Genomic DNA, 57,282 nt, shown 5'->3' on the forward strand with positions numbered 1-57,282 from the left:
ATCACTGTTCTCCCTGGGCCGACATCATCTTTTTCCACTGCTGGTAACCGGCGCGCATGCCCGTTTCGGCACTCACATCACCGGCCACGCCGTCCTCGGTTTTTTGCTCGCCGGGCAGGCCGCGATTGAGCATGATCCACAGATCAGTACCGGCACTGGCCCCCCGCTGCACACGCTCCCAGGCCTCGGAATCGTCCGGTGTACCGAAACCCATCGGACCCTGGAAATGCTCGTGCAAACGCAGGCGATAACGGTTGGCCACGGCCGGGCCGCCGTCCATGGTGATCACCGCGTGATGGATCTCGGTCTCATTGACGGCTATCGGTTGCAACACTCGAAAGAACGCCATTGAGCACGCAATGTTAGGGAACAGGTTGAGGTTGAAACCCGAGCCACCGACCGCCCGTACAATGCGGCGCACTTCCAGCTCTTCATGACCTTCAGCACGCAGTTGCCCCGCCAGTTCCTCGAAACGGGCCGGGATCGGCAGGTCAAGGTTGGCTTCCAGATCGATCAGGTCGGGAATCATCACCATCACGCTGTGACCGTTACCCAGATCCTCGACATAACCACTGCCGCCGACAAAATCGAGCATCTCTTCGGTCTGCTTGTCCACTGAGGACAGGAACGATTTGTGAACCAGCGGGAAGTGGTAGGCGTCGGTAGTGTTTTCCAGTTGGATTTTCCAGTTTCCCGGGAAACGGAAACGGTGCTCGCCTGCAACCTTGATCGGGTAGCCACCGCCCTGCTTCATGAACAGATCGATCCATTTTCTCGCGGCACCGAGGAAGTCGCTCAGCGGCTCGATATCATCCTTGAAGGTGGCGAAAATCATGCCGTTGTACTGTTCGACCCGCAGGCTGACCAAAGGGTGTTCGGCCTTGTCGAGCATATCGGCATAGCTTTCCGGGTGCGGTACGCCACGCAGCGAACCGTCCAGCGCGTAGCTCCAACCGTGGTACGGGCAGACGAAACTGTTGGTCTTGCCTTTCTTGTGTTCGCAGACCGTGGCGGCGCGGTGGCGGCAACGGTTGAGTAGCACGTGAATGTCTTTCTTGCGGTCGCGCACCACGATCACTGGCTGTTTGCCAACGTAGGTGGTTTTGTAGCTGCCCGCCTCAGGGATTTCGCTGACGTGGCCAACCCAGATCCAGGTGCTGTAGAAAATCTTCTCCAGCTCTTGATCGAAAACCTGGGCATCGGTGTACAGCGAGGTGTGTACGCGATCATGCAGTACGAGGTCTGCCGGGGACGTTTGCAGCGTGGTAGTTTGGATCAGGTTATTCACGATCACTCCTCGTCAGCGTATCTCGCCGACTCTTGGAAAATTCTGGTTGTTACTCGCCCGACTTGGCCGGTACCGGCAGCTCGGCGGTGCTGTTCCAGGCGGTTACCGGGCGGCTGAACAGGTTCTCGGTCTGAAAGTGCGCGATGCGCCACGCCCCCTCGTCCTCACGAAACGTCACCGTCAGCCGCGCGCTATTGAGGTGCGAGGCGCCGCTGGCAAATGTCGAGGTCTGCAACATTACCCAGCTGGCGTCAGCGACATCGCCCTGCACTCGAATCAGCTCGGACGTGAGGAAATGCACGTTGAGCGCGAAGTGCGCGGGCTCGACGCTATAGGTCGCGAACATTGCCTTGATCGCCTCGCGGCCACGGTAGCCCCCAAAAGCGTTCTGGTACTTGGCGCCCTTGCCCTCCCACACCGCATCCTGGGTGAACAGGCTGGCCAATTCGTCCAGCGGCGAGTTAACGCCCAGCTCGTCGCACAGGACCATGTAGCGGTTCATGCAGGCGCGGATGGTGTTCTCGCTTTCCAGGTGGCGCAGCCTTTGCTCCAACTGTTGTACCCGTTCTTCAAATGCCATGTGGGAGGTCCGGCTCAGCGTTGAATGATCAGCTCGCGACCCACACGGGCCTCGACTTTGGTGTACTTCCACAGCTTGTAGGTACCGTCGCCGACCGGCGTGGTGCGGAACAGGTTGCAGGCTGCGTTGACCGTTTCGATGTCCGGCACGTCGGCCAGCAAATACGTGGTCCACGGGTAGCCAGTGGATGGGCCGACCATACTTTGGTCATCGTCCATGTTGCCCAGGACGTTGACGCCTGACAGGTCGGCGATGCCGTTCCACATTTCGCTGAACGCGGCCCAGACCTGCAGTTGCTCGTCGCGCGGGGCGTCGAAGAAGTTCTGGTTGATACCGATGCAGAACAGGACGCGTAACGCTTTTTTGTCGCTCATGAATTCACCAATCCAGTCAAAGAAAAATTACAGGTAACCGGGCAACGGCTTGTTACCGAAGAAAATCGCACCGGCGTTCTGATAGGTCATGTCGCCCATGAACGCGTGCTGAGTAATCACCAGGGTGTCGTTGACGAAGCGTGACAGCGGGCTGCTGCGATACACCCCGCTCATGCCCGAGAGCATCTGTGCGGTACGCGCGACCTCGGCGGCGACACGGGTGGCATGGGTCGAGGACAGGCGCAGCATGTTGGTCTGCGCAACGCTCACTGCGTCACCGGCCAGAACACTGTTCCAGGCGTCGTCGATGGATTCATAGAACCAGGCGCGGGCCGCACGTAATGAAGCTTCGGCCTTGGCCATTTCCACCTGTGCCAACGGTCGGTCAGACAGCGACGGCGCGCCCGTTACCGAGATCCGCCCGCTGGCCATGCCGGCGAGCTCATCCAGCGCCGCGCGGGCGACACCCAGCCCCACCACAGACAGCACTTGGGTTGCGAACGACAGCGATGGATAGCGGAAGAACGGTTCGTCAAGGCTGGACGGGCCACCGCGTACGAAAGTCCACTCCTCCGGGACCACCACCCCTTCGATGACCACGTCATGGCTACCGGTTCCAACCAGGCCGACCACATCCCAGGTCGGCTCGATCCGCACCTTTTCCCGAGGCATGACGGCCAGACGAGGCAAGCCGAGCATGTCGCCTTTTTTCGGCGCGATACCGACGCCGATCAACGACGCCCCCATACATCCGCTGGAGAATTTCCAGCGGCCGTTCACCTCCAGGCCGCCTTCAACATAAGCCGCGGGCTGTGGCGGGAAGATCCCACCGGCGAACACCACATCCGGGGAGTCGGCGTAGATTTTCTTGATGGTTTCCAGCGGCAGCGCCGACAGGTACACCGAGCTCATTCCAAAGCTTGCGACCCAACCGGCAGAACCGTCGGCGCGGGAAATCTCCTCGACCATCTGGCAAAATTCCGCAGGTGAACGTTCGTCGCCACCAAAACGCTTGGGCACCAACGCACGGTAGACGCCGAGCGCGCGAAAACGCTCGATCACGTCCTGGGAGATAAACTTTTGCTGGTCGAATTCTTCAGTCCGGGCTCGTTCGCGAATCTCGACGAGCAACTGCGCAAATCCATCACTCTCAGTAATCGGCACGGAGCGGTGGTGATTCAGCTCGCTGAGTACAGTCATGGGTTTCTCCAAGGTATTCATGCTGGTTTTTGTGGGTTGTGGTGCTGTTCAAGGCGTCGGACCAGTTCACGGGCGACTGCGCACAGCAATTCGTCGGCGCCCTTGGCGGCGATCAGTTGCAGGCCCACCGGCAAACCCGAAGCCCCGACCAGTGGAATACTCAAGGCCGGATGACCGGAAAGATTGAAAGGCCGCACAAAGGCAGTCATACCAATCGCGGCGCGGGTGTCGGCGGCATCGCTGACCCGCAGCGGGTAGTCGGGCATGGTCGGCATCGCCAGGATCGGGCAGCGTGCAAGGGCTGCATCCACTTGCGTGGTGAACATCAGTCGCACCTGCTCCGCGGCGGCCAGGGCAAGATCGGTGGTGTTTTGGGCGGCGAGCAAGCGCGCGGCGATGTCCTTGCCGACCAGACCGGTTTCCAGCAAGTGGCCGCAGGCGTTCCAGGTCTCGCGATTGATCACCACCAGACCTGCGTCATAGGCCGTGCTCATGTCGGGCAGCGGCACCGTTTGCAAAGGGAAACCTGAGCGATTCAGCGCCTCGTCAATGGCGGCTTGCACTTCGGCGTGAGCCTGTACCGGCACCACACCCAAGGTGATGTTTTCTGTGCCCGGCAGTTCGATAAAGGTGGGATCGATAACCTTCATGGCTTCAATCAGCATGCCCATGCTCGCCGCGAACGGACCGACGCAATCCAGAGAGCTGTGCGTCGGCATGACCCCGGCACGGCTGATACGAGCGAACGTGGGCTTGAAGCCAAACACGCCGCAGCAGGCGGCCGGAACGCGCACCGAACCACCGGTGTCGGTGCCCAGTGAAAAATCGACAAGGCCAGCCGCTACGGCTGCCGCCGAGCCACTGGAAGACCCGCCCGGAATACGTCCTGGATAATGTGGATTGTCGGCAGTGCCCAGCCATTCATTGATACCGGTAGTGCCGAATGCCAGTTCATGCAGGCTGGTTTTACCGAGGATCCGGCAGCCGCCATCAATCAACGCCGTGACCACCTGAGCATGCTTAGGTGCGGCCGGTGCATCGGCCAATGCACGGCTAGATGCGCGGGTCGGCCAGCCAGCGATATCAATGGTGTCTTTCACCATCACTGACAGCCCGGCGCCTCCCAATGCCAACTCTTCGACGACGATCGTCATGCCTTTCACCTGTTTATCTATCCGTCGCGCAGTGCGCTTTAACCGATGAGCTCGACCGAAAAGCCTGTCGAACGCTTAAATCTAAAATCGTAATTATTACGTGAATTGTCAATTAAATTTTCATCAAATAAATAGTGTGTATTTTCGGTACATGTTACGACAGGCCGCACCACCATCGCGCACAGAGGTAACACTCTCGACACCATCAAAAAATGGCAAAAAACTTACTTTTATCCTTATAAATCATAATTTTAACTATAAAACCAAGCCCGAAAAATGTGTTTCCCATCAAAACCAAACACCTAAGAATGCGCTTTTAAAATCAAGCCTCTAAAAATATTTTTCACGTGAAAATTACCGTAATAAATTGCTTTTTTTTACGATAAAAAACACCTTTTAATCACTAAAAACAAGACTTTCAATCGCACGCCGATTCAGATCAAAGCCACGCCGCTTCTCACTCGGCCAGGTTTTCGGGCCGGCTCTTCACCGCCCTGCCTACGACCACATTCAGTCATCAGGACGTCATGGGCGAACGCCATCAGCCAGCCGATGCGACACAGCTTCTGGCATGCAATCTGCTATCGCCCTAATCGTTCATCGCCCGGCAGGAGAATTCCGCTTCAAAGGCAAAGAGCACACGTCCACAAACAAAAATCGCCTCTTGCATCGCCCTGCAACTCTTCGGAGAAAAACATGCTCTTCAAGAAAACCGTGTCCACGTTGCTGTTGAGTGCTGCCTGCGTATCCTTTGCGCAGGCACAAGTGAAGATCGGCATCATCACCTCCTCCTCCGGCCCTCTCGCACTGGTGGGCTTGCCACAAAAAAACTCCATCGCGCTGCTGCCAACCAAAGCCGGCGATCAGGACGTGACCTACATTGCGCTGGATGACGCCAGCGACCCGACAGCCAGCGTCAAGGCGTTGAAAAAGCTGATCAGCGAGGACAACGTCGATGCAATCATCGGCCCGAGCGGTTCGCCCAACGCCATGGGCGTGATTCAGTTCGTCGCCGAAGCGGGCGTGCCACTGCTAGCCCCCGTAGGTACCGCCTCGGTGGTGTTGCCGATGAATGCCGAGAAGAAGTGGGTGTTCAAGACCACACAGAACGATGAGCTGATCGCCAAGGCGCTATTTGAGAACATGGCGAAAAAGGGCGTGAAAACCCTGGGCTTCATCGGCACCGCCGACCCCTATGGCGAGAACTGGGCCAAGGTCACCGCGGCCCTGGCGGCCGAGCACAACATCAAAGTCGTCGCCACTGAACGCTTCCAGCGTCAGGACACCTCGGTCACCGGGCAAAGCCTCAAAGTGCTGTCCAGCCGCCCTGACGCGGTACTGATCGCAGCCCCCGGCAGCGCGGCGGTCATGCCTCAGACGACGCTGTTCGACCAGGGCTATCGTGGCCAGATCTACCAGAGCCATGGCGCCGCACTGCCGGACTTCCTGAAGCTTGGCGGCAAGAAAGTCGAGGGCACGATCCTCGCCGCCAGCTTGATGCTGGTACTCGATGAGATCCCTGACAGTAATGCCTCAAAGAAAGTGGCCGGCGACTACATTGCCAAATACGAAAAGCTCAACGGCAGCAAGCCTGCGACCTTTGGCGCCAATACCTATGACGCCGCCCTGTTACTGGAAAAAGCCATCCCCGTTGCCGCCGCCAAGGCACAGCCGGGCACCCCCGAGTTTCGAAGCGCCTTGCGTGACGCGCTGGAGCAAAGCCACGAACTGGCGGGCACCCAAGGTGTTTTCAACATGACGCCTGCAGACCACAGCGGCTTCGATGAACGCGGCCGCGAGCTGATACAGGTGAAAAACGGCACCTGGACCCTGCTCAAAAACCAATGATCAGCAACCACTGATCAACCCTTGCCTTCCCTTCAGGTGGTGCTCCGCCTGAAAGGAAACGCTTGCGGCTTCACTACGCACAAAAGAGTCATCACTATGAATTTCCAGATAGCCATGCTGCTGGGCCAGGATGGGATCACCAACGGGGCGATCTACGCACTGCTGGCGCTGTCGATTCTCCTGGTCTTCACCGTCACGCGAATTTTGCTGATTCCTCAGGGCGAATTCGTCACCTATGGCGCCCTGACCATGGCCACCCTTCAGGCCGGGCATCCCACGGCACTGGTCTGGCTGCTACTGGGCCTGACCTTGCTTGATTGCGCGCTGGACCTGATCGCTGCCGCTCGCTCGAATCATGCGTGGCGCTTTCCCAAACGCATTTTGATCAAACTCGGTTACGCCGTGCTGATGGTGGTACTGATACGCACCTTGCCGCTGGCCACACTACCGATGGCGATTCAGGCACTGCTGACGCTGGCGCTGGTTGTACCCTTGGGCCCTCTGATCTACCGATTGGTGTTCCAGCCGATTGCTTCGGCCAGCGCCCTGGTGCTGCTGATTGTGTCCATCGCCGTTCACGTGAGCATGGTCGGCATCGCCTTGTTGCTGTTCGGCCCGGAGGGCGCGCGCACCGAGCCGTTTTCCGAGGCGGGCCTGGAGCTGGGTCCGGTGACCCTCAACAGCCAGACCCTATGGGTCCTGGCGGTGTCCCTCGCCCTGATCATCAGCCTGTTCCTGTTCTTTGAACGCACGCTATACGGCAAAGCGCTGCGCGCCACGGCGGTCAATCGCATGGGCGCACGCTTGATGGGTATCTCGCCAGCACTGGCGGGCAAAGCGACCTTTCTGCTGGCGACATTTATTGGTGCGCTGTCGGGGATTTTGATTGCTCCGATCACCACCCTGTATTTCGACTCTGGGTTCATCATCAGCCTCAAAGGCTTCGTCGGCGCGATCATCGGCGGCCTCGCCAGTTACCCCCTGGCGGCCATTGGCGCACTGGCGGTGGGCCTGCTCGAAGCATTTTCGATGTTCTGGGCCAGTGCCTATAAAGAAATCATCGTGTTCACTTTGATCATCCCGTTCCTGCTCTGGCGCTCGCTCGCCCAACGTCACGTGGAGGAAGAGGAATGAATCCGCGCTACCTGCTACTCACTCTGGTGCTGGTATTGGGCATCGCCCCACTGCTGTTACCGCCGTATTACGTGACCTTGCTCAACTACATCGGCCTGTACAGCCTGGTGGTGCTCGGCCTGGTGCTACTCACTGGCGTCGGCGGCATGACCAGTTTCGGCCAGGCAGCCTTCGTCGGGCTCGGCGCCTACACCACGGCCTACCTGACCACGGCTGAGTCATTGCCGGCATGGCTGGCATGGACTAGCGCCTCACCCTGGCTAACGCTGCTGGTGGGCGTGGTGCTGACCGCGCTGGTAGCACTTTTCCTCGGCGCCATGACCCTGAAACTGTCTGGGCATTACTTGCCCCTGGGCACCATTGCGTGGGGCCTGTCGTTGTATTACCTGTTCGGCACCCTCGACTCCTTGGGGGGGCATACCGGCGTCAGTGGTTTGCCGTCGATTGCTGTGTTCGGCCTTGAATTGGACAAAGGCGAGAAGATTTTCTACCTGATATGGGTCGTCCTACTGCTGGCGATGTTGATCACCCAGAACCTGCTCGACTCCCGAGAAGGCCGGGCGATCCGGGCCCTCAAGGGGGGCCAAGTGATGGCCGAATCCATGGGCGTGAATACCTTTCGCTCGAAGATGGTGATTTTCGTGATCTCGGCAGTGTTTGCCGCCCTCTCCGGCTGGCTGTACGCGCACACCCAACGCTTCGTCAACCCGACGCCCTTCGGCCTGAGCATGGGCATCGACTACCTGTTCATGGCGCTGATCGGCGGAGTCGGCAGCGTCTGGGGCGCGCTACTGGGCTCTGGAATTCTAACGCTGCTCAAGCAATGGCTACAGGATCTGCTCCCGCACCTTCTGGGCAATAACGGCAACTACGAAACCATCGTCTTCGGCCTGTTGATCGTCGTATTGATGCAGCGTGCACCGGGTGGGCTGTGGCCAATGTTGATCCGCCTCGTCCCCCAGCGTTACCGCACCCGCAAGACCTTGCTGGCCGGGAGTGCCAATGTCCAGGAGCTGCCGCGCCGCGAATTGCCACAGCACGGCCAAAGGATTCTCCAGGCGCGCAACGTAACCAAGCGCTTCGGCGGCCTGGTGGCCAACAACGACATGAACCTGCAAGTGCATGCCGGGGAAATCCTGGCACTGATTGGCCCCAACGGGGCCGGCAAGAGCACGATGTTCAATCAACTCTCTGGCGTCGATACGCCTACCTCTGGCGATGTGTTGTTCATGGACCAGCGGATCAATGGCATGACCTCTCGCGAGGTTGCCAGGATGGGCATGAGCCGCACCTTCCAGCATGTAAAGCTACTACCGACGATGAGTGTGCTGGAGAACGTCGCCATTGGCGCACATTTGCGTGGCAGCAAAGGTGTGCTCGCCGCCGCATTGCACCTGGATCGACAGGAAGAGACGCGCTTGCTCAACGAAGCCAGACGTCAATTGCAGCGTGTCGGCCTCGGTGATTATTTATACGAAGAAGCTGGCAGCCTGGCTCTCGGCCAACAGCGCATCCTGGAAATCGCCCGCGCCCTGTGCGCCGACCCGTGCCTGTTACTCCTGGACGAACCCGCAGCCGGGCTGCGCCTGAAGGAGAAAGAGGCTCTAGGGGTTCTGCTCAGCCGCTTGCGCAGCGAAGGCATGGCGATCCTGCTGGTCGAGCACGACATGGACTTCGTCATGGGGCTGGTGGATCGCGTGGTGGTGATGGAGTTTGGCCAACGCATCGCTCAAGGCCTGCCTGAGGAGGTGCAAAAAGATCCCGCCGTACTGGAAGCCTATCTGGGAGGGGCAGAGTGATGAACATGCCAATAGCACCGCAACAATCGCCGGAAAACCTCGCCATCAATCCGGTGCTGGAGATCAAGGGCTTGAGTGTCGCCTATGGCAAGGTCGAAGCCCTGAGCAATGCCAGCCTGCGCGTCGGCCAGGGGCAGATCGTCACCGTGATCGGCCCTAATGGCGCGGGCAAGACCACCCTGCTTTCGGCAATCATGGGCGTGCTCGGTTCCCGGGGGCAGGTCAACTTCGACGGCAGCCTGCAAGCCGTGCCAGAGGTCGAAACAATGGTATCTCGCGGGCTAGGCCTGGTGCCGGAGAAGCGCGAGCTGTTCGCCAGCATGAGCGTGGCCGACAACCTGCTACTCGGCGCGTTTGCTCGGCATCGACGGGGCGAGCGTGACCACGTCAAAACCCAGTCGGAAATTTACGAGCTGTTCCCGCGCCTATGGGAGCGCCGCGAGCAACTGGCCGCCACCTTATCCGGGGGCGAACGACAAATGCTCGCCGTCGGTCGAGCCTTGATGGCCAAGCCCAAACTTCTGATGCTGGACGAGCCAAGTCTCGGTCTGGCTCCCCTGATCACTCGGGAGATCTTCCGCATCATCACAGCGCTGCGTGAACAGGGCGTATCGATCCTGCTGGTCGAGCAAAACGCACGCGCGGCGCTACGGGTCGCCGACTATGCCTACGTACTGGAAACCGGGCAGATCGCCATGCAAGGCCCCGCCCGACAACTGGCCGATGACCCGCGAGTGATCGAGGCTTACCTGGGGCTGGCCAGCACGCATCAGGAGATGCTTGTCACCTGAGTCACCCTGGCATTCAGCCGGCGGTTCGGCGCTGCGGTATGTCTGATGCAGCGCCGTGACGCCATCGCGGCGGCCCATCACTCACGGCTTTGGGTAGGAGCAGAGCATTGATCCTGTCGACAGCCACGCGTCAATCCCCTATAAATCTATTCTCATTTGCTACCACCAAGTCGAACTCTCTGCATGACCACCCCGAAAAAACGCCTCAATCGCTACAACCCTGCCAGCGAGGATTTCAAAAAAGAAGAATTCCCGTTTTACTGGCTCGCCCGTTTACATGGCCGCTACTCCCAGGTCATGGAAAAAGCCCTGAAAAAAATTGACATGGATATCCCGCGCTGGCGAACCCTGTTAATTCTCAAGGACAACGGCGAGTCGAGCATTTCGGAAATTTCCATCCACGCCATCGCCAAGCTATCGACCATCACCAAGATCGTCTACCGCATGAAAGCCGACGGCCTGGTCAACACCAACCCCTGCCCCAACGACGGGCGCGTGACCCTGGTGTCCCTGACAGAGGCTGGCTGGCTGGCCATCGAACAGATTCAGGTCTGCACCAGCGATATCTTCAAGAGCAGCTTCAAAGGCTTGACCGAAGCGCAGATCACCCGACTCAACGGCACGCTGGAGACCATCTTCAATAACTTGCCGCAGGATTGATCCCTATCTTGGCGGCGACCGAGGCCCGTGTACGGCACTTGGCCGCCGCACACCCCAGGGCGTGCCAGGGCTCATTACCAGAACGTCCAGGTGTAGTTCGCTCTCTACGTCAGTTGGCAGGTTGGGCCCGCGCTCGATGTTCGTACCGCGCAGGTAACGGGCCATCACGTTCAGGCCCGGGACGCCCAACGCCGTGAAATCGTAGTCATAACGCACTTGCCAGGAACGCTCGCCGGCCTTGAAGAAGGACACGGTCGACCAGTTCACCAGGTAGGGTTGTGGGGCATAGCCGTTGAACAGCGGGAAGGCATCGTCGCCATACATGCGCTGATAGCCCAGGGTGAAGGTGTTGCCACCTTTTTTCAGGGCCGTCAGGAAGCCCAGCGCCCGGTTATCCAGATCGCCTGCCAGCGCCTGTCCTTGCCCGCGGTTGTGGTAATAGCGCACGTCATTCTTGAGGCTATAACCACCGCCCAGGGCCAGGGCGTAGCTCAGCCCCAGGTAGTGCTGGCGATAGATGTCTTCCAGCTGGGCATAGAAATACGTCGCGTTGAGCGCCGGCGTGAAGTTGTAGCGCCCCCCGGCGAAATCGAGCCCTTGACTGCGATGGGCCGGGTTGTCGCCGAACAGAAAGATCTTCTCTCTGTTGGTGGATTCGCGGCTGGTGATACTCCAGAACCGCCCAGCGTCCAGCGTCAGGTTCTGCCATTCACGAGACTGCAGGGTCGCGCCCTCGTAGGTGGTCACCAACTGCCGAGAGTCGTCAGTGTAGGCCACCGGCAAGGTCGGGCGATGTTCGCCGACCCGCAACTCGGTTTTCGACACTTTCACTTTCGCGGTCGCCCCGGCACGGCCGTAGTCGCGCACCGGCTCGCCCTTGCCAAACCGCTCTAGACGTCGAGCGTCCAAACGCTTGGGAGAAGGCCCATTAGTTCAAGTAGGCAGAGAACCGCTCCCGCCATGGGTCATTGATCGGTTCCGCACGCAAGGAGTCCTTCGAAACCATGACCACCTTGAGCGAAAAGCGCACTCGCTCCTGTTGGTTGCAGTGGGCAACCAGGGACAGGCTTAGCGATGAACGCCCGATCGCCATCACTTGCAGAGAAAAATCAAGCACGTCTTCATAAACGCTGGGGTTGATGAACTCCACATCCAGCCGAACAGCGGGGATGGAGAGGCCAAGCACCTCCTGAAGATGACGGAAGTCGATGCCCAGCCCCTCTCGGAACCAGTCTTCAACAACCTCGTTGCAAAGCTCGGCATAGCGCGGGTAGAAGACAATCCCCGCAGGATCGCAATGCGCGAAGCGGACAATCTTTCGGGTGGTGAACTTCATGACACTTTCCTTGTAAATATCGAGAAGAGCTCAGGGCAGCCACTGCGCCTGGGATTTACCACGAAGCAGTTCCATCAGGAGCGTGTCGCGCTCTTGCAGCATGCCTTCGACATCCAGGGAGCAGGTTTCTTCCCTGATGCCAGCCGCTACCCGAGACGCGAGTGCTGGCCCAACCGAGACCTTGCCCAGATCAGCCCAGATGGCCTCAACGGCTTGCCAGAGCGGCTTTTCAAACAAGCCTGCGATACCGCCCTCACCGCCCGATAGATGCAAATTCATGATCGGGCCCAGCAGCGCCCAACGAAGCCCTGGGCCATGGGCAATGGCATCATCGATATCGGTCACACTGGCAACGCCGGTCTCGATCAGGTGCAACGCTTCTTGCCATAGCGCGGCTTGCAATCGATTCGCCACGTGCCCCATCACTTCTTTGCGCAGATGAATGGGGTGCTTGCCGATGGCCCTGTAGAAACTCATCGCCTGCTCGATCGCCACGGCTGAGGTCTGATCGCCACCCACGACTTCCACCAGCGGAATCAAGTGGGGTGGATTGAACGGATGCCCCAGCACCACACGCTCAGGATGACGGGCGCAGGCCCCCTGGAACTGGCTGACGACAAAGCTGGACGAGCTGCTGGCCAGAATGGCATCAGGCGGTGCGGCAGCATCCAGGCGAGCGAACAACTCGCGCTTGAGATCCAGCCGCTCGGGGCCGTTTTCCTGGACAAACTGCGCGTCGCCCACGGCTTCTTCAAGCGAGGGGGTAAAGCGCAAGTTGGCCAGAGAAGCCCCGGGCGCCAATCCTGCTGCCACCATCGCCGGCCACTGGGCCTCGACGGTCGCGAGCAACCTGGCCTGCGCCTCTGCCGCAGGATCGGTAGCGACGACGCTGAGACCTCGCGCCAGGAAGGTCGTGACCCAACTGGCACCGATCACGCCGGTCGAAACTACGGCCACTCGCTTGATGTCATGGTTCATCAAATGACTCCCTTTCACGCCAGGGCGAACTGCGGCCGAACGATGGCTTTTTTAGACGATAGGCCCATGATTTCTCGCGCCTCGGCAGGCGTCGCCGGTTCAAAGCCCATCTCACGGACCAGCCGGACGATTCGCTCGGTCAGCTGGACGTTGCTGGCCAATTCACCCTGGCGGTAGTGAAGGTTGTCTTCCAGGCCCGTGCGAACGTGGCCACCGAGCAACAGGGCGTTCATGGCCGCGGGCAGTTGGCTCGGCCCGATGCCGCTGACGCAAAAGAGGCTCTCCTTGGGCAGCAGATCCACCATGTTCTGCAGCACCTTGGGTGAGTACGGCATCGCATTCTGAAACCCTTTATGCACGTTCAGCACAATGTTGATGAAGTACGGGGGCTCGTCGAAGCCCGCCTCGATCAAGGCGGTGACGTCCTGGACAATGTGCGTAGGACTGAAGACTTCCCACTCAGGCTTGATGCCTCGCGCCCGCATGCCTTCGGCGAGTTCACGGCAACGAGAAGGCGGCGTATTCATCAAAAACTCGCGACCACCGAAGCTTGCATTGATGGTCGTGGCGTCCAGGGTGCACATCTCGGCCCCCGCCTCCATCCCCTTGAGGCGTTCTTCCCAGAGAATTTCCCAGTAGCCATTCTCGGCCTGGCGCACCATGTCCCCATTCACGCCACCGCCCGTGGAGTTGTTAATGACGATGTCGCACTTGTCGCGAATCCGCTGGTTGATATCCAGATAGATCGCCGGATTGCAGGTCGCTAGCCCGTCAGGCCTGCGGGCATGCACCGCCACCACACTGGCGCCAGCGTTGTAACAGTCGTAGACGTCGCGGGCGATCTCGTCGGGTTGAGTCGGAAGGTGCGGATTTTGTTCTTTGCTAGCCATTCCGCCAGTAGGGGCGATGGTCACGATGACTTTGTTCCCGCTCATTTCGTTTACTCCCTTCAATCCATGCTTAGTAAGTGTTGTCGTGGGTAATATCGCCCACGCTCGGAGCGTTCTTGGGAATAGCGAGCAACAAGGTCGCTGCGCCAAGGCAACTCAGCACGGCGGCAAACAGCAGTCCGTTGGACATACTGCCGGTCGTGGTGATGATCCAACCGATCAAGGTCGGGCTGATAAACCCTCCCAGGATGCCGATCGAGCTGATCACGGCGATCCCCGTGGCAGACTCGGATGGGCTCAAGTAGCCCGGAGGAATGGCCCAAAATAATGCGATGCTGAAGATGAAGAAGGCGGCAATCGAAAGCGTGAACAGGGTCGCAACGAACTCTGCGCCTATAATCTGCGCGGCATAGAGGGCCACGGGGCCAATAGTCAATGCGCTCGCCACATGCCAGCGGCGTTCCTTGAAGTGGTCGGAGCTCCAGCCCATGAGCAGGATGCCCAGGGCGCCGAAACCGAATGGAATCGCCGAATACCAGCCGATCTGGGCAATATCGCTAATACCCAGTCCCTTGATCGTCGTTGGCAACCAGAATGTGATGGTGTAGACGGCACAGGCGCCGGTGAAATAGACGAAAGCAAATATCCAGACCTTGGGATTAGCCAGTGCCGCTTTAAGTTTGCCTCGGCCATGGGGGTCGCCGTCCTGCTTGCAGTCCGCCTCCATCACCTGCTTGATGACCTGCTTTTCGCGCTCGGACAGCCACTTGGCCTGCTCCGGTTTATTGGCCAGCAACAGGTAGACAAGCACCCCGATCAGTACCGTCGGCAGGCCCTCTATGACAAAGAGCCACTGCCAGCCATGCCACCCTGCAACCCCATCGAAGTGCTTCATGATCATGCCGCAGAGCGGTCCACCCAACATCCCGGTAATCGGCATGCCGAAAAGGAAAAGACCGGTGACCCGTCCGCGCCTGGCGCTCGGATACCAATAGGTCAGGTAGAGAATGACACCGGGGAAGAAACCGGCTTCGAAGACACCGAGCAGCAGCCGCACCACATAGAACTCGGCAGGGGTCGTCACAAAGGCCGTGGCGGCCGACGTCAGGCCCCACAACACCATGATCCGAAGGAAGGACACTCGAGCGCCGATCTTCTCCAGCCACAGGTTGCTGGGGACTTCGAACATCAGGTAGGTAATGAAAAAGATACCGGCACCCAGACCGAAGACGGCATCGGAAAAGTGCAGGTCTTGCTGCATGGCGAGCTTGGCGTAGCCCACATTGATGCGATCCAGGAAGGCCATCATGTAGGCGATCAGGATCACCGGGACAATGCGCAGGCTGACCTTGGCCCAAACAGCATTTTGCTCTTTTTGATTCGCGTCGGCAGTGAGAGGGGCTCCGTTGCTCAACGGAAAGGATTCAGTCATCACGAGAACAGCTCCTAGTGTAATTATTGTATTAGGGCTCTCTTACTCTCCGGGGCGAGCGAAACTGCCCCGCATCGGGATCACACATTTAACGGTCTACAAATGCGCCTTATTCATGGGTGTCAGGTTGCTCATACAGGGCTCGCCCTATGTGGGAGCTGGCTTTGCCAGCGAATGAATACCCCGCGGTTTTCCAGGTATTGCGCGTCTTCGTTTATTCGCGGCTAAAGCCGCTCCCACAGTTTCCACAGGGGTTGGGTGTTAATGCCTGACTGCAGGATGGAACTGGCCTCAAATGCGTTGCATGTCGCAGTCAACCGGCAGCATCTGCCCCGAAATCGAGCGACCACTGTCAGAAGCCAGGAACACGGCCAGATCAGCGATATGGCTGGGGTCGACCAGATGCTTGAGCGACTGGTTTGTCAGGGTTTCGCGGCTCACTTCGTCAAGGGACTTGCCGCTCACCTGGGCACGTCCGGCGAGCACGCTCTGGAAACGTGGCCCGTCCACTGAACCGGGCAGGATAGCGTTGGCTCGAATGCCAAATTCGCCCAGTTCGATCGACAGGGTCTTGGTGAAGCCAACGATGCCCCACTTGCTCGTGGCATAGGCGATGCGGTTGGCATAGCCGAAACGCCCCGCCACCGAGGACATATTGATGATGACCCCCGCCTGCGACTGCTTGAGGTGGGGGATGGCAAGGCGAGTGACATTGAACGTACCGGTAAGGTTGACCTGCATGACCTTTTCCCAGTCCTGCGGGTCGAGCTCATCGGTGGGTGCTGTAGGCCCTGCAATGCCCGCATTGTTCACCAGCACATCCAGGCCGCCGAGGGACTCGATGGCCATGGCCATCATCTGTTCAATATCAGTACCACGGCTCATGTCGCAGACCGTGCTGCGAACGCCAGGCACCGCCTCCTCCAATGCTGCGAGACCTTGGGCATCGATATCACAGACGAACACCTGTGCGCCTTGGGCGGCGAAAGCCTCGGCAATCGCCCGACCGATACCGGACGCTGCTGCGGTGACCAATACGCGTTGCTTATTCATATTCTCTCCAGACTCGCGAGCTGACAGCCAGCTGAGCCGTCGTTGGGGTACGCTCTGCCTGCTTCGTGAGGCCCAATATAGGTGGCAGCCAACGGATCAATGAAATAGATTGCCGTTATAAAAGCTATAACCACCATGGATTGCTTATGAGCCTGCGCCAGATCGATCTCAACCTGCTGGTTTCGCTGGATGTGCTACTCAATGAGTGCAACGTGACTCGGGCGGCTGAACGCCTGCACATCAGCCAGCCGGCCATGTCGGCGCAGCTGTCGCGCCTGCGGCGGATATTCAACGACCCCTTGTTGCTGCCGGCCGAAATCGGCCGCGGCATGATCCCGACGGCCAGGGCACTGGCCCTGGCGACACCGCTGAGATCGGCGTTGAAACACCTGGATTCGGTGGTCAGCCAGCAACCCGCGTTCAATCCGCTGCTGGACGCGCGAACCTTTCATGTGGCGGCCAGCGAAAACGCCACGGCGCTGATCAGCCTCCCGCTGATCCAACGGCTTACCACTCAGGTCGGGCCAGAAGTACGCATTGCGTTCCGCTCGCCAGACCCACGCCGCATCGCCGAACAGATGGAGGAAGGCCGCATCGACCTGCTGGTCGATGCCCAGCGCCAAATGCCAGACAACATGAAGACCCACCTGCTGGTGCGGGATCGCTTCGTCATGGCCCAGCGTAAAGGTCACCCGCGCGGGACCGGCGCACTGGATCTGGACAGCTACTGCTCGTTAAGGCACGTGCTGGTGTCCAGCGATGTGGGCAGTGTTCGCGGCTATATGGATGAAACACTGCAGGGGCTTGGGCGTCAGCGATCCGTTGTCTATTCGGTGCCACAGTTCATCCTGGTCCCCGACATTCTGTGTCACTCCGACTACGTCTGTACCTTGCCCGCCATCCAGCTGACTCGTTTTTCGGATGTGCTGGATACCTTCGAGCTGCCATTTTCAGCACCCGACTTCAGCCTTCGCCTCGCCTGGCACCCCCGAAATAACGCCGACCCGGCCAATACCTGGCTACGCGAATTGATCAAAGACGCTTTAGGAGATGCGCAGCGCCATTGAGCGCTGGTGCTTCCCAGCCGTCGACCATCCCGCCCGCCCGAAAATATTGACCGCCCTTCTCTGCCCCCATCAGGTTCGCGGTGAATGACAGGCCGCGCACGCGTTCCAACCCGCCATCAGCTGCCAAGGCGCCGAAAAGTAAGGCGTCGCGATTGAAAGCACCCCAAAAACAAAGGTGTGCACACCATTTATGAGCGATGAAAAATAAAAATCGAGGAGTCTTCAAGAGCATGAGCAGTGCGTTACCAAGCAACACAGCTCAAGGCTTTTACGGCAATCCAGCGTTAGGCCAGAAATCCATGCTGATTTTTTTATTTTTCAGCCAAGCTATTCCATTTTCAAAATAACAATGTGTACACTCTATTTCACTGAGGGACGCCAAGCTCAGCCACACATTCACATCGAAGGAAAAGCCCCATGCGAATCAAACAAAAAATCGCAATCGTCGGCGCCGGTCTAGGTGGCGCTGCTGCTGCCACGCTGTTGCAGAAAGCCGGGTTCGAGGTTGATATTTATGAACAGGCGCCAGAGTTTTCTCGTCTGGGTGCGGGCATTCACATGGGCCCGAACATCATGAAAGTCTTCCGTCGCATGGGCATCGAGCAGCAGTTGAGCGACATGGGTTCACACCCGGACTTCTGGTTCAGCCGCGACGGCGGCAGCGGTGATTACCTGTCCCGCATCCCCCTGGGTGAGTTCGCTCGCAAGGAATATGGCGCGGCCTATATCACCGTGCACCGCGGGGATCTGCATGCCCTGCAAATGTCGACCATTGCGCCGGGCACCGTGCACTTCAACAAGCGCCTGACCCGCGTGGAAGAAACCGATGACCTGGTGCGCCTGCACTTTGCCGACGGCACCACCGCAGAGGTCGATATCGTCATCGGCGCCGATGGCATCAACTCCAGGATTCGCGAAGAGTTGCTCGGCGCAGAGAAACCGCTGTACAGCGGCTGGGTCGCTCACCGCGCCCTGATTCGCAGCGAGGTGCTGGCCAAGTACGACATGGACTTTGAAAACTGCGTGAAGTGGTGGAGCGAAGACCGTCACATGATGGTCTACCACACCACCCGCAAGCGCGATGAGTACTACTACGTCACCGGCGTACCGCACCCGGCCTGGGACTTCCAGGGCAGCTTTGTCGATAGCAGCCGCGAAGAAATGCATGACGCTTTCCAGGGCTATCACCCGACCGTCCAGGCGCTGATCGAATCCAGTGAAAGCGTGACCAAATGGCCGCTGCTCAACCGCAATCCACTGCCGCTCTGGAGCCGTGGCCGGATGGTGTTGCTGGGCGATGCCTGCCACCCCATGAAGCCGCACATGGCGCAAGGCGCGGGCATGGCCATCGAAGACGCCGCCATGCTGACCCGCTGCCTGCAGGAAACCGGCCTCACCGATTACCGCACCGCGTTCAAGCTTTACGAAACCAACCGCAAGGACCGCGCCTCGCGCGTACAGGCGGTGTCCAATGCCAATACCTGGCTGCGCACCCAGGAGGATCCGGCCTGGGTCTACGGCTATGACCTGTACAGTCACGAACTGAAATCGGAAGTGCCGGCATGAGCACATTCATTCATGGCGGCCACGTGCAGGCCAACGGTATCCGCCAGCATTACCTGCGCTATGGCGGCCAGGGCAGCACCCGCAAACCCACCGTGTTGCTGATTCCGGGCATCACCAGCCCGGCGGTCACCTGGGGGTTTGTCGCCGAGCGCCTGGGCGAGCATTTCGACACCTTTGTGCTGGACGTTCGTGGCCGCGGCCTGTCCTCCACCGGGCCGGAACTGGACTACGGCACCGATGCCTGCGCCGATGACATCGGCGCATTCGCCAAGGCCATGGGCATCACTGCCTATCACGTGGTGGGCCACTCCATGGGCGCGCGCTTTGCCGTGCGCAGCGCCGTGCGCAATCCGGCGGGCCTGCAAAGCCTGGTACTGATCGACCCACCCGTCTCCGGCCCCGGCCGGCGCGAGTACCCGAGCAAGCTTTCGTGGTATGTGGACTCGATCCGCCAATCACTGACCGGGATGGACGCCAACGCCATGCGTGCCTTCTGCCCGACCTGGACCGAGGAGCAACTGCAACTGCGCGCCGAATGGCTGCATACCTGCTTTGAGCCGGCCATCGTGCGTGCCTTCAACGATTTCCATGACGTGGACTTTCATCAAGACCTGCCGCACCTGCCCGTCCCTGCCCTGCTGATCGTTGCCGGTCGCGGCGGCGTGATTCAGGCCGGGGACGAAGCACAGATTCGCGACCTACAACCCGCTGTCCAGATCGCCCACGTCGAAAACGCCGGGCACATGATTCCGTGGGATGACCTCGAAGGATTTTTCGCGGCGTTTGGCGATTTCCTCGGCCAGCCCCTGACCTGCAAAGGAGAGAGTTTATGAGCAAGCCTTATCGTATCGGCCAGATTGTGCCGAGCTCCAACACCACCATGGAAACCGAGATCCCGGCGATGCTGGCCGCACGCCAATTGATCCGCCCCGAACGCTTCACCTTTCACTCCAGCCGCATGCGCATGAAGCAAGTGCGCAAGGAGGAACTGGCGGCCATGGACGGTGAGTCCGACCGCTGCGCCGTTGAGCTGTCCGACGCCAAGGTCGATGTCCTGGGTTATGCCTGCCTGGTCGCCATCATGGCCATGGGCCTGGGCTACCATCGCCAGTCCGAGAAACGCCTGCGCCAGGCCACCGCCGACAATGACGCCAACGCACCGGTCATCACCAGCGCGGGCGCCTTGATCGATGGCCTGAAGGTCATGGGCGCCAAACGCATCGCCATCGTCGCGCCTTACATGAAGCCGCTGACGGAACTTGTGGTGAATTACATCCGCGAGGAAGGCTTCGAGGTGGTGGATTGGCGCGCACTGGAAATCCCCGACAACCTGGAAGTCGCCCGTCACGACCCCGCCAACCTGCCGGCCATTGTGCGCGACATGGACCTTGAAGGCGTGGATGTGATCGTGCTGTCGGCCTGCGTGCAGATGCAATCGCTGGGCGTGGTCGCGCAAGTCGAGGCGCAAACCGGCAAACCGGTGCTCACCGCCGCCATTGCCACCACCTATGCAATGCTCAAGGCGCTGAACCTTGAGCCCATCGTTCCGGGTGCGGGCGCGCTGCTGTCTGGCGCTTATAAATAGGAGCCTGTCATGAGCCAAGAACAAAGTGCAGACTCCAACTATCAGGGTGTGTGGGGCCAGCGCATCGGCTTTGGCAACAAGCCTGCGCTGTTGATGATCGATTTCATGCAGGGCTACACCCTCGAAGGCGCACCGCTGTATGCGCCGGGCGTGGTCAGTGCTGTCGCCGAGAGCGTCGAACTGCTGGCCTGCGCCCGCCAACACGACATCCTGGTGGTGCATACCAACATTCGCTATCACCCAGGGCATTTTGCCGACGGCGGCATGTGGGTCAAGAAAGCGCCGGTTATGAAAGACATGGTCGAGGGCAATCCACTGGCAGCCTTCTGCGAGCCCGTGCTGCCCACCCCCGATGAGGTGGTGATCAGCAAGCAATACGCCAGCTCGTTTTTCGGCACCAGCCTGGCGTCGATGCTGCGCGCCCAAGGTATCGACACCGTGGTACTGGCCGGCTGCTCAACCAGCGGCTGCATCCGCGCCACGGCGGTGGATGCCGTGCAGCATGGCTTTCGAACCATCGTTGTGCGCGAATGCGTCGGCGATCGACACCCGGCCCCCCACGAAGCCAACCTGTTCGACATTGATAGCAAGTACGGCGATGTGGTGAGCAAACAGGAGGCAATGAAACAGTTCAGAAAATGAAAGGCCTGCGGTGCATCAGGCAAACCGCGGCGCATCCATCGCGGCTAGCTTGCTCGCGATGCAGGCGCCACGGTGTATCGGGCAGTTGTTAGCCTTGGTGGTTCGGCTTTAGTTTTTTGTGGTTTCGGGCGGACTGCGCGTGGCTGACAACGCCATTCTCACCGGCCATGGCACGTTGCAACCAATGTGGGAGCCGGCTTTAGCCGGCGATGCGCCGCGCGGGCGGCGCTCGATCTCAAGAGCAAAGAAAAAACCAAGGCAGGCACCTTGTGTGGCTCATGCGATCTGTTGACAGTCACTCTGCGGGTTCACCCTGAGAATGAAGGGAGGGAGGCCGTATCAAGGCTTCCAAGCGCTTGCCTGGGGTTTTGCGCTGTTGCCTAAATCGAGCGCCGCCCGCGCGGCGCATTCGCCGGCTAAAGCCGGCTCCCACATTTTTTGCAACGTGCCATGGCCTGTGGGGTGGGGGTTGTTAGCCTTGGTGGTTCGGCTTTTGATTTTTGTGGTTTCGGGCGGATTGCGCGTGGCTGACAACTCCACTCTCACAGGCCATGGCACGTTGCAACCAATGTGGGAGCCGGCTTTAGCCGGCGAATGCGCCGCGCGGGCGGCGCGCGATCTCAAGAACAAAGAAAAAACCAAGGCAGGCACCTTGTGTGGCTCATGCGATCTGTTGACAGTCACTCTGCGGGTTCACCCTGAGAATGAAGGGAGGGAGGCCGTATCAAGGCTTCCAAGCGCTTGCCTGGGGTTTTGCGCTGTTGCCTAAATCGAGCGCCGCCCGCGCGGCGCATTCGCCGGCTAAAGCCGGCTCCCACATCTATGGTTACCCCCTTTTCTGCAATACTGTTGTTGATGAGTGTTTGGCTTGCTTTCATCTATCCGGCGTCTGAGTGGGGATTTTGGCCCCCCGCGCCTTGATGAGACTCGATGCCCGACGATCCTGAATATTATGACGGCCTTGCAGCCGTGTGGGAGCCCAGGGTTGTCGCCAGGCCGGTTAGCCGTTCACGTCATCTGTTATCCAGCATCGCAAAACCAGGTGGGTGGTGCTTGGGTGACAGCAGGGTCAGGCGTTCATCGCGCATGGCCCTGCATCGAATTCAGTGTGGTGTGCCGCAATCGCCCAGGCGATCCTCGCCAGCTTGTTGGCCAGCGCGCAGACCACATGGTTGGAGTGATGGTGGGCCAATAGCCGCCGAACCCAGTCCGCCAGCCAGCCTTTCTGTCGGTCCAACTGGATCAGGTAGACACGGGCGCACTGGACGAGCAGGCGCCGCTGGTTCCGATCACCGCGCTTGCTGATCCCCAACAGTACGGTCTTGCCGCCAGTGGAATGCTGCTTGGGTACCAATCCGATCGAGGCCGAATAGCCTCGCCCACATTTGAACTGCTTGCCATCGCCCAACTCTGCAGCCAGGACGCTGGAGGTGATCGGGCCTACGCACGGCATGGTCATCAAGCGAGTCGCCAGATCATCTTCAGCGACCTGGCACTCCACATCTTTGTCCAACGCTTTGATCTGTTGATCCAAGTAGTTGAAGTGCTCATACAGCCTCATCAATATTTTTTTGATGGGCTCCGGGATCGGGTGCTCGTCGAGCAGCACTGGAAGCGCTTTGATTGATTTGAAGCCTTGCGCCAGGCTGACGCCAACTTCCAACAGCGCGGCATGAATCCGATTGGCGGTGGCGGTGCGATCCTTGATGAACGACTCGCGTGTCGAGTTGAGCATGGCCAGCGCTTGCTGGTCCTGCGTTTTAGGCGGTACGAAGCGCATGGTTGGACGGGTTGCTGCCTCAGCAATCGCCTCGGCATCAGCGAAGTCGTTCTTGTTGCTTTTCACGTAAGGGCGAACGAGATGAGGCGCAATCAGTTTGGGCGTATGCCCCTGCTTTTTGACCTCTTGTGCCATGAAGTGAGCACCGCCACAGGCTTCCATCACAACTGTGCACGGATCGAGATTCATCAGGTGCTGCATGAGTGCCGCACGAGTAAACTTTCTCCGATAAAGCACATAGCCGTGATCATCTTGCACATGCAGGTGAAAGGAGTGTTTTCCCAGATCAATGGCGGCGATAGCTACTTTGTTCATGGCAACGGTCTCCGATGAGCCCCCTGTGAAAGCTTAGTGGGCTAGCACAGGGGGCGGCGGGGGTTACCATTTCATTATTTTTTGCAACGTGCCATGGCCTGTGGGGTGGGGGTTGTTAGCCTTGGTGGTTCGGCTTTTGATTTTTGTGGTTTCGGGCGGATTGCGCGTGGCTGACAACTCCACTCTCACAGGCCATGGCACGTTGCAACCAATGTGGGAGCCGGCTTTAGCCGGCGAATGCGCCGCGCGGGCGGCGCGCGATCTCAAGAACAAAGAAAAAACCAAGGCAGGCACCTTGTGTGGCTCATGCGATCTATTGACAGGCACCCTACAGGTACACCGTGAAAATGAAGGGAGGAAGGCCGTATCCAGGCTTCCAGACGCTTGCCTGGGGTTTTGCGCTGTTACCTAAGCAGCGGGAACTTCAGGGCACTGACCCGGTCAACAGGGGCCCTGTTTCGGCGCTGCCGAGCAGCGCTGGTGGCCTGTGTTATGGCAGTGCCGTCCGAGATCAGCCGAGTCCGCCCCCTGATGCCAACCAAGAATTTTCTGCTGGGTCCCCTCCTCGCACTCTGCGCCGTCGTGTCGCTTTTCTCGGTTGCTGCCGAGCGAAGCGCGCCCCCACAAAGCAACAGCGCATCAACCGCCCTGATAAAAACCGCCTCACGGCAGTATGAAAATGGCCAGTTGGACCAAGCCGCCGCCACGTTGGAGCGCGCCCTTCATATCCAACCGAACAATCCCGCGACGCTGCATTACCTTGGCGTGTTGCGTCTTGAGCAGGGGCAGTACCAGCAGGCTGAAACCTTGGCGGCGCGCTCGAACCTGCGGGTGGGGCGCAACGTCGAGTTACGCAACCGCAACTTCCAATTGATCCAGGCGGCACAGCATGCCCAGGCTTCAAGCAGCCCATCCAGCGCCAATGAGGAACAGGGCGCAGTACAGAAGGTGCTGGAAGAGGAAGCCCGGCACCACGAAGACGAATTGCAAGTGGCCTCCGTCGAGACCGAGCCCACGTACGATGAGGTAGAGATTCCCCACGGCCATTTTCCGCCTCCGGGCAAATGCCGAATCTGGTTTCCTGATCGCCCGCCGGGGCATCAGCCCGCACCCGGTAACTGCAAGAAGCTGCGACATCGGGTTCCGATTGGAGCCTTGCTGGTGCACGGTTAAGTTGCTGAGTGGTTTGGAGTGGAATGTGCACGCGAACACTGCCAGCCCACTTGCACCACCCCACGGGGTGCAAGCGTTCCATGAAGGGTTCGTGATGCCTCAGGCAAAGACCTGAAGATCGACCTGTGCGTGCAGTCTCCAAACCCGGGCAATCAGTGCCTGGCCCTGCTCAGGGGTGCGAGCGGCGGAGAACGCCAACAATCGAAGGAATTTATCCTCCAGTTCCTGCCGGTCGAGGGTGTTGCCAGGGTCGCCCTTGGGTTCGTCGATGGCCCCATGCAAGGTGCGGCCATCGCGGGTAAGCACTTCTACACGACCCAGCCAGCGTTGCGGATAAGCGCGATCGACCTCCTCATCCAGTTCCATCGTGACCTTCTCGCGCAGTGCGATCACCTGCGGGTGGGTCAGCGCGTACTCCTGGAACTCCACCAGCCCAGCCTTGCCAAATACTGCAATCAGGCCCAGTACCGTGCCCATGGAAAACTTCGCCTGATGCACACTTTGCGGGTCAGTCACACGCCCGAGTACATCGATGGCGCCCTGGTGGACATGGGTGGTGATCCGAGCGATGTCTTCATGCGTGAGCCCTTCGCGCTGCATCAACGCCAGCAAGGCGTCCGCCGCGGGATGGGTATGGCGGCAGGAGGCGTGGAACTTGAACGAAGTCTCGGTCAATGCCCACCGCGTGCCCAACCCGTCGACCAGCCACTTCGCATCTGCGTCCTTGGACATCCCGGCCGCCATCCCCTGCGCACCTTCCAGAATGTTCTTCGCCCCGGTCAGCCCGTCAGCGGTCAGGTAGGCTGCAAGCAGCCCATCGGCACTGGCTTTGGCGGTGTGCAACTGTTTGGAGTCAGCGGCATCACGCAAGAACTCCCACAGCCCTGCTGCCTGGGTACCGGCGGTGCCCAGGCAGTTGACGAATTGGCGGGTGTTGAAGCCCATCAGCTTGCCCACTGCAACGGCGGCGGCCAACGTGCCTACGGTGGCCGTCGTATGGAAGATGCGGTAGTGGGACCTGCCCAGGAACTCACCGATGCGGATGCCCGCCTCGTAACCCGCCACACAGGCAACGATCAGTTCCCGACCCGATTTACCCAGGTCCTGTGCCGCTGCCAACGCGGCAGGGAAGACGACCGTGGCCGGGTGCAGCACCGAGCTGTTGTGCAGATCGTCCTGCTCCACCAGGTGCGAGCTGGCCGCATTGATCAGCGCGGCGAAATACGGCGATGTGCTGCGCTTGCTGACCAAAATCCGGGCAGAACCTTGGCTCGGTCCCATGCGCTGTGCGTACGCTTCGAACAAGGGGATCGGATGCTGCCCCTGACTGGCCAGCGCCGAGCCCAGCCAGTCGAGAAACAGGTCTTCCGTCCGCGCCACGACAGGGGCCGGCAGGTCCTCGAAACAAAGACCGGACAGAAATTCAGCGAGGGTATGCGTGTTGTTCATCGGTGTTCTCGTCTGCGACTCGATCAGAAGGAGCGTGGCAACTCAAGCAGGTGCTCGGCCACGCAGGACAGGATTAGCGATGTGCGTCCGCACCCAGCAGGGCTTCCCGGAAGCGGCTGCGCAGATGAGGCCCGTCACGGGGTGGCAGCGCCGTCGGCGCCGGCTCCGTGGTGACCTTCACCGTGACCTGTACCGGCCCTTCCCCTTTCAGGATCAACGCCACGGCCTCCTCCAATTCCCCCTCGGTACGCACCACGCCACACTGCTTGAAGCCCACTGCACGTGACACCTCGCAGATGCTCACGCCACGCCCGGCGTGGGCAGGTTGCATACCCGTCTCGGCGTAATGTTCGTTGTCGATGACGACGATGCTCAGGTTACGTGCACCGTGGCAGGCCACGGTCGCCAGCGAGCCAATGCCCATCATCATCTCGCCGTCGCCGACAAAGACGATGACGCGCTTGTCCGGCTGGGCCAGCGCCAGCCCGAGGCCAACCATGACCGCCCCCCCCATGGCACCCCACAGGTAGAAGTTCTGTGGGCAATCTCCTGCGGCGGCCACGTCGAACGTGGGGTTGCCAAGGCTGGTAATGGCCAGGGCATCGCCACGGTTTTCAAGGATGCGGGCGACCACGGCCCGTCGATTCAAACTGATCTGTTCTGAAGGCATGGTGTCGACTCACTTGTTGAAGTTTTTGGTACCGATGATCCGTTGTCCGATCAGTACGGCCGCCATGCGGCCGGTCTGATAGGCAAAGCGCGCGCAGGCGGCCACCGTGGGGGCAATGTCGTCAGCGTTCTCGGCCCGAAAGACATGGACGCCAGAGTCCTCCAGGACCTGCTCGGTGGATTTGCCCATTGCCACCTGCCAGGGGTTGAACTCGCCCCACTCACCGCGCATGGTCACGATCATGATCAGCGGGATGCGGGTCTCGTGCTGCAGCGACAACATGTTGATGCAGTTGCCGACACCGCTGGACTGCAGCAACAGGACACCACGTTGGCCGCCAATCCAGGCCCCTGCCAGTTGTGCAACGCCCTCCTCCTCGGTCGTCAGGGAAACCGACTGGATCTGCGGGTCGGCGTCGCACAGCTGGATCAGGCGGCTATGACCGGCATCCGGGACGTAGGCGACCTGGCGCACATCAAGCTCCTTGAACTGCGCATAGATCTGCGCGGGCCAATTGATTTCAGTCATATCAGTTACTTCCTCAACGATGGCTATTGATGCTCTGTGCATCACGAAAGGGTTGGCCGAGGCCGCCCCGGTAAATCCGCTGTTCAATACACAACGGCCTCAACGATCGGTCGGTTCGAGGCGATGCGCTGGTACCCGAGGGCTGAAAGGTCCAGGGCGCGGAAACCGCCGTGGACAATCAGCTCGGCAACGCCTTGCCCGGTGGCCGGTGAATGCATCACGCCATGGCCGGAAAAACCGGTGGCCTGGATGAAATTGGCGATGTCTGTATGCGCCCCGACGACACCGTTGTGATCGAGCAAGTTCATCTCGTAGTGCCCCGCCCATGCGCGCTGCACGCGCAGCTGCTCCAGCGCGGGAATCCGGTGGGCCAGCAAGGGCCACAAGGTTTCTTCCAGCAGATAGTGGTCGGGCTCGAAATCACCTTCGGCGTGAGGGTCTCGCGCCAATGCCGGTGCTATACCGGCGATGAAGCCATCGCCTTCCGGCCGTATCCAGGCACCCGAATTGTCGAAGAGCATGGGGAAGTCCCGACCCTCCAGGGGGGCCTTGATATGGAACACCGTGCGCTTGCGCGGCTCCACCGGCAGGTCAATTCCGGCCAGGCCCGCAACCTTGCCGCCGGATGCACCTGCGGCATTCACGCACCAGTCACAGGCCAGTCGCCCACCGTCCTGCAATCGCACGCCAGTGACCCGCGCCCCTTGGGTATCGATACCGGTGACTTCGCCTTCGATGTAGTCCACACCCAGGCGCCGAGCCTCCCGGCGAACCAACTGCAGCAACGCCCAGGCATCGAACCAACCTTCATTGGCCGCGCCATAGGTGGCGATACCGATGTCATCGACGTTCAACCATGGATAGCGTTGCCCGGCTTGCTCCGGTGTGAAGATGTCGACCACCGCGCCGTGCTGGCGCTGCATCAGCGCATTATTACGCTGAACATCGGCATGTTCAGGGGAGCCCAGCATCAGGTAGCCGCGCTCTTCGAAGCCGATGTCGGCGTCCTCGCCGAACCAGCTCTTGATGTTTCTGAACAGGTCAGCGCTGAACAGGCTCATGCCAATGTTAAACGGGCAGCCAAACTGGGTCCTGATCGAGGCGGCAGACAAAGCCGTGGACGAGTACTGGTAGGTACTGTCGCGCTCAACGACCTTGATCGAACCCGCGAAGCCCTGCTTGCGCAGGAAAAACGCAACAAAACTGCCGATAACTCCGCCGCCGATGATGACCACTGTTTCTGAAGTTCGTGTCATGGATAGACCCTGGACTGATGTCGGATGGTTCAAATCAGGCACTGACCTTGTGCCCCGCTTCGAGGTAGGCCGCGCGCACTTCTGAGCTGCCGGCCAGCGCCTGGCCTGTGCCCTGCATGACGATCTCGCCGTGTTGCAGCACATAGCCACGATGGGCGACCGCCAGTGCCTGGCGGGCGTTTTGCTCCACCAGCAAAATGGTCATGCCCAACTCGCTGTTGAGCCGCTTGATGATCTGGAACACTTTCTGGATGTAGATCGGTGCCAGGCCCAGCGACGGCTCGTCCAGCAACAACAATTGCGGGTGACTCATCAGCGCGCGAGCGATTGCCAGCATCTGCTGCTCGCCTCCAGACAACGTGCCTGCGGTCTGATGCAGCCTTGTCTGCAAGATCGGGAACAGGTCATACATGCGCCGCAAATCGTCTTCACGTCGTTTGGGGTCCGCATGGATGCAGCCCATCAGCAGGTTTTCCAGCACGGTCATGCGCAAGTAGATACGGCGGCCTTCAGGCGATATCGCGATCCCTTGCCGTGCTACCTGGTGCGGCGCTTGACCAATGAGCGAACGGCCCTTGAATGAAAGCTCGCCCGCGCTCGGCCTGGGACTGCCCAGGATACTGGTCATCAAGGTCGACTTGCCGGCACCGTTGGCGCCAATCAGCGTGACGATCTCACCCTGCTCGACCTCCAAGTCGATGCCGCGTAGCGCATGCACATGCCCGTAATGCACATGGAGTTGACGGAGTTGCAACATCAGGCGACCTCCTCGTCTGGGCTTCCCAGGTAAGCTGCAATGACCTGTGGGTCGTTCTGGATATGTGCAGGGCTGCCTTCAGCGATTTTTTTGCCGTAGCACAGCACATGGATATGGTCGGAAATGTTCATCACCACGCTCATGTCATGCTCGATCAGCAGTACGCTCAGGCCCTGCTCGCGAACCAGCTTCTGCAGGCATTCGTTGAGTTCCGCGGATTCTTTCGGGTTCAGCCCCGCCGCCGGCTCGTCCAGGCACAACAGGACCGGGTCGACGCAGAGCGCCCGGGCCAGCTCCACTTTGCGTTGAATGCCGTACGACAACGCGCCGGCCGGCTCGTCGACCACCCGCTCCAGGTTCAATGCACGTAAATGCCGTAGGGCTTTCTCGACAGCCGCCTCCTGGGCATCGCGGTATCGCTTGAGCCCAAGGATCGCCGCGATGGAAAAACAGGAGGCCTGCTGCAGCGCGTTGTGTTGGGCAACGATGAGGTTTTCCAGCACCGTCATCCTTGGGAACAGACGAATATTCTGGAAGGTACGCACCACCCCGGCCTTGCGCGCAACGTCGAGTGTCGCCAGCTTTTGTAGCTGCAGCGTCCCATGCTCAGGATGGCGCATCTGAAGGTTGCCGCCGGTAGGCCGGTAAAAGCCGGTCAGGCAATTGAACAACGTGGTTTTACCCGCGCCATTTGGGCCGATGACCGAAGTGATTTCCCGGCGGCGCACCTGCAGGGATAACCCTTCAATGGCCTTGATACCGCCAAAGGTCATGTCCAACGATTGGATATCGATCAATACCTCGTTCATCGGCTGACCTCCAGGGTGGCAGCGCTGGTCGCGCCGGTTTCAGAGGACTTGCGCAGGCGCGACCAGAGCAGGCTTGGCTCACGCGAAGAGAAGATGCCACCTGGCCGCCAGACCATGATCAACACCATGGCCGCGCCAAACAGCAACATCCGGTATTCGGAGAAGTTGCGCCCAAGTTCGGGTAACAGCACCAGGACGAGAGCGCCGAGCACCACGCCCAACTGGCTGCCCATGCCACCCAGCACCACGATGGCCAGGATGATCGCACTTTCGTTGAAGGTGAAGCTTTCCGGCGAAATAAAGCCTTGTCGGGCCGCGAAGAACACACCTGCAAGCCCCCCCAGCATGGCGCCTAGTGCAAACGCTGAGAGCTTGATATTGGTGATGTTGATACCCAAGGCGCGGCACGCGATCTCATCCTCACGCACCGCTTCCCAGGCACGCCCCGTCGGTACCTTGCGCATGCGCAACACCAAAGCGTTGGTCAGCAGTGCCAGACAGAGAATCACGTAATACAGAAAGACGATTCGCTGGGAGCTCGAGTACTCAAGGCCGAAGAAGCTGGAAAAGCTGTTGGGGTCGTTGGCACCGAACGTCAACCCGAACAAACCCGGCCGTTCGATCGAGGAGATGCCATTCGGGCCGCCGGTCACCTCCGTCCAGTTGACCAGCACCAGTCGGATGATTTCGCCAAAACCCAAGGTCACGATGGCCAGGTAGTCACCGCGCAATCGCAGGGTCGGGTAACCGAGCAACATGCCGAAAATAGCCGCGAACACGGCCGCAATCGGCAGGCACAACCAAAATGAGAAGCCAAAGTATTGCGACAGCAAGGCATAGCTGTAGGCCCCGACGGCATAGAAGGCCACATAGCCGAGGTCAAGCAGCCCAGCAAGCCCGACCACCACGTTCAGTCCCCAACCGAGCATCACGTAAATCAGCACCGTGGTGGCGATGTCGATCACATACCGGTTACCGGAGAACAACAGAGGTAGCATCAAGGCACTGACGAGCAGGACCCAGCCCAGCGGTTGAACGATCGGGCGCGATTTGCGCAGCATCGGCCTGCTCGCCGCCCGCGGCTGAAGCCGGGCGCGCGCACCGCTTAACAAAGAGGTTTGCACCAGGCGCAGACAAAACACCGCCGCGACCACGGCCGCAAGCAGGGGCCAGCGGGTATGCAGCTGCAGAACCCCGCCGCTGTCACTGGTGTACAGCCCGACCAGCGGAATGCCCAGGACGATCGCGACGATGGCAATACGCAAGGCGTCGGCCAGTCGCGACTGCAGGTTCAGAGAGGTAGGGTTCATCAGACTTTCTCCACTTCAGGGCGACCCAGCAGTCCATAAGGCCGTACCAACAGGACCAGGATCAGAATCACGAACGTGGCGACATCCTTGTACTCGGCAGAGAAATAGCTCCCCCAGAAGGACTCGATAATCCCGATCAGCAGCCCACCCAGCATGGCGCCCGGCAGCGAGCCAATGCCGCCGAGTACCGCAGCGGTAAAAGCCTTGATGCCAACGAGAAAACCAATACTGAAATCAATGACGCCGTAGTAGAGCGTGACCATCACCCCAGCCACCGCAGCCAGTGCGGCACCGATCATGAACGTCATGGAAATGATCCGGTCGGCATTGACACCCAGGAAGCCGGTCATGGTTCGGTCCTGCTCGCACGCACGTTGCTGCCGGCCAAAGGAGGTACGGGTGATCATCCAGGTGAACAGCGCCAGCAGTAACAGCGTGGTGACCACCACCAGCATCTGGATGTACGAGACGTAGACCGATTGCCCGGCACCGACATCCCACTGCCAGCCGCCAGACAGTACAGGCGCAATGGATTTGACCCGGGCGCCTTGGCTCAGCTGGACAAAGTTCTGCAGGAAAATCGACATGCCGATGGCAGAAATCAGCGGTGCCAGCCGGCTTGAGCCACGCAGCGGCCGATAGGCCGTGCGTTCGACCGCCCAGCCGTAGGCGGCCGTCAGCAAGATGCTGATCAGCAGTACGCTGATAATGGCCAGCGGCACCGAGGTCACGCCCAGCGCGGCCAGCAGAGTGAAGCAGGCGATGGCGATGAACGCACCGATCATGAAGATCTCGCCGTGGGCGAAATTGATCATGCCGATGATCCCGTACACCATGGTGTAGCCGATGGCGATCAAGCCATAGACCGACCCCAGGGTCAGGCCGTTAATCAGTTGTTGAATGGCGAGATACATGGGTTGACTCCAGACAAGGCGACATCAGGTCGAAGGCCCGTCGGGCCCACGACCAACGGCTCACTCGGCGTAGCCGTACTGGCTGCCAGACCAGCGATAGACCACATAAGCGGACTGGGTGATATCACCCTTGGCGTCGAAGGCCAGCGGACCGACCACGGTGTCGAAAGTCCGGCTGCGCCAGGCTTTCTGGATGTCTGCCAGACGTGTCGAGCCGGCTTGCTCCGCTGCCTGGGCGAATACCTGGACAGCTGCATAGGAGTAGAGGGTGTAACCCTCGGGTTCGATATTGGCTTTGCGCAAGCGGCTGACAACCTCTGCGGCCGCGGGTGAAGTGCGTGGGTCAGGCCCGAACGTGAACAGCGTGCCATCGGCCGCTGCGCCCCCAGCCACCAGCAGTTCCGAGTTGGTCAGGGTATCGCCACCAATGGTGGTCAGTTTCATGCCGTTTTGTGACGCCTGGCGCAGGATCAGGCCGAGCTCGGTGTAGTAACCACCATATGCCAGCACTTCGACACCGGCTGCCTTCATGCGGCTGACCAGGCTGTTGTAGTCCTTCTCGCCCGCCGTGATGGAGGTCCGCAAGACGGGCGTCAGGCCCTGGGCTTGCAAACTTTTTGCGACTTCGTCGGCCAATCCCTTGCCATAGGCACTTTTGTCATCGACCACAGCGATTTTGCGACCGGCAAAATGCTTGACCAGATATTGTGCCGCGACGCCACCCTGCTGGTCGTCACGCCCAACAACGCGGACCAGATTAGTCAGGCCTCGTTCGGTGACTTGCGGGTTGGTGGAAATGGTCGCCATGGAAATCCCTTCGTCGGCATAAACCTCCGAGGCGGGCATCGTTGAGCTGGAGCAGTAATGCCCGTCGACAAATACCACGCCCTTGTTAACCAGGGTATTGGCAACCGCCACGGCCTGTTTGGGGTCGCACACATCGTCACCCACCACCAGCTTCAACTGCTGGCCAAGTACTCCCCCCCGGGCGTTGATGTCAGCAACGGCACGCTCGGCACCGTTGCGCATCTGCTCTCCTCCAGAGGCATAGGGACCGGTCATAGGTCCCGCCACACCTATCAGCAGATCAGCGTTCGCCGTCTGCATAAACAAGTAGCCTGCTACGGCGAGGCCGGCGCCCCATTTGCCAAAGTGCTTGTTCATATCGCCTGCTCCAGTTGCTTTTTTGTTCTGGATTTTTCCCAACGCCTGCTGAGGGCATCGGGACCAATTTGGATCGGCAGTAAAAGGTTTACAGGCGTCGACGGCTGGGTCGATGCCTGGCCCATGCGGCTATTTGGATTTGTCTGCCTGGGCGCACTCATTGTGCGGCGACGACAAGGGGCTGGCTTGAATCAACAGGAGGGGTTATTTGCGGCTTTCTGCACAGCGAAGTCACAGCAAGCCTTGAAATGAAAAGGCCCTGCCGTCACCCAGCGGGACGGCAGAGCCTATTGGTTGGAAAAAACGCCGGGGGGCGGATCAGGATGAGGTGAGTCGTGTCTCACACGCTGCAAGCAGGATGCTGGTGCTGATGACCTGTGCCGCTGCTTCAAGATCGTCTATCGACGGTGATGAAGGGGCGATGCGAAGATGGCTGTCCAGTGGGTCATGACCATAGGGAAACGCCGCTCCAGCGGCGGTCAACTGCACACCGGCGTGCCTGGCCAACTCCACCACCCGTTGGGCGGTACCCGGGAGGCCATTCAGGCTGATGAAGTATCCTCCTCGCGGAGACGTCCAGCGCGCCACCTGCCACTTAGCCAAGACCCGCTCGAACACCTGCTGTACCGCCTCGAACCGCGGCGCCAGGATCTCCCGATGCCCATCCATCAGCGCTTCGAGCCCGCCCATGTCCCGCAGGAAATGAACGTGGCGCAGCTGATTGAGTTTGTCCGGGCCCACACTTCGCACCGACGCGTGGCGTAGCCACCAGGCGATGTTTTCCACCGACCCGCCCAGCAACGCCAGGCCAGCACCGGCAAAGGTCATCTTCGACGTGGAGGCGAACACCAGAGGCCGGTTGGCATGCCCGTGGCGCGCGCAACGCTCACTGATATTGGCAATCTGTATCGGCTCTGGCGTCAGGTGATGCAGCGTGTAGGCATCGTCCCAGAACAGCCGAAAATCGGCTGCCGCCGTCTCCATCCTGGCCAGGAAATCGATCACTTCATCGCTGTAAACGGCACCTGTCGGGTTGCTGTACTTGGGCACACACCACATACCCTTGACGGTCGGATCCTGAATCCAGGTTGCAACCTCGTTCAGGTCCGGCCCGTCGTCGTGCAGGGTGATCGGGATCAGGCGGATGCCAAAGGCTTCACAGATCGCAAAGTGCCGGTCATAACCCGGTACCGGACACAGAAAGGCAATGCTCTGCTCTGCCGACCACGGTGCGTTTGAATCGCAGGTTCCGCTACGCCAGGCATGCGAAATACAGTCGTACATCAGCGCAAGGCTGGAGTTTCCGTCAACCACGACCTGCTCAGCGGGCAAACCCAGCACCGGTGCAAAGAGCACCCGTGCCTCGGGAAGCCCTTGTTGGCCCATGTAGTTCCGGCAATCGGTTCCATCCTGGGCGAGGTAATGTTCCAGCTCGAGCATTGGGCTGGACAGGTCCAATTGTTCGCCGTTGGGCACCCCTCTGGCCATATTGATCTTCAGTTGCTTGTCACAAAACTGCGCATGCCGCTGTGACACTTCCAGGTGTAACTCCCGAATGCGCTCCAGCGGTAGTGCTGTGAAATCAGCCATTGTCATTACCCCTCATCGATCCCCCTCGCCTGCTGTCAACACTTGGCATCAGGATTCACCTGTAAGATTTGCGCCGACAGCTCGACCATCCAGCGCGTCGTAGCTTGCCAGCATTCATTGGCGTCACCGTGCTCTGGCCCCTCGAGGCAGTCGAGCAATCGACGCAGGGTGCGCGCTGCCAATTCAACGCAGCTCACGGAAAACACACCTGCGGCTGCTCCTTCTGCCACTCGACATGCCGCCAAAAACTTGCTCGACCAGCAACTGATGGGCCGCCGAGATGATTGCTTCATCGGTTCGTTGAACCGGGCGCGCGGTAGGATTACTCATGAGTAGCGACGCCGTAACTGCAAGGCTCGATCGATCGATGCGAGCTCCTGATCCAGCGCTTCCTGCGCCAGTTCTGCCTGCTCAGCGCTAACCATTACAAAGCGCACCTTCGCGCTGATCGGCGCCTGGGCGAGCGTCCACAGGTCCGCGTCGATGACATGGGCGATCTTCGGATAGCCGCCACAGGTATTGGCGTCGGCAAGCTGGATGATCGGTTGGCCTGAAGGCGGCACTTGCACCGTGCCAGGCAAGATGCCGTGTGAAAGCATCTCCAGTGGCCGGAGCAATGAGACGGCCTCGCCTTTCAACCGCATGCCCATGCGATTGCTGTCGGGTGTAATGGTCCATTCCTGTTGCACAAACGCTTGTCTCGACGCCTCGTCGAAAGCGCTCCACTCTGCGCCAGGCAACACTTGAACATTCACAACCCCTCCACGCTCAGCCAAAGGGCGGTGGATTGCAGCGCCAACTTCTCTTCCAGGGTGGGTCGACGTGGGGGCGAGGCTGAGCCTGTCTGCGCGCTGCACTCCCCGACCTTTCAGCCCTCCGAAGCCGGTTTTAAGGTCCGTGGCGCGAGACCCGAGAATGGGCTCTACCTCAATACCTCCCCCGAAGGTCAGATAACTCCTGGCTCCACGCGTGGGGACTGCGAGCGTCAGCACCTGCCCGGCCTTGGCATGACAAAGCCAGGAGGGATAGATTCGACGTTGATCCAGCGTCGCCTCGCAATCGGCACCCGTCAGCGCGAACGGGCAGTCGGTGTGGAATTTCAGTCGAAAAGGAAACAGGGCTATTTCCAGGCCGGCAACCTCTGCGGGGTTTCCCAGCAACAGGTTGCCCAGACGAAACGCCGGGATATCCATGGCACCGCCACCGCTGATACCCAGGTGCAGAAATCCTGGGCGCCCAAGATCCTGTATAGAATTGGCAGCTCCATTGCTCAACACTTCGATCATGACAACACCTCCACAACCTTGAACCGAACACGATCACCCGGCAGCAACAACGTGGGTTGCTGCGACGTCGGATCGAACAATTGACACGGGGTGTGCCCGATCACATGCCAACCGGAAGGCGCCGAACAAGGCATTATCCCCGCCTGGTTGCCACCGATGATCACAGCCCCTTGTTCAAGGCGCAGTCGCGGTACAGCGCGACGAGGGATAGCCAAACGAGGGTCGAGCCCGCTGAGGTAAGGAAAGCCCGGCATCGCCCCCAGGCACGCCACTTGATACTGCGCCGCACTGTGCAACTCTACGAAGGCGGCTGCGCTCAACCCGGTCCGTTCTGCCAATAGCGGCAGGTCTTCACCTCCAGGGCCACCATAGGTCACCGGGATCTCGAGAGTGCGCCCGGTTTGGGGCACCTGGGACAACACCGCCCATTGCTTGAGTAACCACGCCTGTAGCGCCGGGCGGTCAACACCCACTGAACGCTGGACAAGCAGCAGGTTATTCATGCCCGGTACGACTTGCTCAATATCTGGGTGCAGGCGAGCCACGGTGGCGAATCCAAGCAACCGCACCTGTAGATCCGCGTTAAACGCGCCCTCCACCACATCCATCAGCAAACCACGGGCCCCCGCTTGAAACAGGCGAGGCTGGATTGCCTGCGACAGCAGTTCTGTATTCATTTTTATTCGTCTACCTCAGGAAAATCGAGCAGTGCCCAATGTCGTGTCGCCTACTCAGGATTGTGCGTATAGCGGCGACTGCTGGCTTGTATCGAACCCGCATAGGTCACGCCGCTTTTTGCACAGTGAGCGAGTAGTCAACTGACGCGCAGGCCGCCTGACGGCTGCGCTACCCGGTAAAACCGGGAATCAAGCCTCGGCTTTCTGCATATTGCTCAGGATTTTTCCTGCCACCCTCGCGTTGCATCAGGCATAACTGCTAGGGTGACGCGAACGTCGTAGTTCAATCGTTATCGAGGGGAATGTTCGATGATTGAAGGCAAGGAACTCATGCACTGGATAGACCAGGACCTCACGCTCCTGGACAAGCTTTTCGATCGCATGCCCGACGTGATGTTTTACGTAAAAGACGCCCATGGACGGTATGTCGTGATCAACCAGACCCTGGTGCAATACAGCGGCAAGCGGTCAAAGGAAGAGGTGATCGGTTTGACCGCCGACGAACTGTTCCCCATTACCAGTTCGAGCATCATGGCGCAGGACCTTTCAGTGATAGGGACCGGGAAGGACGTGGTCGATGCGCTGCGCCTGTTCCGTTCGGCCGACGGGCAAAAACAATGGTGCCTGAGCTCAAAGTTCGGCATTTTCAATCAGCACAATCAGGTCACGGGCCTGGTAGGCATCTCTCGAATTCTCACCCGGCCGGATGAAAAGCACCTGAGTTACAAGCGGCTCATGGACTTTTCTCGCCTGGTTCGGGAAAACCTGAGCCAGCCCCAGCTCATTTCCGATATTGCCGACCACCTTGGGCTGTCAATGGACACGCTGCAGCGCCTGACGCGTGAAGTATTCCAGCTGTCGCCCAAACAGATCCTGATGAAGGCGCGCATTGAAAAAGCCTGCGAATTGCTGGAACAGACGCAAATGAGCATCACAGACGTCGCGACCGAATGTGGCTACTCGGACCACAGCGCGTTCAGCCGTCAGTTCAAGGCAGCGCTGCATTGCACACCCATGCAGTACCGCCTCTCCACCGACCCCACTACGACCGACCTGCGTTCACTCTGAGCGCAGGGCTGGCGCTTTCAGCGGTATTCGATCAACACGTGCGCATAACCGACCCGCTCCCCCTCCTGGACGCGTATCTGGCCGACCACGCCCGGCTGCGTTGCACTGATCTCGGTCAGCAGGCCATCATCCTCGAGCCAGGCGACAACCTGCCCGAGCGCTACGCAATCACCGCTGCTCAATCTCTCCTGTTGTCGTTGGGGATGAGACAGGCGTATGAATCCCATGCCAGGGGACTGAACCTGTCCCCCCGCCGGCGTCGCCACACGCGAAGACTCTGCAACGGTTGCCGGAGTCTTGACCGAGCGGGTTGGACTGGCAACCAGCGAGATACTCTGCCCCGCGAACTCGAACTCGATCGCAACAAGAGAGCGTCGACGCAAGAGCTCGGCCATTTTCTCCACCCTTTCGATGTTCATGCCTTGTTCTCCGACAGGTAGCGTTCCAGATGATGGATATCGTACCCACCCTCGACAAATCCAGGCTCGGTCATCAACGCTTGATGCAGCGCGACCGTGCTCTTGATCCCCTCAAGCTTCGCCTCCTTCAATGCCCCCTGCATCCGCTTGACGGCAACGCTGCGATCGCTGCCAAAGGCCAGAAACTTGGCAATCAGCGAGTCGTAGTTGGACGGCACCTGATAGCCACTGTAGAGGTGACTATCGATGCGAATGCCCGGCCCTCCGGGGCTGATCCATTGCGTCACCACGCCGGGAGCCGGAAGGAAGTTGAAGGGGTCTTCGGCATTGATACGGCACTCGATCGCGTGGCCACTGATATGAATGTCGGACTGCGTGATCGACAGCGGCAGCCCGGCCGCGATCCGCAACTGTTCAGCCACAATATCAATCCCGGTGACCAGTTCGGTGACAGGGTGCTCGACCTGTACCCGGGTGTTCATCTCGATGAAGAAAAACTCTCCTTCCTCGTAAAGGAACTCGAAGGTGCCGGCGCCCCGGTAACCAATACGGCGACACGCCTGCGCACAGCGCTCACCGATGGCGGCGATCTGCTCACGCGCGATGCCTGACGCCGGGGCTTCCTCGATGACTTTCTGATGACGGCGCTGCATCGAGCAGTCCCGCTCACCTAGCCAGACTGCCTGACCGTGAGTGTCCGCCAACACTTGAATCTCGATATGCCGCGGCCGCTCAAGGAAGCGCTCCAGATAAACGTGCGGATTACCAAAGGCTCGACCGGCCTCCTGACGTGTCATGGCCACCGCCTCTTGCAGATCTTGCGCCTGGCGCACAACGCGCATGCCGCGCCCGCCGCCTCCACCCGCGGCCTTGATGATCAAGGGGTAACCACAAGCTGCGGCAATCGCCGTGATCTCCTGCGGATCCTCTGGCAACGCCCCGGGCGATCCAGGCACACACGGCACCCCGGCTTCGAGCATTGCCTGCTTGGCCGATACCTTGTCACCCATCAGTCGGATCGAGGCGGCCGTTGGCCCAATGAACACCAACCCTGCGCTTTCGACCGCTTCGGCGAACACGCTGTTTTCGGAAAGAAAGCCGTAACCTGGGTGAATGGCCTGGGCGTTTGTCAATCGTGCGGCCTGCAGCACGCGGGCGATGTCCAGGTAGCTGTGCTGTGACGCCGCCGGCCCCAGGCAAATGCGATCGTCGGCCAACTGTACATGCCGAAGCCCCGCATCCGCTTCGGAGTAGGCGGCGATGGTGCGAATACCCGATTCACGGGCGGCTCGCAGGATACGCAGTGCAATCTCGCCTCGGTTTGCAATCAGCACGCTGTCGAATGCTCGAGCGCTCATACCCGGTTCTCCTCGATGACAAATAACGGCATTCCATACTCGACGCTCTGTCCATCGCTCACGAGAACCTTTGCTAGCCGTCCCGAACACGGTGCTTCGATGGGGTTGAGCATCTTCATGGCCTCCACGATCCCCAGCGTCTGTCCTTCATTGACGAGATCACCGACCTCGGCGAAAGCCGGCTGGTCGGGGGCTTGAGCGCGATAAAACACGCCCGTCATGGAGGCATTGATCATCCGCCCACCTGGCGCAGGTTCGGCGGCGGTCACTGGAGGCTCCACCGCCTGGCTCGTGGCGTTTCGCACGAGCCCTTCTTCGCTCTGCAGCTGCAAACGTACACGCCCTTCTGCGTCGCTGTACTCAAGAACGCTCACACCCGCCTGTTGGGCGATATCCACCAGGCGCTCAATCAATTCAATCTTCATGTTTGCATCGTCTCGCATCATGGCGTTGGCTGGACCCAGCTACCGATTTCCAACCCCTCCGATTCCAGGGCCTGGCGTACCGCCCGCGCTATGGCAACGGCTGCGGGGGTGTCGCTGTGAACGCAAATCGAATCGATCCGACAGGCCAGCGTGCCGCCACCCAGGACTTCGATGGCCTGCTCGCGAACCATCCTCACGACTCGCTCGGCAGCCTGTCGCGGGTCGTGAATCACCGCACCTTCGATACCCCGTTGCACGAGATGCCCCTGCGCGTTGTAAGCACGGTCGGCGAATATTTCCGAGCGGGTTTGAAGCCCCATTTCTTCGGCTATTCGAGCCTGGTGCCCAAGTGCGATGACCAGGCAAGCCAACGAAGGGTCGACAGCCTTGACGGCTCGACAGACTGCAGTCGCAACGCGCTCATCGGTCTGGGTCAGGTTGCCCAGCGCGCCATGCGCCTTGACATGGGTCAGTCGATGCCCGGCATAGGCAGCAAGCGCCTGGGCAGCGCCAACCTGATAGGCCACCATCCGTTCGATTTCCGCGGGCGAGAACGCCATGCGGCGACGGCCGAACCCCCACAGATCCGGGAAAGCGGGGTGAGCGCCAACCGCAACGCCCTTGATCTTTGCCTGTGAAAACGTCCTGGCCATGATGTGCGGGTCTCCAGCATGGAACCCGCACGCCACATTGGCTGTACTCACGATATCCAGGATCGCGTCGTCATCACCCATTTCCCAGGCACCAAACCCCTCACCCATGTCTGAGTTGAGGTCAATACGCCGAACATCAACGGTCATGAAACATCACTTCCATTCTTGTTATCAGGTCGTGTGAAGTCCGCACCAGACTGGCGCGGCTCATGGGGTGGCAGGCTTTCAGTCCTTGACCGGGACGGTGTAATTGAGGATCAACCGACCGCCATCGGGGTAGATCGTCTGGCCAATGATGTAGGAAGCGTCATCGCTGGCCAGGAAGGACGCGACGCTGGCCACTTCCGACGCTTCCCCACAACGTCCCATGGGGGTGCGTGACAACACAGTCTTGCGTTGCGCCTCGTTGGACATCACGGAATTGAGCACCAGGTCGGTGGCGATGGTGCCCGGGCCGATGGCGTTGACCCGGATGCCATGATTGACCAGCCCTACGGCCATGACGGCGGTCAGTTGCTTGATACCCCCTTTGGAGACCGCATAGGCTACCGAATTCGGGATGGCCAACTCGGCATTGATCGAGGACATGTTGATGATGGAGCCGTGAATCTTGTGTTCGATCATCACCCGCGCTGCAGCCTGGCCGATCAGGAACTGGGATTTCAGATTGACGCGCATGACTTTGTCGAACATGTCCTCTGGAAAATCGACGAAGTCGGCGGTGTGGATGATGCCGGCGTTATTGACCACGATATCCAGAGCACCAAAGTGTTCGACTGCTTTGCCGACGATACTTGCGGCGAGTGCGCTGTCGATTTCACTGAGGTCTGCGACAAGCCAGGTGGCCTTGTCACCGAAGCGCTCTGCCGCAGCCTTTACCTTGTCGGCCTGTACATCCACCAGGACAACCTTGGCACCGTCCTCTACGAAGCGCTCGATACACGCCAGGCCAAGCCCCTGTGCCGCACCGGTTACCAGTGCCACTTTACCTTGATGTTTCATCGTATCTCCTCGATCGCAAGCCAGTCTGTGAGGAGAAAGCTTTACAAGAACGGCGTCATCTGACTTGAGGACAGACCGTGTATGCAGGGCGGTATTTCGCACAGTCACCCTTCGCCACACAGCTCAAGGCTCCGGCCTGACTCGACTATGCAAAATACCGCAGCCCGCACCCCTGCTGCGCACAAGCCACAGAATGACCTCTGTGGTCTGATGAACCACTCATGTGAACAACACAGGCTTGCGATATGAATGTGCTCATCGTCCTGGCTCATCCAGAGCCCTTCTCTTTTACCGCAGCACTGAAGAACACCGCCGTTGAGGCGCTGGAAAAAGCTGGGCACACCGTCGTGGTCAGCGACCTTTACGCCATGGGCTGGCAGGCAGCGCTCGGCGCCAGCGATTTTGAGGGGGAACGAGCCGACAGGAACTATCTTGACCTCTCTCGAGAGCAAGAACATGCGTTTGCCAACCACACTTTTGCCCAAGCCGTGAAGGCGGAGCAAGACAAGGTCAGCCAGGCGGATCTGATTGTGTTCCAGTTCCCCGTGTGGTGGTTCTCCATGCCGGGGATCCTGAAAGGCTGGGTGGACCGAGTCTTTGCGCGCGGCTTTGCTTACTCGACGGGGCGTAAATACGCCACCGGTCACTTCAAAGGCAAAAAAGCGATGCTGTGCATTACCACGGGCACGGCCTCGACGCTGTACGAGCCCAACGGGATTGATGGTGATCTGCACCATATTCTGTGGCCCATTCACAACGGCCTGCTGGCCTATACCGGCTTCACCGTGCTGCCACCTTATGCAGCCTGGATGCCCGCGCGCGTTTCGGAGAAGGAGCGCGATGACTACCTCCAGGGCTATGCCGAACACCTTACAAACCTGGACACCCGCGAACCGCTCTTCTTCCATCCATGGGAGGATTACGACGAGTCGCAACGGCTCAAGCCCGGCGTAGTCGCCAAGTCAGGCGTGCAATGGAACCCACGGGCGGATCAAACCAAACTGCAGGCTGCAGCGCAGTTCACCCCGAGCCCTAAGCAGTGAGCCCGTTTCGCCGACTTCATCATGTTTGTATCGTTGTCAGCGATATGGGCCGCGCAGTCGCCTATTACGAGTCACTAGGTATCGGCCCCTGGCAACATTTTCCATCCCTGGAGGCGTTTGCAGGCGACCTGCAGGCGCCTTCAACGGAGGACTTCCTGAAGCTGCCTTACCGATTTTGCAACCTTGAGAATGTGCAACTGCAACTGTGCGCACCACCTCCCGGGAATACACCACAGCGACATCACCTGGAGAGCCATGGCGAAGGTGTCTTTCACCTGGGCTTCCAAGTGGAGGAGTGCAACGAAGGTGAGAATGCTGCGCAGGCCCTGGGTCTAGAGCTACTGTTGCGCGGCCGTCTGCCGAATGGCCACGGTTTCAGCTACTTCGACACCCAAGAGGCGGGTGCTGGTGTGACCTTGCAGGTTCGCTCGTCGGCCAATTGATTGATCGCTCGAATCAGAGGTCATCACGGATCGGAAGGCCTGAGAGAGGCCCCCTCAGTGAACACGCTCACTGGGGTGGGCCCTCTCTACAGCGAATGCCCTTGCTCGACTGTGTGCTGAGCGCTCCAGCCGCGGCAGGCTAGTGGCTTGAGCGGTTAATCCATTAATTTATTTTTTATCACGCTCAGCTTCGCCTTATGTACCGAGCTTATGATGGACTCAGCCGTTTTATTCCACTTGAACGGCTTGGCGGAATGCTCATTGTGAGCCTCGATAAATTGGCGGATAGCCGCCTTCAGGTCGGCGACGCTGGTGAAGGCGTCCCGGTACAGCGCTCGCCTTTCCAGTTGTGCAAACCAGCCTTCGATCCAACGCCTGGATCTGGGTTTTCTCGTCAACCGACAACACCAGGGCATTATCCGGTGGGTTCAGATAGAGCCCGACCACGTCGACGACCTTGTCGGCGAAATGAGGATCGTTGCTGATTTTGAAGGTCTTCAGGCGATGGGGTTTGAGGTCGGAAGCGGCCCAGACCTGCCGCACCTGCCACGTGGTGACCCGCGCATACTTGGCCATCAATCGAACGCTCCAATGAGTGGCTTCCTGGGGGACACGCCGGGTGGTCAGTGTCAGGATTTCGTTGATTTTTTCGGGCCCGAGTTTGAGTGGCTGGCCGCTGCGCGGCAGATCGCTCAACCCTTCGATTCCCGCCTCCAGATAACGCTTTCGCCACTTGAATACCGTCGGCGGCGTGACCTGCAACTGCTCGCTGACGGCCTTGGTCGTCAAGCCATCAGTCAGTAGAAGCAGGATGCGCGCTCGCTGGGCGAGGCTCTGCTCCAGCGTGCTCATACGCAACCAACCTTGCAGGGCGATGAGATCAGGAGGCGTTAAAGCGAAGGGGGAAGTCGGTCGGGCCATGCGCATAACCAATCCATGACATTGGACGCATAGTATGTCGTTACCGGTAGATAAATGAATTAACTGCTCAGGCTGCGAAATTGCACTCCACTTGACCACCTGATTACATCGGTACTGACCACTCGTTTGCATTGCACTTGACCAGGCGTTTGCATTCGATCTGACCACCGATTGCATCGGATTTGACCGGCACGCTTAGTAACCATGATTGGCTGAGAGCTGCAGCACTGCTGCCGGTGGCGACAGGCAGAAATCGGCCAGAAGCGGACATGTCCCAGTGTCGGCGCAGAGTCGAAAGCGACAGCTTCAACTCACCGCCTCATGGGCCTCGTTCAAGAGCAGCTTCGAGTCGTTCCAGGAAGGCTCGCACCCGGTAAGGGACTTGCTGACGTGTAGGCAGCACAGCGGCGATGGAAAGCTGCTCGAGAACAACATCCTTCAGATCAACAAGAACAAGGCTGCCTTCGTCCAGCTCATTCCGAATGTCCCAATAGGTCAGCATGGCCAGTCCTAGCCCGTGCTTGCTCGCTGTTCGTACGGCCTCGACGCTGTTGGCCGAAAATGAAGCTTCGGCCCGAATAGCTACATTTTCACCCTGTCGGACAAAAGGCCAATCGGGCATTCCGTGCAAAGCGATGCATTCGTGATCCTTGAGCTCGTCGAGAGTAGCGGGCGTCCCGCGACGAGCCAGATAGCCAGGGCTTGCACAAAGAACACGTGGATTAGGGGCCAGAGGGCGAGCGACCAGGGCCGAGTCTCGCAGCGTGGCGATGCGAATGGCCACATCAATTCCGAGGCCGACGATATCCACGATGCTGTCCGAGAGCGTCAGGTCTACATGCAGGGCCGGATTATCCGCGAGCAAAGATGGAATCAGCGGCATGATCACGGCCTGGCCGAACACCGTGGGCGCGGTGACCCTCAAGACGCCACTGACCGTTCCGGCATTGGCCCTCAGCGTCGTACGGGCAGCCTCGTCGGCCTCAAGCATCGTCTTGGCGTAAGGTAAAAACACTTCCCCTTCGGGAGTGAGCGACACGGAACGAGTAGTTCGGTGAACAAGCCTCACCCCCAGCTCTCGCTCCAACGATGCCAGCCGCCTAGATACCGACATGGGTGATAAGCCGAGCCGCCGTGCGGCCCCAGAGAGACTGCCGCTGGCAGCGATGGCAGAGAACACTTCCACCTCAGGAATCCGCATCGTTTATATCTCTTTTCGTTAAAGCGGCTTATCGATTCTACCGTCTTCTGCACGACCATTTTAAGGCCTATCTTCTCTGCTCATTGAAATAGCACACGCACTTTGGAACAGCGAGGGCTTCAAGCATGAGCACGACCAGCAAACAGATTTTAACCACTTTAGATATTGGCCGCCTAACACTGAAGAACAAACTCGCTGTCGCCCCAATGACGCGCGTCAGTGCGACAGAGAGCGGAAATGCCACAGGGGCAATGGCTCGCTACTACGAGCGCTTCGCCAAGGGCGGTTTCGGCTTGGTGATCACCGAGGGGATCTATACCGACCAGTTGTTCTCCCAGGGCTACCCGTTCCAGCCGGGTATCACCGATGAAGAACAAGCCTTAGCCTGGCGTGCTGTTACTGACGCGGTCCATTGCCATCAAGGCGCCATTTTTGCGCAGATCATGCACGCAGGTGCCCTCAATCAGGGGAACCGCTTTCTAGGCAGATCTGCCGCTCCATCCGCCGTGCGGCCCAAGGGGACGCAAATGAAGTTCTACTACGGCGAGGGTGAGTACCCCATTCCGCAAGCCATGACCGATGAAGATATTGCGGATGCCATAGACGGATTCGCCCAGGCCGCGAAGCTGGCTATCGGTACTGCGGGCTTTGACGGTATCGAGATTCACGGCGCTAACGGCTACCTGCTGGACCAGTTCCTCACCGACTACACCAACCAACGCAACGACCGCTGGGGCGGCGATGTTCGTAGCCGTATCGGCCTGACACTTGAAGTGATCAAGGCAGTGAAAAAGGTTGCAGGTAGCGCTCCCGTGGGCGTTCGTATCTCGCAAAGCAAGGTCAACGACTACGACCACAAGTGGGTTGAGGGGGAAGCCGCCGCCGAGGTCATCTTCGGGGCACTCTCTGACGCTGGGGTCGATTTCATCCACGTCACCGAGTTCGAAGCCTGGAAGCCGGCATTCAGCGGTGGTGATTCCAGCCTGGTGAAGCTGGCTCAACGCTACGCCCCCAGCATTCCGCTGATTGCCAATGGTGGACTTCACAACCTCCAGCACGCGGAACTGGCTCTTCATGATGGGGCTGACGTCATTGCCCTGGGCAAGGCTGCATTGGCGAACCCGGACTTTCCCAGGCGACTGGCCGTCAATCATCCGGTCACTGATTTCGACCCGTCGATTTTAGGGCCCATCGCCAATATCAAGGACAGCGAGCTAGCCCTGGGGTGAGTCTGGAAGACTTTGAGTGCGGACATCATTGCTGTCCGCATTGGGTCGTTTTCAGCCTCTCGCGACGGGCAGGGTCGCTGTGAGTCGGCCAACGCCGGCTTGCCAGTCAACGTCAATCCGCGAGGTAAATGACTAAGTAACCGACAACATTGGAAATACAAAGAGCAAGGGATCACCGCAATTTCAGCGGATCGACCATCTCCGCCGCGATTGCCATGCCCACTAAGTCCGGCAATGTGTTGGCCTGCATACGTTTCATGACGCGCGAGCGATACAGATCAACGGTTTTTGCACTCACGCCCAGTTGCTCCGCGATTTCGCGGGTGGTGTAGCCCTGCACCAGCGGTAACAGGATATCGCGCTCCCGCGGGGTCAAAGTCAGCAAGCGCGCCTGCAAGGCTTCGTGGCCCTGGTTGCCCGAACGGTTGGCGGCACAGTTGCTGAGCGCCTGTTGCACGCTGTCCAGTAACAGCTGTTCGTTGTAGGGTTTCTCGATAAAATCATGGGCGCCGGCCTTGAACGCACGCACCACGATCGGCACATCCGCATGCCCGCTGACGAAGATGATCGGCAGGTTCAGTTGGCGCACGCGCATTTCTTCCTGCACGTTCAACCCGCCCATACCGGGCATGCGAACGTCCAGCAGCACGCAGGCATCGAGACTTGAATCGCAGGCATCGAGGAACGCAACGCCACTGGTAAACGGCAAGGCCTTGAGTCCGACCGACTCCAATAGCCAGACCGTCGATTCGAGCATGCCCTGGTCATCATCGACCACATACACAACGTGCTCCGTTACACCTGCCATTACCTGTTTCCTATTGTTGTTTTATTGAGCCGGCAAGCGGCAAACGGCAACACATCAGCAGCCCGACAGGCTGGCGCCGGGCATTCAACTCGCCACCGAAACCTTCGATGATGCTGCGGCTCATGGACAGACCGAGCCCCAGGCCATCGGCCTTGCTGGTGTAAAACGGGGTAAATATCTGTTCCAGTTCCGGCTCGCTGACGCCCGGTCCTTGGTCTCGCACATGGATTTCCAATGAAGTGCCATTGCCATTCTCCGCGGTCATCACGATCAGAGAAGGCTGCCCGGGATGTTGTTCACGGTTGGCGTCGATGGCATTGCGTAACAGATTGAGTAGCACCTGTTCCAGCAACACGCGGTCGGCATAAACGGGTGGCAGATTATCCGGCAGTCGATCCTCGATTGTCACTTGGCAATTACTCGCCTCCCAGGCACACAAACGCACGGCTTCGCGGGCGAGGTCGGTCAAATTCAGCGCCTGCATGCGACGCTGTCCCTTTCGCAAAAAGGAGCGTAACCGCCGGATCACTTCGGAGGCATGGGTGGCGTGATGGGTAATGCGTTCCAGGCCTTGCGCCACTCTTGCGGCGGCCTGGGGATTGGAGCCCAGCGTCTGTAAATAGCGCTGGCTGGCATTCGCATAGTTGACCACGGCAGCCAGCGGCTGGTTGATTTCGTGGGCAATCCCCGAGGCCAGTTCACCGAGCGTGACCAACCGCGCGGTGTGTGCCAGTTCGTCCTGATGTCGGCGTTGTTGCACTTCCCGCAGCTCGCGTTCGGTCATGTCGCGCGCGACCAACGAGTAATAACGCTCACCGCTGGCGGAACGGTGCGCCAACAATACCAGCGACACCGGCACCGATGTGCCGCCGCCCGGTGGTTGCAATCGCGCATCGGTGCTCCAGACACCGTCGTGCTCGGCGCACTTCCAGCCATCACGTTGCAGACGCGTAAGATCGCTGCTTGCGAACAGCGCGGCCAGGGTCGGCATTGGTTGTTGCTCATCAATCCCAAGGATGCGCCGCGCGGCCGGATTGAGGTAAGTGACTTGTCCCTCGGGGGCGATGAACAACACCGGATCGATGTTGGCTTCGACCACTTCGGCCAGGCGTCGCTTGTTTTCCTCGGCCTGTACCCGGGCCGTGATGTCCCGGGATACGCTGACGACTTCGACCACCGCCCCGGTGTAAGTTTCCCGGATTGCCCGGCTGGCAGTTTCGAACCACAGGTAATGGCCATCGCGATGGCGGATGCGATAAGTCATGGTGTGATAGCCATCCTGCTCCAGCGCATCACGCGCGCGCTGCACCAGACTGGCCAGGTCCTGGCCATGAAACAGGCCCTGGGCCAATTGTCCGCGCAACTCTTCGGGCCAGTAACCGAGCAAGGTCCAGGATGCCGGTGACGCATCGATAACGCGCCCATCCGGCGTGTGGCGGGAAATCAGGTCGGTCGTGTTTTCGATGATCAGCCGGTACAGCCGCCGTGCGGTGGCCGCTTCACGTTCCGCCAGCACTTGAGCGGTGGCGTCGCGGCAACGGGCGAGCACTCGGTTGTCCTGGGGGTCGGGGATAAATGTCCAGATCAGGATCTGCGCTTCAAACTGGGCCTCGACGCCCTCGACGGCGCGTTGCTGGTCCAGACAGGCACGCACCAGCACCCGATGATTGACCGGTAGAAAGCCCAACACATCGGTCAACGGCTTTTCGGCGAGCAGCGCCAACAGTGCCGCGTTGAACTCCAGCGGTCGGCCTTGAGCATCGAGCAACAGACTCGGTTGCGGATCGTGGCCCAGCAGCGGTGAGCCACGCAGCATGCCATTGATACTGCTCAGCAGCGTCGTCAGCAAATCCTGCACCCATCCCAGCCAATCGAGACTCACCCCCTCGCACACTTCCACCAGCAACAACCCCGGCTGGCCCGGCTGCAAGGCCAGATCAAAAACCTGGCCATGGCTGATCGCCGCCCGGCGCAACCGGCCGGATAACCAGCAATCGAGTTGACGGACTTGAGCCAGGTCCAGGCGCCCTGCCTCGACCAGATGCTCGAAGAGCAACTGGTCGCTGGCCAGCGCCGGGTCGCCAAGTCCCGGCGGAAAATGCTGGGCGGCGCCCTCATGGCTGTAGATCCGCGCACTGGGCTGCCAACTCAGATAAAACGCCCGTTGCACCTCCGGGCAATCCTGCAGTGCCCGACACAACGCATCGGCCCGGGCGGCCAGAGATACACCCTCGCGCTGCAGGCGCAGCCAACTGTGCAATCGAACGGGAGTCAGGGTCATTGCGGGTCCGCTTTGTCAGGGAAACCAAGCATATACCAGCCTTGGAGGGCTGGCGGCGGCGATTTGGAGTCAGAAGAATAAAATATAGTATATATACTATACTACGTAGGTTGTACTTCCATACTAACGGAAGAATATTATATAAGGTAAACCGGACTTTGAAGGTGACCTCGGCAAGGTCAACCATAGAGCTAACAATCAGCCATCGAGTACCCGCACATGTCTATCTATGACCAAGGCCTAGGCCCTTCGGCTGTCAACCACATTGCCTTGTCTCCGCTCAGCTTCATCGAGCGCACCGCCAGCACTTATCCGAACCACCCCGCCGTGATCCACGGTTCGATTCGTCGCACCTGGGCGCAGACCTACACCCGTTGCCGACGGCTGGCCTCGGCGCTGGGCGGTCGCGGTATCGGCAAAGACGACACGGTGGCGGTGATGCTGCCCAACATTCCCGAGATGCTGGAAGTGCATTTCGGTGTGCCGATGATCGGTGCCGTGCTCAACCCGCTCAACGTGCGCCTGGATGCCGAGGCGATCGCCTTCATGCTGCAGCATGGCGAGGCCAAGGTGCTGATTACCGACCGCGAGTTCCATGACGTGATCCAGGCGGCGCTTGGCATGCTCGATCACCCGCCTCTGGTGATCGACGTCAATGACCCGGAATACGGTGAAGGCCAGGCCGCGAGTGACCTGGACTACGAAGCGCTGTTGGCCGAAGGCGATCCGGCATTCGACTGGAAGTGGCCGGTCGACGAGTGGCAAGCCATTTCGCTGAATTACACTTCAGGCACCACCGGCAACCCCAAGGGCGTGGTTTACCACCATCGCGGCGCTTACCTGAGTGCCTTGGGCAACCAGATGACCTGGGCCATAGGCAACCATCCGGTGTACCTCTGGACCCTGCCGATGTTCCATTGCAATGGCTGGTGCTACCCATGGACCATCACCGCCCTGGCAGGTGTGCACGTGTTCCTGCGCCGGGTCGACCCGCAGAAAATCCTCACGCTGATCCGCGAGCATCAGGTCACTCACCTGTGCGGTGCGCCGATCGTGCTCAATGCACTGGTGAACATGCCCGAATCAGCCAAAGCGGCCATCGACCACCCGGTCAATGCCTTGGTCGCAGGCGCTGCGCCACCGGCCAAAGTGATCGGTGCCGTCGAAGAAATGGGCATCAAGGTCACTCACGTGTTTGGCCTGACCGAAACCTATGGCCCGGTGACGGTCTGCGCCTGGCACGCCGAATGGGATGAGTTTTCTCTGGAGGAGCGGGCGCAAATCAAGTCGCGACAGGGCGTACGCTACCCGACGCTGGAAGGTGTGATGGTCGGCGATTGCACAACGCTGGAACCAACCCCGCGTGACGGCCAGACCATCGGTGAGATCTTCCTGCGCGGCAACACCGTCATGAAGGGCTACTTGAAGAACCCGAGCGCCACTGCCGAAGCGTTCGAAGGCGGCTGGTTCCACACCGGTGACCTGGCCGTCTGGCATCCCGACGGTTACGTCGAAATCAAGGACCGGCTCAAGGACATCATCATCTCGGGCGGCGAGAACATTTCCACCATCGAACTCGAAGGCGTGCTCTATCGCCACCCGGGCGTGCTGGAAGCAGCCGTGGTCGCTCGTCCCGATGAGAAATGGGGCGAAACGCCCTGCGCCTTCGTAACCTTGAAGGCCGATCACCAGAATGTTCGCGAGGCCGACATTATCGGTTTCTGCCGTGAGCATCTGGCCGGATTCAAAGTACCGCGCACGGTGATCTTCACCCTCTTGCCAAAGACGTCCACCGGCAAGATCCAGAAGTACGTGTTGCGCGACCGGGCCAAGGCGCTCTAACCCCATCTGACATTGCAACCATCAAGCAGCAGGTCTTTGACCTGCTGCTGCGGGTTCGTGCAGGCCGAATTCGGCGTTGCACGGCCCAAACACACCGATAACAAAAACAATGTGGAGCTAGCGATGATCGACATCCATTCAACCGATACCCAACGTTGCGAACGCATTCGGCGCAATCCGAAATTCCTTCAACTGGTGAGCAGCCGTTCACGCCTGGCCTGGACGTTGAGCGCCATTGTATTGGGCACCTATTACCTGTTCATGCTGGTGGTGGCGTTTGCCCCGCAGTGGCTGCATGCACCACTGGGCGAACATCGGATGTTGACCTTGGGCATGCCGGTTGGCGCGGCAATCATCGTGTTTTCCTGGTTACTGACCGGTTGGTATGTCTACAGCGCCAATACCCGTTTTGACGCCTTGGGCGCGGCCATTATCGAGGAGAGCAAGTGATGACTCTGTTGCGCAAACTGATCCTCGCCGCTACCGGTCTGCTGCCAGCCTCCATTGCACTCGCCGCGCCGACTATGGGCGCTGTGGAAAAGCAACCACTGAACCTGAATGCGATCGGCATGTTCTTCGTGTTCGTCCTCGGCACGCTGGCCATCACTTGGTGGGCCGCGCGCCAAACCAAATCCACCTCGGACTTTTACACGGCGGGCGGTGGTATCACCGGGTTTCAGAATGGCTTGGCGATTGCTGGCGACTACATGTCCGCAGCCACCCTGCTGGGACTTTCCAGCCTTGTATTCGCCAAGGGTTACGATGGCTTCATCTATACCATCGGCTTCTTCGTTGGCTGGCCCATCATTACCTTCCTGATGGCCGAGCGTCTGCGCAACCTCGGACGCTATACCTTCGCTGACATCGTTTCCTATCGACTGGACCAGAACAAGGTGCGGATCTTCGCGGCTTTCGGCTCGCTGACGGTGGTGTGCTGCTACCTGATCGTGCAGATGGTCGGTGCCGGTCAACTGATCAAGTTGCTGTTCGGCCTCGACTACCCGGTTGCGGTGATGATCGTTGGCGCGCTGATGCTGATTTACGTGATCTTCGGCGGAATGATCGCCACCACCTGGGTCCAGATCATCAAGGCTGTGCTGCTGCTCGTCGGTGGCACCACCCTCGCGGTCATGGCCATGTCGCAGTTCGGTTTCAGCTATGAAACCCTGGCCGAAAAAGCCGTCGAGGTTCACGCCAGTGGCTGGAACATAATGGGCCCGGGCTCAATGCTCGCCGACCCGATAAACACTGTGTCGATGTCGCTGGGCCTGGTGTTCGGGATTGCCGGTCTGCCGCACATCCTGATGCGCTTCTTCACCGTGCCGAGCGCCAAGGAAGCCCGCAAGTCGGTGTTCTACGCCACCGGTTTCATAGGTTTCTTCTTCCTCGTGGTCTGCACTCTGGGCTTTGTCGCAATGGTGATCATCGGCACCGATCCGCAGTACTACGTCAATGGCCAAGTCGGCGGCGCCTTGATTGGTGGCGGCAACATGGTCGCCATGCACCTGGCCAAAGCTGTCGGTGGCAATCTGTTCTTCGGTTTCCTCGCCGCTGTAGCGTTCGCAACCATCCTTGCGGTGGTGTCCGGCCTGGCGCTGGCCGGTGCTTCGGCGATTTCCCATGACCTTTACGCCACCGTGTACAAGAAAGGCACCGCCAACGAGAAGCAGGAAATGCGCGTGACCCGCATGGCCACCGTAGGCCTGGGCATCATCGCGATTGTGCTGGGCATTGTGTTCGAGAAGATGAACGTCGCCATTCTGGTGGGCCTGACGTTCGGCATCGCCGCTTCGACCAATTTCCCGGTACTGATCATGGCCATGTACTGGAAAGGCCTAACGACAAAAGGCGCGATCCTGGGCGGTTTTGCCGGCCTGATCTGCGCACTGGTACTGGTAATCCTGTCGCCACCTGTCTGGGTGACCGTACTCGGTCATGCTCAAGCGATCTTCCCGTACGACCATCCAGCGCTGTTCTCCATGCCGCTGGCCTTCTTGGTGATCATCGTGGTGTCCAGACTCGACCGCAGTGCGCGCGCCGACAAGGAGCGTGACGCTTACGCCGACCAATTCGTTCGAGCTCAGACCGGCCTCGGCGCTGCCGCCGCCAGCAACCATTGATTGAAGGGGCACGGCCCGCCTGAGCGGCGCTGCGCCCGTGACACAACCGTCCCAACGAGGTTTACGTTATGCCCCAATTCAAAGCTCCGCTGCGCGACATGCGCTTTGTGCTGCACGAGGTGTTCGATGCCCCGGCCATGTGGGCGCGCCTGCCGGCCCTGGCCGACAGCATCGACACCGATACGGCGGACGCCATTCTTGAGGAGGCGGCTAAAGTCACCTCGCAACTGATTGCGCCCCTCAATCGCAGCGGCGACGAAGAAGGCGCGCAGTGGCATGAGGGTCGAGTCACCACCCCCAGCGGTTTCAAACAGGCTTACGCTACCTACATCGAAGGCGGCTGGGTGGGCCTGTCCGGCAACGCCGGGTTCGGTGGCATGGGCATGCCGAAAATGCTCGCCGTGCAGTTCGAAGAGATGCTCTACGGCGCCAACTCAAGTTTTGCGCTGTATTCGGCATTGAGTTCCGGTGCTTGCCTGGCACTGGATGCCCACGCCAGCGAGCCCCTGAAAAACCTCTATCTGCCCCCGATGTATGAAGGCCGCTGGGCCGGTTCCATGTGCCTGACCGAAGCCCATGCCGGCACCGACCTCGGGCTCATCCGCACCCGCGCCGAACCGCAGGCTGACGGCAGCTACACGATCACCGGCAGCAAGATTTTCATCACCGGCGGCGACCAGGACCTGACCGAGAACATCGTGCATCTGGTACTGGCCAAACTGCCGGATGCGCCTGCCGGTCCGAAAGGCATTTCGCTGTTTGTCGTGCCTAAAGTCCTGGTCAATGCCGACGGTTCCCTCGGCTCCGCCAACGCCGTAAGTTGCGGCTCGATCGAACACAAGATGGGCATCAAGGCCTCGGCCACCTGCGTGATGAACTTCGACGGCGCCAGTGGCTGGCTGGTCGGCGAGGAGCACAAAGGCTTGGCGGCGATGTTCACCATGATGAACTACGAGCGGCTGTCCATCGGTATTCAGGGCATCGGCTGCGCCGAGGCGTCCTACCAGAGCGCCGTCGCCTACGCTCGCGAACGCATTCAAAGCCGCGCACCCAGCGGTGCCGTGGCCGCGGACAAACCGGCCGACCCGATCATCGTTCACCCGGATGTGCGGCGCATGCTGCTCGGCATGAAAGCCATGACCGAAGGCGGCCGCGCATTCGCCAGCTATGTCGGGCAACAACTGGACCTGACGAAGTTTTCCTGCGATGCCAGCGAGCGCGACAGTGCGCAAGACCTGGTGGCGCTGCTGACGCCGGTGGCCAAGGCGTTTTTTACCGACACCGGCCTGGAAAGCTGCATCAATGGCCAGCAGGTTTTCGGCGGCCATGGCTACATCCGCGAATGGGGCCAGGAACAATTGGTCCGGGATGTGCGCATTGCACAGATCTACGAAGGCACCAATGGCATCCAGGCATTGGACCTGCTCGGCCGCAAGGTACTCGCCGATAAAGGCGTCGCGCTGCGCCAGTTCACCGGCGAGATTCGCCGTTTCGCCGCTCAGCCCGAAGCCCCCTATGCCACACAGCTGCTCGATGCCGTGCAGCGGCTGGAGGACATCAGCGACTGGCTACACGACAAAGCCGCAACCAACCGCAACGAAGTCGGCGCTGCCTCGGTGGAGTATTTGCACCTGTTCGGTTACGTCGCCTACGCCTGGCTCTGGGCGCGCATGGCTCGGGTTGCCCGGCAAAAACGCAGCGAAGACGAAGATTTCTACGACGGGAAAATCGCCACCGCCGACTTTTACATCCACCGCTTGCTACCACGCATTTTGAGCCTGGAACAATCCGTTCGGGCCGGCAGTGCCTCGTTGTATGGCCTGCGCGCTGAACAGTTCTGACGATTGAACCGACGCCGCGTCAAAAACTCCTCTCTTTGGGCGTTGGCGTTTTTTATCCATTAGTCCTCGCCCCTCTGGCGAGGGCTGCTTCACACCCACAGCCCCACGGACATCGCGCCCCAGTCGCCCGGTGGCAGACCCATGATTCCAAAAAAAAAACAAAGGAGCTTCACCATGGACCGCAACACCCGCACTCTCGCTACGCGAATCCTGCTCACTGGAGGCGTCATTAGTCTTTCAGCCCCGGCTGCTGCTGACTTTATCAAGGACAGCAAGGCCAGCCTTGAACTGCGCAACTTCTACTTCAACCGTGACTTTCGCCAAACCAATGCCGCGCAAGCCAAGCAAGAGGAGTGGGCGCAGGGTTTCCTGCTGCGCTATGAATCGGGATACACCGAAGGTTTGATTGGCGTGGGTTTCGATGCCCTCGGCCTGGAGGGCGTCAAGCTCGATTCCAGCCCTGATCGCGCGGGTTCCGGCCTGCTCAAGCGCTATAGCAACACCCGTATTGGTTCCCAGGACGAGTATGGCGAACTGGGCCTTACCGCTAAACTACGCGCCTCCAGGAGTGTGCTGAAACTCGGCACGCTGCAGCCTAAACTGCCTACCATATTGGCCAACGATTCACGGCTGTTGCCACAAACGTTCGAGGGAGGTCAGCTGACGTCGCTGGAAATTGAAGGCATGACGGTGGATGCCGGGCGACTGACACAGGTCAATCAGCGCGACTCCTCGAACTACGAGGACATGGGCATCACCCGAACGGGTGCCAAAGGCATCACGACGCAGACTGTCGCCAGCGACAAATTCGATTTCGCCAGCCTGAATTACAAATGGACCGGCAATCTCGCTACAGCCTACAGCTATGGACACCTCGACAACTTCTATAGCCAACACCTGGTCAACCTGACCTACCTGTTGCCGATCACCACGGGCCAGTCGCTGAAGTCGGATCTGCGCTTCGCCCGTTCTAAGGACGATGGCGGCAGCAATGTGGACAACAATGCGTTCGGTGCGATGTTCACCTATAACCTCGGCGGACATGCGTTTGGCCTGGGCTATCAAGACATGAGCGGTGACACCGGTTATGCGTACGTTAATGGCGCCGACGCGTTCCTGGTGAACTTCGTGCAGATCGGCGACTTCGCCAGCAAGGACGAAAAGTCCTGGCAGGTTCGCTACGACTACAACTTCGCGGCCATCGGAGTGCCTGGCCTGACCTTCATGACCCGCTACATCAACGGCGACAACATTGACTTGGGCAGAAACCGGCCAGAGGGCAAGGAATGGGAGCGCGATACCGACATCGGCTACGTTGTGCAAAGCGGCCTGCTGAAAAACGTCGGGGTGAAATGGCGCAACGCGACTGTGCGTTCGACCAATTTTGGTAGCGATCTGGATGAAAACCGTTTTATCGTCAGCTACACCTTACCAATCTGGTAGGAGTTCCGCTCTGCCCGGTAAACTATGCGAGTGCATATGCGCCTCACAACAGGGGCTCGAATAATTTAAGACGCCGCCAAGTTACTGGTCAAGTCCGAATATTTCGACCGAGCCTGGCCAAGACCTCAAC

Annotated in this window: 51 protein-coding genes and 3 pseudogenes; 20 read left to right on the forward strand and 34 right to left on the reverse strand. The window is 59.6% G+C overall.

What is annotated here, in order from left to right:
• Position 1: 1 nt before the first annotated feature.
• From AC3IX4_RS17130 to AC3IX4_RS17150, 5 genes and pseudogenes are all read right to left on the reverse strand, one after another.
• Positions 2-1,288 carry an aromatic ring-hydroxylating oxygenase subunit alpha gene (locus AC3IX4_RS17130; protein WP_489256603.1) on the reverse strand — a complete coding sequence of 429 codons (1,287 nt, stop codon included), beginning with the start codon at positions 1,286-1,288 and terminating at the stop codon, positions 2-4.
• A 49-nt stretch (positions 1,289-1,337) separates the two neighbouring features.
• Complete coding sequence (locus AC3IX4_RS17135) at positions 1,338-1,868, reverse strand: nuclear transport factor 2 family protein (RefSeq protein WP_489256604.1); 531 nt, start codon at positions 1,866-1,868, stop codon at positions 1,338-1,340.
• A 14-nt stretch (positions 1,869-1,882) separates the two neighbouring features.
• Complete coding sequence (locus tag AC3IX4_RS17140) at positions 1,883-2,242, reverse strand: IacB protein (protein ID WP_489256605.1); 360 nt, start codon at positions 2,240-2,242, stop codon at positions 1,883-1,885.
• Positions 2,243-2,269: 27 nt separating this feature from the next.
• On the reverse strand, positions 2,270-3,442 hold the full coding sequence (locus tag AC3IX4_RS17145) for an acyl-CoA dehydrogenase family protein (RefSeq protein ID WP_489256606.1): 1,173 nt from the start codon (positions 3,440-3,442) through the stop codon (positions 2,270-2,272).
• Positions 3,443-3,459: 17 nt separating this feature from the next.
• Positions 3,460-4,620: pseudogene (locus AC3IX4_RS17150) on the reverse strand (amidase); the annotation flags it as partial.
• Between the two features lie 672 nt (positions 4,621-5,292).
• On the opposite strand from AC3IX4_RS17150, the gene AC3IX4_RS17155 reads away from it, so the two are divergent.
• From AC3IX4_RS17155 to AC3IX4_RS17175, 5 genes are all read left to right on the forward strand, one after another.
• Positions 5,293-6,444 carry an ABC transporter substrate-binding protein gene (locus tag AC3IX4_RS17155; protein ID WP_489256607.1) on the forward strand — a complete coding sequence of 384 codons (1,152 nt, stop codon included), beginning with the start codon at positions 5,293-5,295 and terminating at the stop codon, positions 6,442-6,444.
• A gap of 96 nt (positions 6,445-6,540) precedes the next feature.
• The gene (locus tag AC3IX4_RS17160; protein ID WP_489256608.1) at positions 6,541-7,578 is read left to right on the forward strand and encodes a branched-chain amino acid ABC transporter permease; all 1,038 of its coding nucleotides are present in this window, start codon (positions 6,541-6,543) and stop codon (positions 7,576-7,578) included.
• A complete protein-coding gene (locus AC3IX4_RS17165; protein ID WP_489256609.1) occupies positions 7,575-9,377 on the forward strand; it encodes a branched-chain amino acid ABC transporter ATP-binding protein/permease in 1,803 nt (600 codons plus the stop codon). Before AC3IX4_RS17160 ends, AC3IX4_RS17165 begins: the two co-directional genes overlap by 4 nt.
• Positions 9,378-9,382: 5 nt before the next feature.
• Positions 9,383-10,168: an ABC transporter ATP-binding protein gene (locus tag AC3IX4_RS17170; protein WP_489261311.1), complete on the forward strand. Its 786-nt coding sequence runs from the start codon at positions 9,383-9,385 to the stop codon at positions 10,166-10,168.
• Positions 10,169-10,351: 183 nt separating this feature from the next.
• A complete protein-coding gene (locus AC3IX4_RS17175; RefSeq protein WP_489256610.1) occupies positions 10,352-10,828 on the forward strand; it encodes a MarR family winged helix-turn-helix transcriptional regulator in 477 nt (158 codons plus the stop codon).
• Positions 10,829-10,924: 96 nt separating this feature from the next.
• Here the strand turns inward: AC3IX4_RS17175 and AC3IX4_RS17180 are convergent.
• From AC3IX4_RS17180 to AC3IX4_RS17205, 6 genes and pseudogenes are all read right to left on the reverse strand, one after another.
• Positions 10,925-11,737 (reverse strand): annotated as a pseudogene (locus tag AC3IX4_RS17180) (OprD family outer membrane porin); the annotation flags it as partial.
• A 19-nt stretch (positions 11,738-11,756) separates the two neighbouring features.
• A complete protein-coding gene (locus AC3IX4_RS17185; RefSeq protein ID WP_489256611.1) occupies positions 11,757-12,164 on the reverse strand; it encodes an acyl-CoA thioesterase in 408 nt (135 codons plus the stop codon).
• Between the two features lie 30 nt (positions 12,165-12,194).
• A complete protein-coding gene (locus AC3IX4_RS17190) occupies positions 12,195-13,142 on the reverse strand; it encodes a 3-hydroxyacyl-CoA dehydrogenase NAD-binding domain-containing protein (RefSeq protein ID WP_489256612.1) in 948 nt (315 codons plus the stop codon).
• A gap of 14 nt (positions 13,143-13,156) precedes the next feature.
• Positions 13,157-14,077, reverse strand: a complete 921-nt coding sequence (locus AC3IX4_RS17195) for a beta-keto acid cleavage family enzyme (RefSeq protein ID WP_489256613.1) — start codon at positions 14,075-14,077, stop codon at positions 13,157-13,159.
• Between the two features lie 25 nt (positions 14,078-14,102).
• Positions 14,103-15,464 carry an MFS transporter gene (locus AC3IX4_RS17200; protein ID WP_489256614.1) on the reverse strand — a complete coding sequence of 454 codons (1,362 nt, stop codon included), beginning with the start codon at positions 15,462-15,464 and terminating at the stop codon, positions 14,103-14,105.
• 291 nt (positions 15,465-15,755) lie between these two features.
• Positions 15,756-16,517, reverse strand: coding sequence for an SDR family oxidoreductase (locus AC3IX4_RS17205; protein WP_489256615.1), 762 nt, complete (start codon positions 16,515-16,517; stop codon positions 15,756-15,758).
• A gap of 146 nt (positions 16,518-16,663) precedes the next feature.
• On the opposite strand from AC3IX4_RS17205, the gene AC3IX4_RS17210 reads away from it, so the two are divergent.
• On the forward strand, positions 16,664-17,584 hold the full coding sequence (locus AC3IX4_RS17210; protein WP_489256616.1) for a LysR family transcriptional regulator: 921 nt from the start codon (positions 16,664-16,666) through the stop codon (positions 17,582-17,584).
• Here AC3IX4_RS17210 and AC3IX4_RS17215 read toward each other — a convergent pair.
• Positions 17,550-17,816 carry a hypothetical protein gene (locus tag AC3IX4_RS17215; RefSeq protein ID WP_489261395.1) on the reverse strand — a complete coding sequence of 89 codons (267 nt, stop codon included), beginning with the start codon at positions 17,814-17,816 and terminating at the stop codon, positions 17,550-17,552. The two genes, AC3IX4_RS17210 and AC3IX4_RS17215, sit on opposite strands and share 35 nt — an antisense overlap.
• A gap of 185 nt (positions 17,817-18,001) precedes the next feature.
• On the opposite strand from AC3IX4_RS17215, the gene AC3IX4_RS17220 reads away from it, so the two are divergent.
• From AC3IX4_RS17220 to AC3IX4_RS17235, 4 genes are read left to right on the forward strand one after another with little or no spacing between them, the layout of a single operon-like run.
• A complete protein-coding gene (locus AC3IX4_RS17220; RefSeq protein WP_489256617.1) occupies positions 18,002-19,150 on the forward strand; it encodes an FAD-dependent monooxygenase in 1,149 nt (382 codons plus the stop codon).
• Positions 19,147-19,983 (forward strand): alpha/beta fold hydrolase, encoded by an 837-nt coding sequence (locus tag AC3IX4_RS17225; protein WP_489256618.1) that lies wholly within the window; start codon positions 19,147-19,149, stop codon positions 19,981-19,983. Before AC3IX4_RS17220 ends, AC3IX4_RS17225 begins: the two co-directional genes overlap by 4 nt.
• Positions 19,980-20,735, forward strand: coding sequence for a maleate cis-trans isomerase family protein (locus AC3IX4_RS17230; protein WP_489256619.1), 756 nt, complete (start codon positions 19,980-19,982; stop codon positions 20,733-20,735). The genes AC3IX4_RS17225 and AC3IX4_RS17230 overlap by 4 nt, the downstream gene beginning before the upstream one ends.
• A 9-nt stretch (positions 20,736-20,744) precedes the next feature.
• Positions 20,745-21,377, forward strand: a complete 633-nt coding sequence (locus tag AC3IX4_RS17235) for an N-carbamoylsarcosine amidohydrolase (protein WP_489256620.1) — start codon at positions 20,745-20,747, stop codon at positions 21,375-21,377.
• A 1,069-nt stretch (positions 21,378-22,446) separates the two neighbouring features.
• Here the strand turns inward: AC3IX4_RS17235 and AC3IX4_RS17240 are convergent.
• Positions 22,447-23,472 (reverse strand): IS110 family RNA-guided transposase, encoded by a 1,026-nt coding sequence (locus AC3IX4_RS17240; protein WP_489256621.1) that lies wholly within the window; start codon positions 23,470-23,472, stop codon positions 22,447-22,449.
• A 531-nt stretch (positions 23,473-24,003) separates the two neighbouring features.
• On the opposite strand from AC3IX4_RS17240, the gene AC3IX4_RS17245 reads away from it, so the two are divergent.
• On the forward strand, positions 24,004-24,645 hold the full coding sequence (locus tag AC3IX4_RS17245; RefSeq protein ID WP_489261312.1) for a tetratricopeptide repeat protein: 642 nt from the start codon (positions 24,004-24,006) through the stop codon (positions 24,643-24,645).
• A 99-nt stretch (positions 24,646-24,744) separates the two neighbouring features.
• On the opposite strand, the gene AC3IX4_RS17250 is transcribed toward AC3IX4_RS17245, so the two are convergent.
• The 12 genes from AC3IX4_RS17250 to pxpB form a co-directional block, all read right to left on the reverse strand.
• A complete protein-coding gene (locus tag AC3IX4_RS17250; RefSeq protein ID WP_489256622.1) occupies positions 24,745-26,094 on the reverse strand; it encodes an MmgE/PrpD family protein in 1,350 nt (449 codons plus the stop codon).
• Between the two features lie 73 nt (positions 26,095-26,167).
• Positions 26,168-26,764 carry a thiamine pyrophosphate-dependent enzyme gene (locus tag AC3IX4_RS17255; RefSeq protein ID WP_489256623.1) on the reverse strand — a complete coding sequence of 199 codons (597 nt, stop codon included), beginning with the start codon at positions 26,762-26,764 and terminating at the stop codon, positions 26,168-26,170.
• 9 nt (positions 26,765-26,773) lie between these two features.
• Entirely contained in the window at positions 26,774-27,292 is a 519-nt protein-coding gene (locus AC3IX4_RS17260; RefSeq protein WP_489256624.1) for a thiamine pyrophosphate-binding protein, read from the reverse strand.
• Positions 27,293-27,375: 83 nt separating this feature from the next.
• The gene (locus AC3IX4_RS17265) at positions 27,376-28,548 is read right to left on the reverse strand and encodes an NAD(P)/FAD-dependent oxidoreductase (RefSeq protein ID WP_489256625.1); all 1,173 of its coding nucleotides are present in this window, start codon (positions 28,546-28,548) and stop codon (positions 27,376-27,378) included.
• Between the two features lie 34 nt (positions 28,549-28,582).
• On the reverse strand, positions 28,583-29,305 hold the full coding sequence (locus AC3IX4_RS17270; protein ID WP_489256626.1) for an ABC transporter ATP-binding protein: 723 nt from the start codon (positions 29,303-29,305) through the stop codon (positions 28,583-28,585).
• Positions 29,305-30,114, reverse strand: a complete 810-nt coding sequence (locus AC3IX4_RS17275) for an ABC transporter ATP-binding protein (protein WP_489256627.1) — start codon at positions 30,112-30,114, stop codon at positions 29,305-29,307. Before AC3IX4_RS17275 ends, AC3IX4_RS17270 begins: the two co-directional genes overlap by 1 nt.
• The gene (gene livM / locus AC3IX4_RS17280; protein WP_489261313.1) at positions 30,111-31,403 is read right to left on the reverse strand and encodes a high-affinity branched-chain amino acid ABC transporter permease LivM; all 1,293 of its coding nucleotides are present in this window, start codon (positions 31,401-31,403) and stop codon (positions 30,111-30,113) included. Before livM ends, AC3IX4_RS17275 begins: the two co-directional genes overlap by 4 nt.
• Before the next feature lie 20 nt (positions 31,404-31,423).
• Positions 31,424-32,338 carry an ABC transporter permease subunit gene (locus AC3IX4_RS17285; RefSeq protein ID WP_489256628.1) on the reverse strand — a complete coding sequence of 305 codons (915 nt, stop codon included), beginning with the start codon at positions 32,336-32,338 and terminating at the stop codon, positions 31,424-31,426.
• 60 nt (positions 32,339-32,398) lie between these two features.
• Positions 32,399-33,502: a branched-chain amino acid ABC transporter substrate-binding protein gene (locus AC3IX4_RS17290; RefSeq protein WP_489256629.1), complete on the reverse strand. Its 1,104-nt coding sequence runs from the start codon at positions 33,500-33,502 to the stop codon at positions 32,399-32,401.
• A 318-nt stretch (positions 33,503-33,820) separates the two neighbouring features.
• On the reverse strand, positions 33,821-35,092 hold the full coding sequence (locus AC3IX4_RS17295) for an aspartate aminotransferase type Ic (protein WP_489256630.1): 1,272 nt from the start codon (positions 35,090-35,092) through the stop codon (positions 33,821-33,823).
• A 326-nt stretch (positions 35,093-35,418) separates the two neighbouring features.
• The gene (locus tag AC3IX4_RS17300; RefSeq protein WP_489256631.1) at positions 35,419-36,378 is read right to left on the reverse strand and encodes a 5-oxoprolinase subunit C family protein; all 960 of its coding nucleotides are present in this window, start codon (positions 36,376-36,378) and stop codon (positions 35,419-35,421) included.
• Positions 36,375-37,055: a 5-oxoprolinase subunit PxpB gene (pxpB, locus tag AC3IX4_RS17305; RefSeq protein ID WP_489256632.1), complete on the reverse strand. Its 681-nt coding sequence runs from the start codon at positions 37,053-37,055 to the stop codon at positions 36,375-36,377. Before pxpB ends, AC3IX4_RS17300 begins: the two co-directional genes overlap by 4 nt.
• A 309-nt stretch (positions 37,056-37,364) precedes the next feature.
• Between pxpB and AC3IX4_RS17310 the strand changes: the two genes are divergently transcribed.
• Positions 37,365-38,123: a helix-turn-helix domain-containing protein gene (locus AC3IX4_RS17310; protein ID WP_489256633.1), complete on the forward strand. Its 759-nt coding sequence runs from the start codon at positions 37,365-37,367 to the stop codon at positions 38,121-38,123.
• Between the two features lie 17 nt (positions 38,124-38,140).
• Here the strand turns inward: AC3IX4_RS17310 and AC3IX4_RS17315 are convergent, their stop codons facing one another.
• The 5 genes from AC3IX4_RS17315 to AC3IX4_RS17335 form a co-directional block, all read right to left on the reverse strand.
• The gene (locus AC3IX4_RS17315) at positions 38,141-38,542 is read right to left on the reverse strand and encodes a biotin/lipoyl-containing protein (protein ID WP_489256634.1); all 402 of its coding nucleotides are present in this window, start codon (positions 38,540-38,542) and stop codon (positions 38,141-38,143) included.
• Positions 38,539-39,900 carry an acetyl-CoA carboxylase biotin carboxylase subunit gene (gene accC, locus AC3IX4_RS17320; protein ID WP_489256635.1) on the reverse strand — a complete coding sequence of 454 codons (1,362 nt, stop codon included), beginning with the start codon at positions 39,898-39,900 and terminating at the stop codon, positions 38,539-38,541. Before accC ends, AC3IX4_RS17315 begins: the two co-directional genes overlap by 4 nt.
• The gene (locus AC3IX4_RS17325) at positions 39,897-40,325 is read right to left on the reverse strand and encodes an acetyl-CoA carboxylase biotin carboxyl carrier protein (RefSeq protein WP_489256636.1); all 429 of its coding nucleotides are present in this window, start codon (positions 40,323-40,325) and stop codon (positions 39,897-39,899) included. The genes accC and AC3IX4_RS17325 overlap by 4 nt, the downstream gene beginning before the upstream one ends.
• Before the next feature lie 17 nt (positions 40,326-40,342).
• Positions 40,343-41,125, reverse strand: a complete 783-nt coding sequence (locus AC3IX4_RS17330) for a LamB/YcsF family protein (RefSeq protein WP_489256637.1) — start codon at positions 41,123-41,125, stop codon at positions 40,343-40,345.
• 78 nt (positions 41,126-41,203) lie between these two features.
• Complete coding sequence (locus AC3IX4_RS17335; protein ID WP_489256638.1) at positions 41,204-41,980, reverse strand: SDR family NAD(P)-dependent oxidoreductase; 777 nt, start codon at positions 41,978-41,980, stop codon at positions 41,204-41,206.
• 245 nt (positions 41,981-42,225) lie between these two features.
• Between AC3IX4_RS17335 and AC3IX4_RS17340 the strand changes: the two genes are divergently transcribed.
• Both AC3IX4_RS17340 and AC3IX4_RS17345 read left to right on the forward strand, forming a co-directional pair.
• A complete protein-coding gene (locus AC3IX4_RS17340; protein ID WP_489256639.1) occupies positions 42,226-43,023 on the forward strand; it encodes an NAD(P)H-dependent oxidoreductase in 798 nt (265 codons plus the stop codon).
• Complete coding sequence (locus AC3IX4_RS17345; RefSeq protein WP_489256640.1) at positions 43,020-43,466, forward strand: VOC family protein; 447 nt, start codon at positions 43,020-43,022, stop codon at positions 43,464-43,466. The genes AC3IX4_RS17340 and AC3IX4_RS17345 overlap by 4 nt, the downstream gene beginning before the upstream one ends.
• 155 nt (positions 43,467-43,621) lie before the next feature.
• Here AC3IX4_RS17345 and AC3IX4_RS17350 read toward each other — a convergent pair.
• Both AC3IX4_RS17350 and AC3IX4_RS17355 read right to left on the reverse strand, forming a co-directional pair.
• Positions 43,622-44,387 (reverse strand): annotated as a pseudogene (locus AC3IX4_RS17350) (IS630 family transposase).
• 319 nt (positions 44,388-44,706) lie between these two features.
• Positions 44,707-45,588 (reverse strand): LysR family transcriptional regulator, encoded by an 882-nt coding sequence (locus AC3IX4_RS17355; RefSeq protein ID WP_489256641.1) that lies wholly within the window; start codon positions 45,586-45,588, stop codon positions 44,707-44,709.
• A 125-nt stretch (positions 45,589-45,713) separates the two neighbouring features.
• Here AC3IX4_RS17355 and AC3IX4_RS17360 point away from each other — a divergent pair, with 125 nt between their 5' ends.
• Positions 45,714-46,817, forward strand: coding sequence for an NADH:flavin oxidoreductase (locus AC3IX4_RS17360; protein ID WP_489256642.1), 1,104 nt, complete (start codon positions 45,714-45,716; stop codon positions 46,815-46,817).
• A 172-nt stretch (positions 46,818-46,989) separates the two neighbouring features.
• Here AC3IX4_RS17360 and AC3IX4_RS17365 read toward each other — a convergent pair whose 3' ends face one another.
• Positions 46,990-47,625, reverse strand: coding sequence for a response regulator transcription factor (locus AC3IX4_RS17365; protein ID WP_489256643.1), 636 nt, complete (start codon positions 47,623-47,625; stop codon positions 46,990-46,992).
• 10 nt (positions 47,626-47,635) lie between these two features.
• Entirely contained in the window at positions 47,636-49,906 is a 2,271-nt protein-coding gene (locus AC3IX4_RS17370) for a PAS domain-containing sensor histidine kinase (RefSeq protein ID WP_489256644.1), read from the reverse strand.
• Between the two features lie 219 nt (positions 49,907-50,125).
• On the opposite strand from AC3IX4_RS17370, the gene AC3IX4_RS17375 reads away from it, so the two are divergent.
• The 5 genes from AC3IX4_RS17375 to AC3IX4_RS17395 all read left to right on the forward strand — a co-directional run bounded on the left by AC3IX4_RS17375 (position 50,126) and on the right by AC3IX4_RS17395 (position 57,152).
• Positions 50,126-51,748 (forward strand): acyl-CoA synthetase, encoded by a 1,623-nt coding sequence (locus AC3IX4_RS17375; protein ID WP_489256645.1) that lies wholly within the window; start codon positions 50,126-50,128, stop codon positions 51,746-51,748.
• Between the two features lie 123 nt (positions 51,749-51,871).
• Positions 51,872-52,198: a DUF485 domain-containing protein gene (locus AC3IX4_RS17380; protein ID WP_489256646.1), complete on the forward strand. Its 327-nt coding sequence runs from the start codon at positions 51,872-51,874 to the stop codon at positions 52,196-52,198.
• The gene (locus tag AC3IX4_RS17385) at positions 52,198-53,868 is read left to right on the forward strand and encodes a cation acetate symporter (RefSeq protein WP_489256647.1); all 1,671 of its coding nucleotides are present in this window, start codon (positions 52,198-52,200) and stop codon (positions 53,866-53,868) included. The genes AC3IX4_RS17380 and AC3IX4_RS17385 overlap by 1 nt, the downstream gene beginning before the upstream one ends.
• A 68-nt stretch (positions 53,869-53,936) precedes the next feature.
• Entirely contained in the window at positions 53,937-55,709 is a 1,773-nt protein-coding gene (locus tag AC3IX4_RS17390) for an acyl-CoA dehydrogenase C-terminal domain-containing protein (protein WP_489256648.1), read from the forward strand.
• 174 nt (positions 55,710-55,883) lie between these two features.
• Positions 55,884-57,152: an OprD family porin gene (locus AC3IX4_RS17395; protein ID WP_489256649.1), complete on the forward strand. Its 1,269-nt coding sequence runs from the start codon at positions 55,884-55,886 to the stop codon at positions 57,150-57,152.
• Positions 57,153-57,282: the final 130 nt, after the last annotated feature.

The sequence above is a fragment of the Pseudomonas sp. KH_021 genome, from assembly GCF_057838865.1.

Bases quoted from the DNA above. Each gene is read 5' to 3' on its own strand.
- AC3IX4_RS17135 (WP_489256604.1), bottom strand. From the start codon at position 1,868: ATGGCATTTGAAGAACGGGTACAACAGTTGGAGCAAAGGCTGCGCCAC.
- AC3IX4_RS17140 (WP_489256605.1), bottom strand. From the start codon at position 2,242: ATGAGCGACAAAAAAGCGTTACGCGTCCTGTTCTGCATCGGTATCAAC.
- AC3IX4_RS17145 (WP_489256606.1), bottom strand. From the start codon at position 3,442: ATGACTGTACTCAGCGAGCTGAATCACCACCGCTCCGTGCCGATTACT.
- AC3IX4_RS17155 (WP_489256607.1), top strand. From the start codon at position 5,293: ATGCTCTTCAAGAAAACCGTGTCCACGTTGCTGTTGAGTGCTGCCTGC.
- AC3IX4_RS17160 (WP_489256608.1), top strand. From the start codon at position 6,541: ATGAATTTCCAGATAGCCATGCTGCTGGGCCAGGATGGGATCACCAAC.
- AC3IX4_RS17165 (WP_489256609.1), top strand. From the start codon at position 7,575: ATGAATCCGCGCTACCTGCTACTCACTCTGGTGCTGGTATTGGGCATC.
- AC3IX4_RS17170 (WP_489261311.1), top strand. From the start codon at position 9,383: ATGCCAATAGCACCGCAACAATCGCCGGAAAACCTCGCCATCAATCCG.
- AC3IX4_RS17175 (WP_489256610.1), top strand. From the start codon at position 10,352: ATGACCACCCCGAAAAAACGCCTCAATCGCTACAACCCTGCCAGCGAG.
- AC3IX4_RS17185 (WP_489256611.1), bottom strand. From the start codon at position 12,164: ATGAAGTTCACCACCCGAAAGATTGTCCGCTTCGCGCATTGCGATCCT.
- AC3IX4_RS17190 (WP_489256612.1), bottom strand. From the start codon at position 13,142: ATGAACCATGACATCAAGCGAGTGGCCGTAGTTTCGACCGGCGTGATC.
- AC3IX4_RS17195 (WP_489256613.1), bottom strand. From the start codon at position 14,077: ATGAGCGGGAACAAAGTCATCGTGACCATCGCCCCTACTGGCGGAATG.
- AC3IX4_RS17200 (WP_489256614.1), bottom strand. From the start codon at position 15,464: ATGACTGAATCCTTTCCGTTGAGCAACGGAGCCCCTCTCACTGCCGAC.
- AC3IX4_RS17205 (WP_489256615.1), bottom strand. From the start codon at position 16,517: ATGAATAAGCAACGCGTATTGGTCACCGCAGCAGCGTCCGGTATCGGT.
- AC3IX4_RS17210 (WP_489256616.1), top strand. From the start codon at position 16,664: ATGAGCCTGCGCCAGATCGATCTCAACCTGCTGGTTTCGCTGGATGTG.
- AC3IX4_RS17215 (WP_489261395.1), bottom strand. From the start codon at position 17,816: ATGCTCTTGAAGACTCCTCGATTTTTATTTTTCATCGCTCATAAATGG.
- AC3IX4_RS17220 (WP_489256617.1), top strand. From the start codon at position 18,002: ATGCGAATCAAACAAAAAATCGCAATCGTCGGCGCCGGTCTAGGTGGC.
- AC3IX4_RS17225 (WP_489256618.1), top strand. From the start codon at position 19,147: ATGAGCACATTCATTCATGGCGGCCACGTGCAGGCCAACGGTATCCGC.
- AC3IX4_RS17230 (WP_489256619.1), top strand. From the start codon at position 19,980: ATGAGCAAGCCTTATCGTATCGGCCAGATTGTGCCGAGCTCCAACACC.
- AC3IX4_RS17235 (WP_489256620.1), top strand. From the start codon at position 20,745: ATGAGCCAAGAACAAAGTGCAGACTCCAACTATCAGGGTGTGTGGGGC.
- AC3IX4_RS17240 (WP_489256621.1), bottom strand. From the start codon at position 23,472: ATGAACAAAGTAGCTATCGCCGCCATTGATCTGGGAAAACACTCCTTT.
- AC3IX4_RS17245 (WP_489261312.1), top strand. From the start codon at position 24,004: ATGCCAACCAAGAATTTTCTGCTGGGTCCCCTCCTCGCACTCTGCGCC.
- AC3IX4_RS17250 (WP_489256622.1), bottom strand. From the start codon at position 26,094: ATGAACAACACGCATACCCTCGCTGAATTTCTGTCCGGTCTTTGTTTC.
- AC3IX4_RS17255 (WP_489256623.1), bottom strand. From the start codon at position 26,764: ATGCCTTCAGAACAGATCAGTTTGAATCGACGGGCCGTGGTCGCCCGC.
- AC3IX4_RS17260 (WP_489256624.1), bottom strand. From the start codon at position 27,292: ATGACTGAAATCAATTGGCCCGCGCAGATCTATGCGCAGTTCAAGGAG.
- AC3IX4_RS17265 (WP_489256625.1), bottom strand. From the start codon at position 28,548: ATGACACGAACTTCAGAAACAGTGGTCATCATCGGCGGCGGAGTTATC.
- AC3IX4_RS17270 (WP_489256626.1), bottom strand. From the start codon at position 29,305: ATGTTGCAACTCCGTCAACTCCATGTGCATTACGGGCATGTGCATGCG.
- AC3IX4_RS17275 (WP_489256627.1), bottom strand. From the start codon at position 30,114: ATGAACGAGGTATTGATCGATATCCAATCGTTGGACATGACCTTTGGC.
- AC3IX4_RS17285 (WP_489256628.1), bottom strand. From the start codon at position 32,338: ATGTATCTCGCCATTCAACAACTGATTAACGGCCTGACCCTGGGGTCG.
- AC3IX4_RS17290 (WP_489256629.1), bottom strand. From the start codon at position 33,502: ATGAACAAGCACTTTGGCAAATGGGGCGCCGGCCTCGCCGTAGCAGGC.
- AC3IX4_RS17295 (WP_489256630.1), bottom strand. From the start codon at position 35,092: ATGGCTGATTTCACAGCACTACCGCTGGAGCGCATTCGGGAGTTACAC.
- AC3IX4_RS17300 (WP_489256631.1), bottom strand. From the start codon at position 36,378: ATGATCGAAGTGTTGAGCAATGGAGCTGCCAATTCTATACAGGATCTT.
- pxpB (WP_489256632.1), bottom strand. From the start codon at position 37,055: ATGAATACAGAACTGCTGTCGCAGGCAATCCAGCCTCGCCTGTTTCAA.
- AC3IX4_RS17310 (WP_489256633.1), top strand. From the start codon at position 37,365: ATGATTGAAGGCAAGGAACTCATGCACTGGATAGACCAGGACCTCACG.
- AC3IX4_RS17315 (WP_489256634.1), bottom strand. From the start codon at position 38,542: ATGAACATCGAAAGGGTGGAGAAAATGGCCGAGCTCTTGCGTCGACGC.
- accC (WP_489256635.1), bottom strand. From the start codon at position 39,900: ATGAGCGCTCGAGCATTCGACAGCGTGCTGATTGCAAACCGAGGCGAG.
- AC3IX4_RS17325 (WP_489256636.1), bottom strand. From the start codon at position 40,325: ATGAAGATTGAATTGATTGAGCGCCTGGTGGATATCGCCCAACAGGCG.
- AC3IX4_RS17330 (WP_489256637.1), bottom strand. From the start codon at position 41,125: ATGACCGTTGATGTTCGGCGTATTGACCTCAACTCAGACATGGGTGAG.
- AC3IX4_RS17335 (WP_489256638.1), bottom strand. From the start codon at position 41,980: ATGAAACATCAAGGTAAAGTGGCACTGGTAACCGGTGCGGCACAGGGG.
- AC3IX4_RS17340 (WP_489256639.1), top strand. From the start codon at position 42,226: ATGAATGTGCTCATCGTCCTGGCTCATCCAGAGCCCTTCTCTTTTACC.
- AC3IX4_RS17355 (WP_489256641.1), bottom strand. From the start codon at position 45,588: ATGCGGATTCCTGAGGTGGAAGTGTTCTCTGCCATCGCTGCCAGCGGC.
- AC3IX4_RS17360 (WP_489256642.1), top strand. From the start codon at position 45,714: ATGAGCACGACCAGCAAACAGATTTTAACCACTTTAGATATTGGCCGC.
- AC3IX4_RS17365 (WP_489256643.1), bottom strand. From the start codon at position 47,625: ATGGCAGGTGTAACGGAGCACGTTGTGTATGTGGTCGATGATGACCAG.
- AC3IX4_RS17370 (WP_489256644.1), bottom strand. From the start codon at position 49,906: ATGACCCTGACTCCCGTTCGATTGCACAGTTGGCTGCGCCTGCAGCGC.
- AC3IX4_RS17375 (WP_489256645.1), top strand. From the start codon at position 50,126: ATGTCTATCTATGACCAAGGCCTAGGCCCTTCGGCTGTCAACCACATT.
- AC3IX4_RS17380 (WP_489256646.1), top strand. From the start codon at position 51,872: ATGATCGACATCCATTCAACCGATACCCAACGTTGCGAACGCATTCGG.
- AC3IX4_RS17385 (WP_489256647.1), top strand. From the start codon at position 52,198: ATGACTCTGTTGCGCAAACTGATCCTCGCCGCTACCGGTCTGCTGCCA.
- AC3IX4_RS17390 (WP_489256648.1), top strand. From the start codon at position 53,937: ATGCCCCAATTCAAAGCTCCGCTGCGCGACATGCGCTTTGTGCTGCAC.
- AC3IX4_RS17395 (WP_489256649.1), top strand. From the start codon at position 55,884: ATGGACCGCAACACCCGCACTCTCGCTACGCGAATCCTGCTCACTGGA.